The following is a 57,057-nucleotide window of genomic DNA, read 5'->3' as shown; positions in this document are numbered from 1 at the left end:
TTCGCGGCATCGATGGCGTCTTGCAGCTCGCCCATCTCAGCCATGAGCGCGTCGAAGTCGGCGTCGGGCTCGGCCATTTCCTCGCCGATCTTGTTGAAGCGGTCGATCTTGGCCTTGACCTCGCCGAACGCCTGCTCGATGTTCTCGATGACCGTCAAGTCGTCGTCGAGCGGCGGCTCCTGCTGCAGGATGCCCACCGTGTAGCCGGGCGAGAGGCGCGCGTCGCCGTTCGACACCTCTTCGATGCCCGCCATGATCTTGAGCAGCGTCGACTTGCCCATGCCGTTCGGGCCCACCACGCCGATCTTCGCGCCGGGGTAGAACGACAGCGACACGTCGTCGAGGATGACCTTGTCGCCGTGCGCCTTGCGCGCCTGGTACATCTGGTAGATGAATTCTGCCATGGGTATGCTCCTGTTCTCGTCGCGCTCGCTGCGCTAACGGTTCTCGATGCGGCCGATGTTCTTGAGCTCGATGTTGATGAGGCCGTTCGGGCCGCTCACGAACTCGATGAACTCGGGGTTCTCGCCGTACTCGGCCGGGAACGTGATGTCGATGCCCGTGTCGGTGCGGATCTTGTGGTTCTTCGCCACGCGCTTGGCCACGTTCTTCTCCACCACCACGCGCTCGGGCAGCGCCTCCTCGGCCAGCGCCTCCTCGAAGCGCCTCTGCAGCGGCTCGTCGTCGAACACCTCTTCGCCGAGGTCCCACGGGGCCAGCTCGTCGGACTCCGCGGCGTTCTCGGCCACGTAGCTCTTCGCCTTCGACACCGCCACGGCCGTGTTGGCGCCGTACTCCTCGGCCACCTCCTCAACGAGGCGCGTCACCGTGTCGAACACCTCCTTGCTCGACGCCTCCATCGAGCACTGCAGCAGGCCGTCCGGGATGAGCCAGCGGTTCTCGCCGGCGATGGTGCGCTCCTTGTCGCAAAACGACACCGACAGCGTCTTCGACTCGATGACCGCGAACGACGGCACCTTCTGCGAGGGGTTCGGCAGGATGGCGTGGTGGCGCGCGATGTCGTTTCTCTGCGCGCCGCTCTCGCCGTAGCCCACCTCGTGCATGTAGGCCTGCTTGGCCTCCAGCAGCATGAACGCGAAGTAGCGCTTGCCGCGCGCCTCGTAGGCGGCCTCGGCCTCCTCGTCGGTCATCTCCCGCACCGTGTTGTCGGGGTCGTCCTCGAAGTCGAGCACCAGCAGGTCGGCGGACTCGGTCTTCTCCATGCGCCCCAGCTCGCCGACGATGTACTCGGCCACCTGGACGGACAGGTCGATGAATTCCCGCTGGCCGCGGAAGTAGCTGCGCAGCTCCTCGGCGAACATGCTGTTCTCGGCGAACTCGCCGCGCTTGCTGTCCATGTTGCCGAGCGCCTTCTTCGCGTGGCTCGTCACGTAGCGCTTGGCGTTCTTGCTCGAAAGGTCGAGCTCCTCCTGGGAATACACGTTGACGCACGACACGAAGTCGAAAACGTGCAGGATCGCATGGTTGATCTTCATGAAGCCTCTTTATCGCTCTGCTTGTCCGGAATTATCGCGAACGTTCAGGATAGCGGAAGCTCGGCCCGAGCGGCGCGAAGATCGAAGAATCATCAGATGCGAAGGCCGCGGCGCCTACCCGACGAGCGCGGCCGCTCGGCGCGCCCTGTCCCGCGCGCGCTTGCGCAGGCGCAGCACGACGTAGCCCACGCCGAGCGCCAGGTACAGCCACGCGGTGGCCACCTGCCCGGCGAAGGACGCGAGCCAGCCCGCGGGGTCGGTCGCGAACGCCGCCGTCAGAGCGAGCCCGTCGTAGGGGTAGCCGTACAGCGCGTGCCCCACCGCCAGCAGGAACCCCTGCGCCGCCATAAGGATGACGAACGGGTACGCCAGCAGCTGCGTGCGCTTCCACGCCTTCGCCGACAGGCGCTTGCGCACAACCTTGAACGAGGTGATCCACGGCACGAGGAACGTCAGCGTCAGCGGCACGCCCACGATCACCGCCGCCGCGAACATGACGGAGGCCGCCGGCTGGCCCCACACGCGCTCCCACATCGGCGTCAGCGACAGCGCGAGGAACCCGACGACGCGCACGAGGTGCGCCGCGATGACGATGCCGCCGATGACGGACAGCTCCGAGCGGACGGACAGCAGGCGCTTGACCCACGGCGTGCGGTCGAGCGCGCCCGCGAACATCACGATGAAGTAGAGGCAGACGCCCGTGTAGGCCGACGTGACCAGCTGCACGGCCGCGTCGAGCACGGGCGACGCGAAGACGGGGTCGAACCAGGCGACCAGCGCGCACGCGACCGCCCACGCCAGGTAGAACGGCCCGGGATGGAGCCGCAGCGGCTTCGCGCACAGCAGGGCGAAGGCCAGCGCAAACGGAGCGGCCTGCAGCAGGTTGGGGACGAACGCGGGGACGAACGGAAGCATGAGGGGCCTCTTCTCTCGGGGTCAGGCGTTGTCGAGGCGCGCGAGCCGGGCCTCGAACCAGGCAGGCTTCTCGATGGAGCACGCCACGAGGAGGAACGAGCCGGCGTCGGCGGCCGGGCTGGCCACCACCACGGCGTGGCCGTCGGGGATGCCGGCCGGGAACAGCACGAGCTGCGCGCACGACACGGTGCCGGTCTCCCCCGCCGCGAGGCCGCTCTTCGCGAACGCGCCGTCGAGGTCCCAGGGCAGCGCGCGGACCTCCAGGCTGCCCGCGGCGGCGTCCTTCGACACCACTTCCACGAGCGTGTAGGCGAACGCGCCGTCGAGCTCCGGAAGCGCCTCGTCGCCGGCCTGGCGCGCGGCGCTCGCGGTCGCGCCCGCCGCGGCGGGCGCGCCGTCGCTCGGCGCGGCGGCGCAGGCCGCCAGGCCGAGCGCGCACGCGAACGCGAGGACGGCGCAGCTCGCAAGGACGCGCCCAAGCCTCACCGTTTTCCTCATGGATGCCCCGTTTCCTCGTTCCCCGCCTTTTCGTGTCAGGGGAACCATACCGCACAGGCGCGACGACATCCGTTGTAAATACAACAGCGCGCCGAGCGGCGCCGACACGCGGGAAAACCCCGCGGCACCTGGTCGCATCGCCCTGCGACAAATGTTTCACGTGAAACATTTGTTCTGCATCCCGTTCGGCGAACGATCCCCGACGGGTCGCCTCCTCCGAACGGGGCTGCGGGCCCTTGCAGCCCCACGCCTTCCCGATCGGAAGCGTTTCCCCAGGTCGCCTTCAACCGCGCTGCCCTGCGTCGCGCCCCGGAGCGCAAAACCGCACCATTTGGATGAGAACTGCGCGGAAACGGGGAGGGATTCACGCAGGAACAGGAGGCGCCCCGACCATCGCACGTCGTGCGAGTTCTTCGACGAAGCGCTCGACCGTGCGCGCTCGCGCCCGAGGACGCGACCGCCCTGCTGCGCGCTCGCCGAGCGGCCCGCGTGCCGCTACCGCGCCGCCTCGCCGCGGTCGAAGGCGAGCAGGCGGCGGTAGCGCGCGCTCGTGCGCGCGAGCTCGTCCGGGGAGCCGTCGAGCGCGATGCGGCCGTCCTCCACGAACACGACGCGATCCAGGGCGCCCACGCCGGCCAGGTGGTGGGTGATCATGATCACCGTCTTGCCCGCCAGCGCCTCGAACAGGGTGTCCAGCAGCGCGCGCTCGGTGAGGGGGTCGAGGCCCACCGTGGGCTCGTCGAGGACGACCACGGGGACGTCCTGCAGCAGCACGCGCGCGAGCGCGATGCGGTGGCGCTCGCCGCCCGAGAAGCGCAGGCCCGCCTCGTCCACCATCGTGTCGAGGCCCCGGTCAAGCCGCTCGACCAGCGGGCGCAGCCCCACCTTGTCGAGCGCGTCCCACATCTCCTCGTCGGTGGCGTCCTCGCGCCCGAGGCGCAGGTTGTCAGCGAGCGTCATGTTGAACAGGTACGTGCGCTGCTGGATCACGCCGATCCACCGCGCCGCCTCGTCGCCGAGCTCGGCCGTCGGCGCGCCGCCCAGCGTCACGCTGCCCGCGCTCGGCCGCACGTCGCCGCGCACGAGCGAGGCCAGCGTGGACTTGCCCGCGCCGCTGCGGCCCAGCACGGCGACGCGCTGGCCCTGCGGCACCGTCAGGCTCACGTCGCTCAACACATCGCGCTCGGCGCCGGGATAGCGGTACGCCGCATGCTCGACGCGCACGTCGAAGGGCGCGCGCGGCTCGCGCGCGGGCGCGGCGTCCTCGCGGGGCTCGGGCAGGTCGTTCAGGCGCGCGATGGAGTCACGGTAGGCGCCGGCCTCCACGGCCGCCGACGACAGCGGCGCGAACGCGTCGATGAGCGGGAAGAAGCCCAGCACGAACGCGGCGATCCAGTTGGCGGCGTCGCCGCCCTCCGGCCCGAAGCGGCCGCCCGCCCACACCAGCAGCAGCACGGCGCACAGGCCGAACAGGGCCTGCAGCACGAGGTCGCGGCGGCGCCCGAAGCGCTCCATGCGCTCCTGGACGGCGCGCATCCGTCGTTCGCGCTCCTTGTGGCGCGTGAGGTACTCGTCGCCCCGACCGGCGAACACCCAGTCCGACACGCCCAGCACGTTGTCGGCCAGCTCGGCGTACAGCTCGTTCTTCATCTGCTTGTGGCGGGCCTGGCGCGCCGCGTTGGCCAGCACCGACACGAGCGGCACGAGGAACACCGCTACGCCCAGCACCAGCAGCATGGCCAGCGCGAGCCAGAGCGAGAACCAGCCCAGGCACGCGATGAGGACGACGTAGAGCAGCCACGCCACCACCGTGGGGAACACGGTGCGCAGGTACAGGTTCTGGATGTGCCCGATGTCCTCGGCCAGCAGGCCCAGCACGTCGCCCGTGCGGTGCGTGGCGCGGAAGAATACCGCGTCGCGCTCGAGGGCTCCGTACAGCTTGAGCCTGAGGCCGCTCGTCATGCGAAGCACCCAGTCGTGGCTGGTCAGGCGCTCGAGGTATTGCAGGATGGGCTTGCCCACGCCGAAGATGCGCACGAAGATGAGCGGCAGGTGCAGAAACAGGATGGTCTCGGCCACGGCCGACGCGCTCACGAGGTAGCCCGAGGTCACCATCAGCGCCGAGGCGAACCCGAACGTCAGCACGCCCAGCAGCAGCGCCAGCGCAAGCGCCTTGCGGTAGCGGAAGAAGAACGGCTTCACCCAGGCGTCGCGGCGCAGCGCGCCCGCCAGGCTCTCCTCGCGGCTCATCGCGGGCCCCCTTCCGCCTGCGCCGCCAGGCGCGCGTAGGCGCCGCCGCGGGCGGCGAGCTCAGAGGGCGCGCCGAACTCGACCGCGCGCCCGTCCTCCATGACCAGCACCGCGTCCATGTCGTGCACCCAGTGCAGCCGGTGCGTGGCGAAGAACACGAGGCGGCCCTCCATGAGCGGCAGCATGCGCTCTTTCAGCTCCAACTCCGTCTCGATGTCGAGATGGGCCGTGGGCTCGTCGAACAGCAGGATGCGCCGCGAGCGGTCGAGCAGCGCGCGGGCGAGCGCGATGCGCTGCGCCTGGCCGCCCGACAGCGCGCGGGCGCCTTCGCCCACGAGCGTTTCCAGGCCCTCGGGCAGCTCGGCCACGAGATCCTCCAGCCCCACGACGCGCACGGCCCGCTCGACGTCCTCGTCGCCGGCGTCGGGACGGTAGAACGCGATGTTCTCGCGCAGCGTGGCGTGGAACAGGTAGGGATCCTGCGGGATGTAGAGCACCTGGCGCTGCCACGAGGGATCGCGCAGGTCGGCCAGCGTCCGCCCCGACGCGCGCACCGTGCCCGCGCTCGGCGCGGAGAAGCCGCCCAGCAGGTTCACGAGCGTGCTCTTCCCCGAGCCGCTCGCGCCGATCACGCCGATGCGCGCGAAGCCGCGCGCCGCGAAGGTGACGCCCGCGAGCGCCTCGTGCTCGGGGTACGAGAAGCCCACGCCGTCGAGCTCGAGGACGGCCTCCTCGCTCCACGCGGGGACGTCGCCCGCCGCCCGCTCGCCCTCCCCGACCGCCGCCGACGCGATGATCGCCTGGATGGAGGCCAGCGCGTTCTTGCCGTCGAGCGAGGCGTGGTAGTCGCTCGCGAACTCGCGGATGGGCTTGAAGTACTCGGGCACCAGCACGAGCACGAACAGCGCCGGGAAGAAGGCGATCGAGCCGTCCACCAGGCGGAACCCCAGCATGATGGCCACGGCCGCCAGCGACAGCGTGGAGATGAGGTCGAGCACCGAGCCGGACAGCGTGGCGATGCGCAGCGTCTTCACCGTGGCCTCTCGGAAGCGCTCGCTCACCTCGAAGATGCGCGCGCCGTGGCTCTTGCCCCGGCCGAGCAGCTTGAGCGTGTCGATGCCGCGCATCGAGTCGATGAAGTGGTTGGACAGGCGCTGGTACTCCTCGTGCTGCAGCGACGCGGCCGCCTTCGCCGTGGCGCCGACGAGCCCCATGTAGAACACGATGACCGGGTACATCACGAGCATGATGAGGCCCGACACCCAGTCGACCGGGAACACGCACGCGAGCACGACGAACGGCACGACCACCACGCACACGATCTTCGGCAGGATGAGGCGCAGGTACGTCTCCACCTGGTCGACGCCTTCGAGCACGAGCGCGGTGACGCTGCCGGTGCCCGTCTCCTGCACGATGCGCGCGCCCTGGCCGAACACCGCCTGCAATAGCTTGCGGCGCAGGTCGTCGATGCGCGCGTAGGCGTAGCGGTCGAGGTAGGCGTCCTGGACGTAGCGCACGCCTTGGCCGCCCACGAAGCAGGCGAAGAACAGGGCGACGAGCAGCCCTTGGTCGGCGAGCGGCGCGCCCTCCCACAGATGCACGACGGCGCTGGCCAGCGCCCACGCCTGCCCGACCGCGAGCAGCGCGCGAGCCGTCGCGAGCGCCACCAGCGCCGCAAGCGCCCCGCGGATGCCCTCCAGCGCGAACAACGCCCGATCGATCATGCAGAAGCCCCCTCGTCACTAAATGTTATACCAATAGTAACATTTCAGGAGGGCGTCGCGCAAGCGGGTATTCCCGCGCGGCGCCCCCGCGGCCCGGCGCTCCGTCCGGCACCAGCGCGCCTCCTGCCGAGCCGGTCGGAACCAGCGCGCCTCCCGCAACGCCGATCGCACGGCGTGCCCGCCGCGGATCGGCGCGCCGCGCGCCGGCCCGTCCGCAAGCAACGCCGCCCGCCAAGACGGCGGCCGAACCCCATCCCGCACACAGCGCCGACGCGCGGCAGCACGGCACCCCGCACCCGCGAGACCGACCCCGCCCCGCTCCCGGCGCCCCGGCGCGCCCGCACCCGCAAGCCTCCGCGCCCCAGAGCGCCCGCGCCCCGGCGCACCCGCGAGCCGCCGCACCCCGGCGCCCCAGAGCGCCCGCGCCCGCAAAGCCGCCGCGCCTGCACCCGCGAGCCGCGGCGCCCGCACCCCCGCACCCAACTCCGCGCCGAACTACCAGCGAACAAGTGTTTCATGTGAAACACTTGTTCGCTTATCGCGAGACATTGCGACAGACGCCGTCGCGGCCGTCGGCCGGCGGCCTACTCCTCGAAGCCCCACATGCGCACTTCGGGCTCGAGGCGCACGCCGGCGCTCGCGTGCACGCACTCCTGCACGTCGGCGATGAGCCGGCGCACGTCGGCGGCCGTGGCGCCGCCCGCGTTCACCACGAAGCCCGTGTGCTTCTCCGACACCTGCGCGCCGCCCACCCGGTAGCCGCGCAGGCCCGCCTCCTGGACGAGCTGCCCGACGAAGAACCCCTCGGGGCGCTTGAAGGTGCTGCCGGCGCTCGGCAGCTCGAGCGGCTGCTTGTCGGCGCGGCGCCGCGCGAGGTCGTCCATGCGCTCCCGGATGGCGCGCGGGTCGTCGGGGGTCAGGCGCAGCGTGGCGCCCAGCACCACGTAGCCGGCGGCGTCCATCATCGAGTGGCGGTACGACCACTGGGCGCGCTCGGCGTCCACGTCCACCAGCTCGCCCTCGGGCGTGAGGCAGCGCACCTCCTCGGCCACGTCCTTGAACTCGCCGCCGTAGGCGCCCGCGTTCATGATGGCCGCGCCGCCCACGGTACCCGGGATGCCGCAGGCGAACTCATAGCCCGCGAGCCCCTCGGCGCACGCGCGCCGCGCCACGTCCTCGTTCGACGCGCCCGCCTCCACGCGCATCCGCGCGCCGTCGACCTCGATCCGCGACAGGTTCTCCGCGATGCGCACCACGGCGCAGCGCAGCCCCTCGTCGGCCACCAGCACGTCCGAGCCGAGGCCCATCACGCGCACCGGCGCGCCCGCGCGGCGGCACGCGGCCAGCGCCGCGCGCACCTCGTCGACGGTCCGGGGCTCCACGACGCAGTCGGCCGGGCCGCCGATGCGAAACGTGGTGCGCTCGGCCATCGGCGCGTCGAACCGCGCGCACCCGTCCTCGAACAGGCCCGCCAGCGCGTCCCTCAGCGTTTCCCGATCCACAGCGTCCGTCCTTCCCCGTCGAGCGGCCCAAGGCCGCGTTTCGCGCATCGCACCATGGTAGCGCATATCGGGCGATCGAGCACGGCGCTCAAGCGGCGTTGCAATCCAATTGCATCAGATACACCTCTTCGCGGAGGTCGCGCGCCACCTCGCGACTGATCGAGCCGCGCTCGCGCATCGCCTGGATCTGCTCGAGCTCCAGGCGCAGCCCCTCGGCCTCCACTTCGGGCACGCGCCGCAGGACCTCCTCGCGGTCCTCGCGCTCGACCGGGGCGGTCGCGGGGCCGGCGGCCGCGCGGCGAAGCTCGTGCTCGCCCAGCAGAAGCTCCGCCAGCTTGGCGTCGGGATCGCCGTCGGCCATGCGCGAGCGCAGGTACTCCGTCGCGCACTCGTCGAGGTTGCGGGAGACGAGCAGCGCGTCGGCGCTGGGAGCGCCGCCCGCCGGGGGCCGCCCGAGCGCGCGGTGCCCGAGCAGCCCCGCCAGGCGATGCCGGCGGCGCGTCCTGCCGGGCCCCTTCCCCGCGCCCCGCCGCTCCAGCAGGCGCTGGGACCGCTCGAGCCGGTCGAGCGTCTCGTCGCCGACCAGGCGGTCGACCTGGCCGTCCTCGATCATCCACGCTACGCGCGCCCGCTGCCGCTCCAGCACCTCGACGCGCAGGCCGGAAACGCGGTCGAGCTTCGCGTCGCCGTCGCGCAGGCGGGCGATGCGCTCCGCGTACTGCGCCGTCACGATGCGCGTCGCCGCCGCGCCGTACTCGTCCTTGCGCCCCTCGAGCTCGGCCGCCACGTTCTGCAGGACGGCCACCGAGGCCGCGCGCTGCGCCTCCTGCTCGGCGTCGTCGCGCGCCGGCGCCAGCAGGGGCACGACGAAGTTCGCCAGCAGCAGCGTGCACAGGATGACACCCGAGGCCAGGAAGATGAGCAGGTCGCGCTCGGGGAACGGGCCGTCCGCGACGGCGAGGGGGATGGTGAAGGCGATGGAGAGCGTCACCGCGCCCTTCGGGCCGGCGAGCGTGGTGACGAGCGCGTCGCGCACGCCCTCCTTCCCGACGCGGAGGCCGCCCCCGGACGAGCGGCGCGCGAGCGCCTCCATGGCCAGGAGCCACGCGAAGCGCACGCCCTCCACCAGCACGGTGAGCGCCAGCACGCAGCCCACGAGCTGCGGAAGGCCCAGCGAGCCGCCGTTCCACGTGGGCAGCACGGACGGGAGCAGCTGCATGCCCAAAAGCACGAACACCACGCCGTTCAGCACGAAGGCCAGCACGTCCCACACGTTGGACGAGGCGATGTCCAACCGCGCCGCCGACGGCGACGTCTTCGGCGGGAACAGCGTGGTCAGCAGCCCGGCGGCCACCACCGCGAGGATGCCGCTCACGCCGACGGCCTCGGCGGCGAGGTACACGACGAACGGGGTGAGCACCTCGAACACCACGTGCACCGTCGTGCTCTCCAGCCCGCGGCTGCGGATGGTCTGGACGAGGAACCGCGCCGCCAGGCCCAGCACCACGCCCAGCGCGAGGCCGCCCGCGAACGACACGGCGAACGTCGACGTCGCCTCGCTCAGCGAGAACGCCCCGGTGACGGCCGCGGCGATGGCGAACTGGAACGACACCACGCCCGAGGCGTCGTTCAGCAGCGCCTCGCCGGACAGCAGCGCCTCCTGGCGGCTGCTCAGGCGGATGTCGCGCGACAGCGCCGACACCGCGACGGCGTCGGTCGGCCCGAGCGCGGCGCCCAGCGCGAACGCGGCGGCCAGCGGCACCGAGGGCACGAGCCAGTGCAGCGCGAAGCCCACCGCCAGCACGGTGGCCAGCACCAGCCCCACGGCCAGGGACACGATGCCGCCCTTGCTCGCCCACAGATCCCGCTTGCTCGCCCGCCGCGACTCGTCGAACAGCAACGGCGCTATGAACAGCACGAGGAACAGCTCGGGGTCGATATGCACCTCCAAAGGGCCCGCCCACAGCGCTGCGATGGCCGCGCCGAGCGCGATCTGCACGAGGGGCAGCGACACGCGGGGCATCATCTGGTCGAGCACGGACGACGCGAGCACCGCGCCCAGCAACAGCAGGATGATCTCGAGCAATTCCATCGGAGCATAGTCCTTTCCCAGCGGCCGGCCCGTTCCCTGCCATGTACAACAGGTACCGGTCATTCTTTCCGGACACGAGGATAAACCGGTACCTGTTAGATTTCAAGGGGTTTTCAACAGGTACCGTTTGTTTCTCCACAACTCCCCCCAGGGAAACGGCCCCGGCAGGAATCCCGCCGGGGCCGCCGAACCTGCCCGAACCTGCCCGAACGCGCTCGGGCGGACGTGCGCGAGGCGCCGTCAGGAAGCGATCGACCAGCCTGCCGACGCGGTCTGCAGCTCCACCATGCGCCGGTACAGCCCTCCCTCGCGCGCCATGAGCTCGGCGGGCGCGCCCTGCTCGGCGACGCGCCCCTCCTTGAGCACCACCACCTTGTCGGCGTTCGCCACGGTGCGCATGCGGTGCGCGATGACCAGCACGGTCTTGCCGGCCAGCAGCCTGGACAGCGCCTGCTGCACCTGCGTCTCGTTCTCCACGTCGAGCGAGGCCGTGGCCTCGTCGAGCAGCACCACCGGCGCGTCCTTCAGGATGGCGCGCGCGATGGAGATGCGCTGCCGCTCCCCTCCCGACAGCCGCCCGCCGTTCTCGCCGATCATCGTGTCGTAGCCCTGCGGCATGCGGCTCACGAACTCGTCGCACATCGCCGCCCGCGCCGCCGCCAGCACCTCCTCGTCGGTTGCGCCGACCCGCCCCAGGCGGATGTTGCCCATCACCGTGTCGTCGAACAGCACCACGTCCTGGAACACCTCGGCGTAGTCGGCCAGCAGCGTCTCGGGGTCCACGTCGGCCACGTTCACGCCGCCCACGCGCACCGACCCCGCGTCGGCGTCCCAGAAGCGCGCCGCCAGCTTCGCCACCGTGGACTTGCCCGACCCGGACGGGCCCACGAGCGCCGTCACCTCGCCCTCGCGGGCGGTGAACGACACGTCCCTCAGCACCTGCTCGCCGTCGCCGTACGAGAACGACACGTCCTCGAACACCACGTCGTGGCCTCGCGGCGCGAAGTCGGTGGAGCCCTCCATGGGCTTCTCGGCGGCCAGCTCCTGCGTGCGCCTGATGGACAGCCGCATGCTCAGCAGCTCGCCGATGGACTGCAGGATGAGGTTCACCGGATCGTACACGCGCGTGACCACGAGCAGGAAGGCGAAGTAGGTCATGAAGTCCGTCTGCCCGGACACGAGCAGCGTCGCGCCCACGAAGACGGTGGTGCCGATGCCCAGCTTGAGGAACGCCTGCGCCGAGGTGACGAACACGCCGGTGGTCAGCTCGGACGCCACCTGCCTGCGCTCGAACGCGTCGAGCTTGGCCGCGAGCGCGTCCAGATGCGCCGCCGAGCGGTTCGTGGCGCGGATCTCCTGCGCGCACTCCAGGAACTCCTGCACGCCGTCGGCCACCTCGAGGCGCGCGTCCTCCATCGCCTGCGCCTTGCGCTGCTGGCGCTTCCCGGTGAGCGCCATCACGAGCAGCGCCGCGGGCACCACCCAGAACGCCGCGAGCGCCAGACGCCAGTCGTAGAAGAAGATGCCGACGATGACGATGGCCGTGGACAGGCCCGTGCCGAACAGCTGCGGCATGACGTGCATGAACATGCGCTCCTGGTCGGAGCAGTCCTTCATGATGGCGTTCGTGAGGTCGGACAGGTCGCGCCGCCCGAAGAACGACAGCGGCAGCCGGCGCAGGTGCTCGGCCAGGTCGGTGCGCTTGCGGGCGCTCTCCTCGTACACCTTGTGGTACGTGTTCGCGTACTCGGCCCACTGGGTGAGGACCATGAGCGCGAGGATGCCGACGCACCCCGCGAGGTACGGCGCCAGCGCGGGCAGCGGGGCCCCCGCCACGAGGTGGTCCATGAAGTCGCTCACCAGCAGGAACAGGATGCCGATCGGGGCCATGAGCACGAGGTTCGCCAGCGTGCAGAAGAACACGCCGCGCCTGAAGTTCTTCGCGCCCACGTCGGTGAGGCCCAGGGAATCACGCAGCATAGCCGCCCTCCTTTCCGATGCGCCATTGCGCCGAGGTTCGATAGTCGGCCCACATGCGCGCGTACAAGCCGCCCGCCTCCACCAGCTCGGCGTGGGTCCCCTGCTCCACGAGGCGGCCGCCGTCCAGCACGTAGATGGCGTCGGCGCCGGCCACGGTGGACAGCCGGTGCGCGATCATGAGCACGGTCTTGCCCGCGCACAGCACCCCCAGCGCGCGCTGGATGAGCGCCTCGTTCTCGGGGTCGGCGAAGGCCGTGGCCTCATCGAGCACCACGATGGGCGCGTCCTTCAGGATGGCGCGCGCAAGCGCGATGCGCTGGCACTCGCCGCCCGAGAGGTACACGCCGCGGGCGCCCACCACGGTGTCGAGCCCCTGCGGCAGCTTCGCCACGATGTCGTCGCACTGCGCCGCGTGCGCGGCCGCCTCCACCTCCTCGCGCGTCGCCTCCGGCCGCGCGGCGCGGATGTTGTCCAGCAGGCTCTGCTTGAACAGCTTGTCGTTCTGGAACACGAAGGCCACGCGCTCCATGAGCTCGGCCTGCGGGATGGACCGCACGTCGACGCCGCCCACGAGCACCCGCCCCGCGCTCGCGTCCCAGAAGCGCGGCACGAGCGAGGCCGCGGTGGTCTTGCCGCCGCCCGACGGCCCCACGAGCGCCACCGTGGCGCCCGAGGGCACGTGCAGCACGACGTCCTCGAGCGCGGGCGCGTCGGCGCCCGGATAGGAGAACGTGACGTGGTCGAAGTCGATGGCGTCGTCGGCGGGCGCCTCGGCCCGGGCCGGGTCCACCTCGGCCATGAGCGGCGCCGACAGGATGCCGTCGATGCGGCTCACCGCGTCCTGCGCCTCGGTCACCGCCTGCGACGAGTACATGATCTTGCTCATCATCATGGTGGTGAGCGCCGAGAAGATGACGTAGAACAGGAAGTTCGTGAGGAACGCGCCGAAGTCGCCCGCCGCGCCCGCCAGCAGGATGCCCGCCGGCACGAGCACGAAGAACGTCGCGTTGATGGCGACGAGCTGCGCCACCTGCGGGCCCTCGCACAGCTTCACGTAGGCGGTGGCGAAGTCGCAGTAGGCCACGATGGACTCCCGGAACGCCCTGAACGAGTGGACGGTCTGCTGGAACACCTTCACCACGGGGATGCCGCGCACGTACTCCACGGCGGCCTTGTTCATCTTGTCGAGCGCGTTCTGGTAGTTCATCATGAACTGCATGGCGTTGGAGTTGCCCTCGCCGTCCTTGCCGCCCAAACCGCCGCCCATCATGAGGAACATGCAGAAGGCGGAGGCGAGCACGGGGATGAGGCACACGAGGCCCATGACCCAGTCGAACACGAACATGACGACGAGGTAGGCCACGGGCGTGACCAGCGCGCCCACGAAATCGGGGATGCGGTGCGCCAGCACGCCCTCGGTGAGCCCGGTGGACCCTTCGATGACGCGGCGCAGCTCGCCGGTGGAGCGGACGGAGAAGTAGCCGAGCGGCACCTTCGCGAGGTGCTCGAGCGCCGCCTTGCGCATGTTCGTCGCCGTGCGGAACGCGGCGAGGTGCGTGCACATGAGCGCGGCGAAGTACACGACGAGGCCCGCGAGCGCGAAGGCCAGCGCCCAGGCGCCGTACACCGGGGCCTGCCGCGCCTCGCCCCACGCCGGGGCGACGGCCACGAGGTCGCGCACGACGAACCACACGCACACGAGCATCGCGATGGCCAGCACGGCGTTGAGCGCCGAGAGCGCGCAGCCCGCGATGGTCAAGCGCTTGTGGGGCCCGGCGAACTCCAGCAGCCGCACGATGGGATTCTGCGGTCTTGACACGATTCGTTCCTTTCCTTGCCGTAACGTGCTTATTGTTAGCCTAAGAGAACATAATAGCGATCCCGCCGAAATCCGCTGCACGTCGATGCCGATTGGACGATGCCGCCGAAAAAGAGAACGGCTCCCCCGAAAGGGAGCCGTTCGTTCGGCGCCTCGTCGGCCGAAAGGTGCGGCGCTCAGGCCGAGATCTTGGCGAAGTGCTTCTTGAACAGCTTCGAGCCGATCCAGCCGCCCACGAAGGGGCACACCGCGGTCGCGGCCAGCGCCACCAGTGCGAGCGGGCCGTGGATGAAGTCGACGAGCCCCTGGCCGTACTCGGCGCTCATGCCGGAATCGACCACGATCTGCACGTAGGCGTCGCCCGCTAGGAAGATCATCGACTCCTGGCCCACCCAGAAGCACAGCGTCCACACCGCGAACGCCGCCAGGCAGCGAAGCGTGGTGCGCTTGCTGCCGGCCCCCGCCACGAGCTCGGCCAGCAGGCCGCCCGCCACGATGCCCACCGGGCCGGTCCACAGCATGCCCAGCAGCAGCGCCACCACCGCGACGATCGCGGACATGATGGCGAACGCGCCGCGCTTGGGCACCTTCGCGGCCACGTACATCCACACGATGCCGCCGATGAGCGAGCCGCACGCGTGCGTGAACCAGAACAGGTTCGCGTTCATGCCCAGCACCATCGCGAACACCATGAACACGAGGAACAGGAGCACCCCGAAGATGGCCAGCGTGATGTAGTCCTTCCCCACCAGCTTGCCCTTCGCGTTCGCGCCGCCCGAAGAGGCGGCAACCGTCGTCGTTGCCATATGCGTATCTCCTTCTCTTGAAATGGTCGATGCCTTCGGTCAGAGCGGGCGCGCCCGCCCGTCGATGCCGATCGCGCGCCGGATGCGCCCGAGGGCCTCGCCGCGCACGGGCAGCACGTCGGACACGACGCCGTCCTCGAGCACGGCCACCTGGTCGCAGGCGGCGCAGACGAACTCGTAGTCGTGGGTGACCACGACGATGCACGCTCCCGCGTCGCGCGCCCGGCGCACCTCGTCGGCCACGCGCCCCATGGTGCCGAAGTCGAGCCCGCTCGTGGGCTCGTCGAGCACGAGCACGCGGGCGCCCTGCAGGATGCCGACGGCGATGACCAGCCGCTGGCGCTGCCCTCCCGAGAGCGAGAGCGGGTGGCGCTCGGCGATGTCCTCGAGGCCGAAGCGCGCGAGCGCACGGTCCGCCTGCCCGTCCGCCCCGTCGGGCGCGGGCCGCAGCCCGCCGTGCGTGAGCGCGCCCAGCAGCTCGCCGCGCACGGTGTCGCTGAACAGCTGGTAGCCGGTCTCCTGCATCACGAGGTAGGCGTGCTCGGGCCGGTCGCGGCGGCGCGGCTCCTCGCCGCAGAAGCGGACGCTGCCCGCGCGCTCCCGGTGCAGCCCCACCAGGCAGCGCGACAGCGTGGTCTTGCCCGCGCCGTTCCTGCCCACGAGCGCCGTCACCGTCCCGGCGTCCAGCCGCAGGCCCGCCCCGCGCAGCACGGGCGCGTCGCGGCCGTAGCCCGCCTCGAGGCCGGCCGCGTCGAGCGCGGGGGCCTCGTCGGCGGCGCGCGCGCCCGACGCGGCGGAGCCGTCGCCGCGGCGCGCCGGCGACACGCGCGCCAGGTCCCAGGCGCGCAGGCCCAGCCGCGCGCGCTCGTCCTCGCCGATCCGCGCGAAGGCGGCGGCGTCCGCGTCGCGCACGACGCGCCCGCCCCGCATCACCACCACCCGGTCGGCGATGCCCGCGAGCCACCACAGCCGGTGCTCGGCCACGAGCACGGTCTTGCCCGCGGCCTTGAGCCGCGCGACCGCCTCGGCCAGCTGGAGTATGGCGCCCACGTCGAGCGACGCCGTGGGCTCGTCCAGCACGAAGACGTCGGGGCCCATCGCGCACACCGAGGCGATGGCCACCATCTGGCGCTGGCCGCCCGAGAGCGCGCGGATGTCGCGGTCGCGCAGGTGCTCGATGCCCAGCAGGGCGAAGGCACCGTCCACGCGCCGGTGCATCTCGGCGCGCGAGAGCCCGAGGTTCTCGCAGCCGAACGCCACCTCCGAGGTGGTGTCCAGGTTGAAGAACTGGCTGCGGGGATTCTGGAACACCGAACCCACGCGCCGGCACAGCGCGTCCATCTCCCACGACCCCGCGTCCTTGCCGGCGATGCGCACCGACCCGGTCAGCTCCCCGTCGTAGGAGACGGGGATCAGCCCGTTCGCCAGGCGCGTGAGCGTGGTCTTGCCGCAGCCGGAGCCGCCGGTGAGCACCACGCACTGCCCTGCGGGCACGCTCAGGGACACGTCGGCGAGGGCGGGCTCGCGGGCGCCGGCGTAGGTGAAGCCCGCCCGGTCGAACGAAAGCGCCGCGTCGGCCTGCGCGCTCACGCGATCACCCCCAGCTTGATGAGCGCCACGCACGCGACCACGGCGCCGAACAGGGCGGCGAACAGGGCGTCCGCCGGCCCGAAGCGCAGCTCGTAGTAGGACGTGCGCGCCGCCGCGGAGTCGATGCCGCGCACGATGGCCGCGTTCGACAGCTCGTCGGCCACGATGGCCAGCCGGCTCATCACGGGCACCATGAGGTTCTCCGCCGTCAGCGCCGGATGCCGCAGCACCGTCGCGGGCGACAGCGCCATGCCGCGCACCTTCATGGCCTCGGCCACCGACGAGAACTCCTTGCCCATCGTGGGGAAGAACCTGAGCGCCACGCACAGCGCCACCACGCCGCCGCGCGGCACGTGCGCGCGCTGCAGCGCCGAGGCCATCTCGCCCACGCGCGTGGTGGCGATCATGTTCGACGCGAACATCCCCACGCAGAACACGCGGCGGAACACGACGATCATCGCCGCGAACGACGCGGTCACCTCGTTCGGGAAGGCGGCGACGGCCATACTGGCCCCGAAGACGGCCGCGTAGGCTGCCAGCCAGCGCAGCGCCGCCGACGCGCGGCCGCACCAGATCATCGTCGCGGCGCACAGCGCCACGGCCGCCACCTCGGTCCACGGCTTCGTCGGCGCGAACGCGATGAGGTTCAGCATGAGCAGGACGGCGAGCGACGTGCGCGGGTCGAGCCGGCGGCGAGCGCCCGCCCGCCGCGCGCTCGCCGCCGCGCAGGCCGGGGCTGCCGGGGCGGCCGGGGCGCCCGCAGCGGCTCCCTCGGCGGACCAAAGGGTTGCGGAGGGCGCGAAGTCTGGTATATCCTTGAAGTTAGCCATGACTAATAATCTAGCGATGCAACGAAAAGGAGCGGCGTGCAATGAGCGATCGCGATGATTCAGCCGAAATTCTAGACGATGACGCCGAAATGAGGTGCGCGGCGGCGGGATCGGGCTCGCGCGCCCTCGTCGAGTCGAACCTGATCGGCGTCGGGGGCGACCCCGCGGCGCGCTCGCGGGCGGCCTACCTGGCGCAACGCACCTCGCTGGCGGACGGCTTGGGGTCGAACGGCCCGTTCACCGTCCACGACATCTACGAGACGCAGATCGCCTCCATGCACGGCGTGCGCGTGGAGGCCGCCGAGCGCGGGCGCGTGGGCATGCTCTGGGAGATCGACGAGCGCTACGGCCAGGGAACCTACTGGTACTACCCGCTGGGCGACGACCTGTCCGTGGCGATCTTCGACCTGCAGTTCAACCGGGAGGTGGGCTTCACCTGCCAGACGCCCGACCTGTTCTGCTTCGGGTCGTACGGCCGCAACATGGTGCCCTACTTCGGCATCACCGACGACCCCGCCGACCGGACGCTGCTGGGCTACGCGTGGAAGTCGCAGCCCTACGGGCAGGTGACGAAGGCCGACGAGCGCCTCGACGTGACGAGCATCTGCATGCTGCCGAAGGGCCTGCAGCGCCTGAGCCTGGCGTGCCACTGCGACCCGCTCGTGCTCTCCCGCGCCATCGCCTCGCTCGACGGCATGCAGGACGTGCCCGGCCTCAACATGGTGTTCGACGAGATGAAGCGGGCGCGGCCCTCGTCCATCACCGCGCCGGCCTACTACGAGGCGAAGGTCACCGAGGCCGCGGCGATGCTGCTGGACTGGTCGCTGGCCAACGCGCGCGGGGCGGCGAGCGCCATCCGCGCGGCCGACCGCAGCGCGCTCAACCTGACGCGGGCCCACATCCGCGAGCACCTGGACCGCGCCGTGCCCTCAAGCGAGCTGTGCCGCATCGCCTGCATGAGCGCGAGCAAGCTGACGAGGCTGTTCAAGCAGGCCGAGGGCATGACGCCGCAGGAGTACGCGCGCACCCTGCGCATGGAGCGCGCCTGCGAGCTCCTGGGCGACACCGACCTCAGCATGGCCGAGATCGCCGCCCGGCTGGGCTTCGCGCGCCAGGGCAGCTTCTCGGAGGCCTTCAAGGAGCGCTTCGGCGCCACCCCGCAGGAGTTCCGCGCGCTGCGGGCCGCCCGCAGGAGCGCCCGCTAGCGCCCGGCCCTCGCGCGCTGCTTCTCCTCGTACATGCGCCGATCGGCGCGCAGCAGCAGGTCCTCAACGCGCTCCCCCGGCAGCCGCAGCGCCCACCCGACGGACATCGACAGCGGCAACCCCTGCGCACGGTGCCGCGCGCAGGCTGCGCGGATGCGCTCGGCGACGGCTGCCGCGCGCTCCTCGTCGAGGTCGAAGTAGCAGGCCGCGAACTCGTCGCCGCCCACGCGGTACACCGCCCCCGCGTCCGCGCACGCCTCGGCCAGGACGGCCGCCGCGCGCTTGATGAGCTCGTCGCCCGCGGCGTGGCCGCGCGTGTCGTTCATGCCCTTCAGGCCGTCGAGGTCGGCCGAGACGATGCCGGCGCACGCGCGCCCCTCGCTGCGCTCCCAGTTCGCGACGTCCACCTCGAAGGCGTTGCGGTTCTTGAGCCCGGTGAGGTAGTCGGTGTTCGCCATGTCGCGGTACCACGGGTTCGACACGCGCCTGAAGGCGAAGAACGCGATCACGATGGCCAGCATGCAGAACGCCACGGCGATCGCCGGCGTGCCGAGGCGCACGATGCGGAAGGTCTCGTACTGGCGCTGGGCGTCGAACTCGATGCCGAGGACGCCGATCACCTCGTCGCCCTCGTGGATGGGGTAGTACGCCACGAAGACGTATCCCCAGCCGGTGTCCTTGATGTCGGCGGGGTACACCACCTCGTCGCCGAGGGCGCGCTCCATGTCGGGGACGATCTCCTCCTCGATCGGGTCGCCCGGCTCGCGGAAGTCGTCGCTTTTCGACGACAGGCCGTCCACCACGTACACGAAGGAGCCGTCGTCGGTGCGCTTGGCCGTGTACAGGTAGCGCACCCCGGTGGCCTCCTTCACGGCCTCGAGCGCCTTCTTCATCGAGCGGTACGACTCGTCGTCCATGTCCTCGGCCGAGTCGATGCCCGAGAACGTGGCCTTGTCGAGCGCGTCCTCCACGTAGTGCTCGATGCTGTCGGAGCGCTCTTTCAGGGTGTCGATCATCTCGTGGTAGGTCACGCTGTAATTGAACGCGTACACGCACAGGAACGACAGCGCCACCACCACCGCGACGATGATGCACACCTGGACGTCCACCCTGTTCAACCCGCGCTTCGCACGTTTTCCCTCCATGTCGGCACCCTCCTCAGCCGCGCTGCGACAGATCGCGCGCCGTGCGCTCGCCCAGGTCGATGAGCTCCTGGCGGCCGTGCATGCCGGTCTTCACGTAGATGCGCCGCAGGTGCGTGTCCACCGTGCTCTTCGAGATGAAGAACTCGGCGGCGATGCGCTCGCCCGTGCGTCCCTTGAGCGCGAGCGGCAGGATCTCGGCCTCGCGCTTCGACAGGCCGTAGGTGGAGGCGATGAGGCGGCACGCGTCGTCGAAGCGGTCGGCGTCGCGCACGATGACCGACAGGGCGCGGAAGTCGCGCTCGGTGAACAGGAACAGGTACGCGTACAGCGCGGCGAGGCCGGCGAACGCGGCCACGGCGTAGGGCACCTGCCCGGCCGGCTCCAAGAGCTCGATGCCGTTGCCGCAGGCGATGCCCGCCATCTCGCCCGCGTACAGCGCGGCGAACCCGCGCGCGAACGACACGGCGGCGTCCTGCCCCGTGATCTTCGCCATGACGAGGAACAGCGACACGAGCACGAAGGTGAGCCCCAGGTAGCCCGCCAGCACGATGGCCTCGCCCGGCACGCCGAACGACCCCAGGACGGGCACGAACAGGAAGCCGGCCATCATCACGAGCACGGCCAGCCGGTACACGCCGTCGAGCGGGCCGTCCACGGCGGCGCCCGCCTTGCGCTCGCCCCCGGGCGCCGCGCCCCCCTTGCCCAGCCCTCCGGCCGCCAGCAGCTGCAGCGCCGCGACGCAGAACAGGATGAGCAGCAGCAGGCTGGCGATCACCGTGGGCGTCGAGGCCATGCCGGGGTCGGAGCCGAACGTCTCCATGAAGCCGGCGCCCAGGCCGAACAGCGCGGTGCCGGCGATGATCTTCTTCGAGAGCCGCGCCGTCTCGTCGCGCTGCTCCTTCGTGGCCAGCAGGTCGCCGAACGACAGCGACCCGCCCTCGGAGCCGGCGTCGCTCGAGGCGGCGCGCGCGGGCAGCAGGCCGCGCAGGGCCAGCGCGCTGCCGAGGGGCAGCAGCTTGAGCGCGAACAGCGCTTGGGGGACGGGGATCGCGGCCATGACCAGGCAGACGCCCGCCGCCACGGCCGCGGCGACGAACACCTCGGGCACCGAGTCGCCCACCGGCCGGCGGCCGAGCGCGCGGCCCCACGCGGCCAGCATGAGGCCCGCCGGCACGCCCACGAGCAGGCTTTCCAGCACGATGCCGTGATTGCCGTCGCCCGCGATGACCGGCATGAGCGAGCCCAGCACGAGCAGCCCGGCGTAGCACCACACGAGCGGCCGCGACAGCAGCGCGTCGCGCGCCCGCGGCGAGGCGAGGCGCAACAGGGCGAACGCGAGCAGCATGCACAGCAGCGTGCCGAGGAGGTCGGCGCGCTCGAAGGCGAACGGCCCGTCGCCGAAGGCGCGGTTCTCGCCCATGTAGAACAGCGAGAACACGAACCCCTCGTTGCAGACGAAGCCGCCGATCACCCAAAGGGACCGCGAATCGCCCTTCCTGTCGGCGCGCAAGCCGAATCGCACGTGCTCCCCCTTCGCGTTGTGATTGATGCCCCCATCATAGCGGAGTTGCGCGCCCGCTTCCCGCCTTTCGCCGCACCCTCCTCAAAATGCGCAACCGCCCGCGGCACGGATGCCGCGGGCGGTTGCGGGCGCGGGGAGGGAGGGTTCGCGCCCGTATAAGGGAAGGGTAGGTAGGTTATGCGACCTTCTCGGCCTTCTTGGCCACTTTGACGGTCTTCTTGGGAGCGGCGGCGGGAGCTGCCTCCTCCACGACTTCTTCGACGAGCTCTTCCTCGTCGTCGGCTTCGACGAGCTTCTCGCCGCCGCCGAGGCCCTCGCGCAGGCTCTTCACGGTCTTGCCCACCGACGCGCCGAGCTTCGGAAGGTTCTTGGGGCCGAAGATGAGCAGAATGACGGCGAGGATGATGAGGAGCTCGGGAACCCCCATGCCTAAGATTTTCATGTGCGCCTCCTACAGCGTGTCGGTGGCGCGCGCCTCGCTGGGGAGTCGCCGCCGGTTTCAACGAGGCCCAGCATGCCCCAAAACCGGCGGCGCGCCTATCGTGCAGACGCATGATTTTGTACGCATCGCCGCATCCGCCCGTGTCATGCAAACGGGGTACGATATGCGTCGTTCCTGGTCACAGCTCCTCGGCCAACGCGCCGCCCGCAAGGTGCCCCATGACGCTCGCCATCATGAGCCCGCGCGTCCATCCGCTGGAATCGCCGAGGCAGCGCAGGTTGCGCACGCTCGTGAGGAGCCGCTCGTCCATCTTCACGCGGTTGCTGTAGAACTTGAGCTCGGGCGAGTACAGCAGCGTCTCGGGCGCGGCGAACCCCGGCACCACCTCGTCCACGGCCAGCATGAAGTTGAGGATGTTCGTCATGGCGCGGTACGGCATGGCGGCCGTGATGTCGCCCGCCACCGCGTCGGCCAGCGTGGGAACCACGTTCGAGCGCGCGAGCTCCTTCTCCCACGTGCGCTTGCCGTCGAGGATGTCGCCGAAGCGCTGCACGAGGATGCGGCCGTCGCCCAGCATGTTCGTCAGCTCGCCCACCTTCTGGGCGTAGGCGATGGGCTGGTCGAAGGGGTGCGAGAAGTTCTGCGAGCACAGGATGGCCAGGTTCGTGTTCGGCGACTTGCGTTCCTTGTAGGAATGGCCGTTCACCACGGCGAGGCCGCCGTCGTAGTTCTCTTGGCTCACGAAGCCGCCGGGGTTCTGGCAGAACGTGCGCACCTTGTTCTTGAAGGGCTGGGGGTAGCCGATGAGCTTGCTCTCGTACAGCACGTCGTTCACCGTCTCCATGATCTCGTTGCGCACCTCCACGCGCACGCCGATGTCGACGGGACCGGGCGCGTGCGCTATCCGATGCTCGCGGCACATGCGCTCGAGCCAGTCGGCGCCGCGCCGCCCCGTGGCCACCACGGTGCGCCGCGCGCGGATCTCGCCCGGGCCGTCGGGGCCGGCGACGCGCACGCCGCGGCACTCCTCGCCCTCGATGAGCACCTGGGTGCATTCGGTGCGGAAGACCAGGTCCACGCCCGCGTCGCGCAGGTGGCGCTCGATGCGCGCGTACAGGTCGTGCGCGCGCTCCGTTCCGAGGTGGCGCAGCGGGCAGTCGACCAGCTTGAGGCCCGCCTTGATGGCGCACCGGCGGATCTCGTCCACCTCCGGCTTGCGCTCGGCGCCCTCCACGCGCCCGTCGGCGCCGAAGCCCAGGTACACGGCGTCCACCTCGCCGATGGCGGCCTGCGCCGCGTCGCGCCCGACGAGGTCGGGCAGGTCGCCGCCCACGTCGGGCGACAGCGACAGCTTCCCGTCCGAGAACGCCCCCGCGCCCGAGAAGCCCGTCGTGATGCGGCAGGGCTCGCAGTTCGCGCACGGCGCGCCCGCCTGCTTCGGGCAGACGCGGTCCTCCACGGCGAGGCCCTTGTCCACCATGACGATGCGCCCCGCGAAGCCGCGCTCGAGCAGCGCGAGCGCGCAGAAGATGCCGGCCGGCCCCGCCCCTACGATGACCACGTCGGCGTCGATGGTTCGCATGTTCAAGCTCCTCTCCCCGCGCCGCCTCCTCGCGGCGCCGCATGCAGCGTCCCGCCCATTGTACCCCTCTTGGCGAGACGGCGCCCGCAGGCGAGCCGCCTTCGCGCAAACGCAGATGCGCATGCGCTCTCCTTTCGATCGGGCGCGTTGCGCCGCCGCCTCCGCTCCTGCCCGGTTCCCGAGTTATGCACCCTCGTGGCAGGACCGAACGCTCCCCCGTCGAGCGCCTTGCGCGCGAAGCGCAGAACGACCCAGGTCGGAGACGGCCAGCGCGAGCAAGATGGCGCGCACGGGGCTTTGCGAGGGTGCATAACTCGGGAACCGAGCGTTTTTCGGGGTCTTTCGATGTCACGGGGGTGCATAACTCAAGAACTCCTCTCGAAAGCGGCTGCGAGCTCCCGAGCTCATCTCGCCCGCGTCGCGCGCGGCGCGGGCCGCGGGAATGGAAGATGGAGGTTTCTTGAACCTGCTATGGCGGTTCGCAGGGCATTGGTGCAAGGGCGATCTGCGACGTTGCCGTTTTGTTACCATACCGCTTCGCGGCCGCACTCACCCCGTAAACGAACCCGACGCGGACGCAGGAAGGATGCTCCCATGGCATCGCGCTTCCCCTCCCGCGCGCTCGTGCTCGGCGCGGCGATCTCCCTCGGCATCGCATGCGGCGCTCCCGCGCAGGCCGCCTTCGCGAGCGAGAGCGCCCTCGCGCTCCCCCTCGACCCTCCTGCCATCGTCGCCCCGGCGCTCTCCGACCGAGCGACCGCCGCCGACGAGGCCGTCGCGAACCTCGAGCAGGTGCGCGCCCTCGCGGCCGCGCGCGACGCGGAGCGCGCGGCGGAGCAGGCGGCCGAGCAGCGCGACAAGCGCCTCGACTACGACTCCGCCCTCATCGCCGCCATCGGCAACCAGTCGGCCGGCGGCCACACCATCTGCTGCCCCGCCTACGCGTGCGCCTACGGCGACGCGATCCTCACCGGCCAGGCGAACGGCCACGGCGCGTACGGCTGCGGCTGCTGCACGTGGCCCGGCTGGGGCGGCGGCAACTCGTCGTTCCGCTCGCTCGGCTCCGACGAGGCGCTGCTGCGCGAGGCCTACGACGAGATCGCCGCCGGCCGCCCCACGGTGATCCACGTGGCGGGCCCCTACGGCGAGCATTGGATCTGCCTCATGGGCTACCAGGACGTCGAGGATCCCGACGCCCTCACGCTCGACAACTTCCTCGCGCTCGACCCGTCGAACGGCCAGGAGGTCACGGCGTCCTACCGCTACGTGCCCTACGGCGACGCCTGCGAGCACGTGAGCGACCTGCGCTAGCCGCGCCGCCCCAGCTCAGAACAGCCGCGGCGGCGCGTCGGGCAGCTTGGCCGCGGCGCGCTCCACCACCGTGTCGTCGGGCCCCGGCTCGTCGCAGAGCATCGGCGACGCCGGGTCGTAGCGCCGCAAGCGCCAAGGATCGGCCGCCCCGTGCGCCGCGGCCGCCGTGCCGGGATTTGCGTAGCAGTACACGCACCCGTTCGCGCACGTGTCGTACGTGCCGATTTCCACGCTCGGCGCGCAGCGGCAGGCTCCCCGCCGCCCGGCGCCCGGAGCGCGCCCCGCCCGCACGCCCGCGATGCGCTCCACGAGCGCCGCGTCGATGCAGCCCGCCCGCGCCAGCCCCGCGTCGTCGAGCGCCCCGTCCCCGCATCCGCCCACGTCGATGCCGTGCGCGGCTCCCAGCTCGGCCAGCCGCAGCGCCAGCGCGGCCTTCTCCCCGTCCGGCACGCCTGCGAACCCGAGCGCCGCCATGCGCCCGGCGATCTTCGGGTACGTGTCGAGGAATCCGATGCGACAGGCCCGCGTGCTGCCCTCAAGGCGCTTGGCGAACGCGTCGAACCAATGCAGGTGGTGCGCGATGTCGTAGGGCCCGCCCACGAGGATGGGGCTGTAGCGCCACACGACGCGCTCCGGGCCGAGCGCGTCCGCGAGCGCGCGGAACGTGTCGAGCAGCTGCGCCTTGCGCGGCAGGCCCGCCTCCACGTCGGATCCGTAGGCGTTGAGCGTGAACTGCACGAAGTAGGGCGCCGGCGCCGCGCGGTCCAGCTCGTCCTTGCGCGCGAGCAAGACGGCGGGGTTCTTCGTCCAGAACGCGATGCAGTCCACCGCGTCGGGAGCCAGGCTCACGCGGCTCACCTGCGTGCGCACCATCGGGTTGCGCACGAGCGCGAAGCCCTCCTCGAAGCGCCTGAGCAGCCAATCGAAATGGAACCGCGGGATGTCGGTCCGCCTCGACGCGCTGACGATCACAGCTCTTCGATGACCTTCGCCGACACGACGTTGCTGGGAGAGATGAGGATGGTGCCCACCTTGCCCACCTCGGGGGCGTCCACGTAGAACGTGCCGTCGATGGTCTCGCCCATCACGAACAGGTCCTCGTCCTGGGTGGATACGACGATGTCGATGCCCGAGGCGCCCTCGACGTAGGCCTTGTCGGGCGTGATGGCCACGATGAAGTCCACCTTGTGCGCGGCGAAGTACGCCACCTGCTTCTCGAGGGCGCGCACCGTGGTGGGCTCGGTCACGCTGAACACGCCGAAGCGGTGGTCGCCCTTCTTGAGGATGGTGCCCTCGCCGTACTGATCGAGGTCGACGGTGTCGAGGGAGAACACGGTGGCCTTCTTGTCCTCGTAGCTCCTCTGGGCCTCGGCCACGGTCACGCCCGGCTTGGCCTTCGCGGACGTCCCGTTCGCAAGCGTGCCCGTGCCCGCGCTCGAGCTTGCGCCCGCGCCCGCGCCGGTGTCGGCATCGGTGGCGTCGGCATCGGAGCCGTCGGCGGCGTCCCGTTCGGGAAGCCCCTCCTCGGCGTCGGCGGCGCTGCGCTCCTTCGACGCGGACTCCTCCGCCTCGTGCTCGTTGCGCTCGGGATCCTTCGACTCGCCGGCCTCGGGGGAGGCGGCGTCGGCCGCGTCGGCGGCCTTCGCGCCCGAGCTTGCGCCCGCATCCGCGCCCGCGCCACTCGCGCCCTTCTCGTCGACCGCCTTCGGCACGGCGGTGCCCTCGTACACGATGGCCGTGTAGCCGTCCATGCTTCCGAAGGTGTCGTCGATGTTCGACGCGGCCACGTTCCAGGAATGCCCGGCAATCAGGTACCATCCCAAGCCGAAAAGGCTCAGCACGATAAGGGCGGCGAACACCGCCAATGCTATTTTCTCGCGTGATTGGACCGACATAGTGACCTGTATTATACCCCTCGTCGCGGATACGTCGCCCACGCTGCGCGAGCGACAGAATTTCGACAGGAAGCGGGGAGGGAACGCCCGGGCGATCGGCTACACGAGCCGCTCGTACGCGATGCGCTCGGGCGTTCCCTCCTCGGCGTGGGCGATGTAGATGACGCCGCACTGCGCGTACCCGGCCTTCTCCAGCAACCCGCGCATGGGCGCGTTGCCGGGATGCGTGTCGATGCGCACGCTCGCGCTCCCGTTCGCGCGCGCGAGGTCCTCGGCCCGGGCCAGCAGGAAGGTCGCCGCGCCCCGGTTCTTGCCGTCCGACGCCACGGCCACGCGGTGCACCACGCCGTAGGTCGGACGGTCGGACGAGCACGAGGTGAGCCAGGCCCCCTCGTCGATGCGATCGTAGTCGCGCTCGCCCGCGAAGCCGACCATGGCGGTGGCGATGATGCGCCCGCCGTCCTCCACCACGTAGGACTCGCCGCGCGCCACGTCGGCCTCGATGACGGCGCGGTGCGGGTAGCCGCCCTGCCACTGGTCGATGCCGAGCGCGGCCAGCGAGGCGCGCCCGTCGGCGAGGATGGTCATGATGCGATCGATATCGCATGCGCAGGTTCTGCGAAATTGCACAGGAGGTTCTCTTTCTTCTCAGTTTTCTTCTCAGATCGTTCGGTGCGGAGGGGTGCGCGGCGCGCGGAAGGCCCGAGGGGCTACCACACGCGCTCGAACACGGCGCGGCGTTTGACGCGGCCGAGGCGGGAATGGATCTCGACGTTGCCGCAGAACTCGTAGCCGTACGAGAGGAGCAGCTCGTGCATGGGGAGGTTGTCCTCGTAGATGTCGCAGCAGATGCTGACCTTCCCCGCGTCCTTGGCGATGCGCTCCGCGGTCCCCAGGATGTAGCCGCCCACGCCGCGTCTTCGCGCGTCGGCCGCCACGGTCACCCAATGGAGCGCCGCGTACGCGGGATCGTCGGGCGAGGAGGGCTCCGTGGCCCACTTCGCGCCCGTCATGTGCGCGTAGGCGGGATCGCCCTGCGGGTTGAGCGCGAACATGCCGATGATGAGGCCCTCGTCGGCCGGGGCGCCCGCGCCCTCGGCGTCGCTCGACGAGGCCACCACGACGTAGGTCTTCCCCTCGTCGATCGAGCGCATGAGGCGGCGCGCGGAGGGGTACTTCTTGAGGCCCTCCTTGATGCCGAGCTTCGCCATCGCCCGATGGCCGTCCTCCAGCAGCGCCTTCGCGCGCTCGAAGTCGTCGCGCGTGGCGCGGCGAGCCTTGTAGTAGCCCAGCTCGGTGGCGCGTCCCTGGAACGGGGGCAGGTCGTAGGCGGCGCCCTCGTAGGCCGCCGCGCCGCCCGAGCCCTCCTCGCGCTCGGTGACGAGGAACACCATGCCGATGATCATGGCGCAGCCGACGACGTCGACGACGCCCACCGGCGTGCCCAGCCACACGGCCGAGATCACCGTGGCCGACACGGGCTCGACGCAGCCGACGAGGCCCGCGCGCACGGGGCCCGCATCGGTGATGCCCTGCAGGTAGAACAGGTAGGCGGCGAACGTGCCCACGATGACCATGGCGAACATGACCCCGGCGAGCGCGGGCGACACGTCGACGGGGATGGTCCAGGGCTGCACCGCCACGGTGGCCACGCAGCCGCCGATGAGCATGGCGAGGCCCGTCACGATGAAGCTGCCCCACTTCTCCAGCACCTTGCCGGGAAGCAGCGTGTAGAACGCGAGCGCGAAGGCCGAGACGATGCCCCAGAACAGGCCCTCGGCCGGGATGGCGAGCGACCCGAGGTTGCCCTTCGTGGCGATGAGCACGGTGCCGCCGATGGCGAGCACGAGCCCGACGGCCTCGCGGGCGCGCGGCAGGCGCTTCATGCGCAGGCACACGTAGGCCATGATGACGATGAGGCCGAGGCGCTCGAGCACGGTGCCGGTGCCGGCGTTCGTGTAGGAGATGGCCGACAGGTAGCTCACCTGGGTCAGCAGCACGCCCAGCAGCGAGAACGCCGCGATGCGCCCGAGCGAGCGCGCATCGCGCAGGGCGGCCAGCAGGTTCCGCGGCTCGCGCACGGCGCACACCACGAGGAAGATGAGCGCGGCCAGCAGCAGGCGCACGCAGGTGATCCAGGCGACGGGGATGCCGAAGCCGCTCGTCATGAGCTGGGCGCAGGTGCCCGAGAAGCCCCAGCATATGCCGCCGAGCGCCGCGAAGACGATACCGCGAACCACGTGGTTTCCCTGCGCGACGGCGCCGCCGTCCTGCTTGGGGGTAGATGCGACCGTCTGACCCACGCTTCCTCCTCCCGTCGACCCTGCGCAGCGGGGCGCCCGGCGGCCCGCTCGCGAGCTGCCCGCCACGTTGCATCAGCGCATTGTCGCATGTCTGGGCGGCGCGGTAAAGATGTTTTGCAAGAGTTTTGCCCACGATTTGGGCAGGCGATCAAAACGCCACGTCAAGAGGTGAATACTCCCCTTCTCAGCGCAGCAATCGCTCGTAGCCCACGCGGCGTTTCTCGCGGCCGAACACGTCCTTGATCACGATGGTGCCGCAGCGCTCGTAGCCGTGCTTCTCGAGGAGGTTCTGCATGGGCTCGTTCAGCTCGTACACGTCGGCGCGGATGCTCGCCCGGCCGCCGGCGCGGGCGATCTGGTCGGCCTTGTCGAGGATGAACATGCCCACGCCGCGGCGGCGCGCCGGGTAGTCCACGGCCACCCAGTGCAGCTCGGCGTAGGGCTGCGGCTGCGCGGACGTGTCGGTGAGCCATGCGCCGTCGATGGGGCGCTCGTAGTTCTTGTCGGGCGAGAACGACACGGCGAACAGGGCGATCATGTGGCCGTGGGCGTCCTCGATGACGTGCGTCGTGGAGTTCTTGATGCTGTGCATGAGGCGGCGCGCCGACGGGTACTTCTTGCTGCGGCCCTCGTCGATGCCGAGCTCCGCGAACGTTTGGTGCCCCACGTCCAAGAGCGCGGCAGCGCGCTCGAAGTCCTCGCGCTCGGCGGGGCGGCTCGTGTAGTAGCCCAGCACCGACGCGCGGCCGGCGAACAGCGGCGGATCGTCGTCGTAGGCGCCCGCGAGCGCGGTCTCGCCCGCCGCGGCCGGCTCCGCCTTCGGCTCGCGCTCGGTGACGAGGAGGATCATGACCACGATGAGCGCGCATCCCGCGAGGTCCCAGGCGCTCACCGGCGTGTGGAGCCACGCGAGCGCGAGGATCATGGCCGAGACGGGCTCGACGCAGCACAGGAGGCTCGCCTTGACGGGACCGGCGTCGTTCACGCCCTGCAGGTACAGCATGTAGGCGCCCAGCGTGCCCACGATGACGATGGCCACGAGCGCGGCGATGCCGCCGAGCGGCAGGTTCACCGGCATGGTCCACGGCTGCACCACCACCGAGGCGGCCGAGCCGCCGAACAGCATGGCGAGGCCCGTCACCAGCATGGAGCCCCACTTCTTCAGCACGCGCACCGGCATGAGGGTGTAGAAGGTCAGCGCGACGGCCGACACGAGGCCCCAGGCCAGGCCCTCGGCGGGGATGGCAAGCTGGTCGATCTCGCCCTGCGTGGCGATGATCAGCATGCCGCCCAGCGCGAGCACGAGGCCGGCCGCCTCGCGCAGGCGCGGCAGGCGCTTGGCGCGCACGCACACGTACAGCATGATGAGCACGAGGCCCACCTGCTCGATGGTGGTGCCCACGCCCGCGCTCGTGTACGAGATGGCGTTCAAGTAGCTGAGCTGGGTGAGCAGCACGCCGAAGATGGCGAAGGCCGCGATCTGCACGAGCGAGCGCCAGTCGCGGAACACCGCCACGAGGTCGCGCCAGTTGCGCACCGCGGTGAGGAACAGGAAGAACACAGCGGCGATCACCATGCGCACGCAGGTGATCCACGTGGCGGGAGCACCGTAGTCGTTCATGAGCAGCTGGGCGCACGTGCCCGAGAAGCCCCAGCAGATGCCGCCCGCGAGAGCGCACACGACACCGCGCGCAACATGGCGGTTCCCCGCCGCCGCTGCCATTTCCGCCACCTTGATCGAACCCACTTCCCGCACGCGATCGCCCACCCGATATCAACAAAGCCGGGGCATTGTCGCACGTCCCGAGCGCGCGGTAAAGGGGTTTCAGGTAAGATTCGGGCAAAGACCAGCGGGCGGCCCGGCGAACGCGCGGCGCCGCGGGGCCGCGGGGCGCGCCTCCCGTGCGCAGTTCTCGCCTACCTGTTGCGGATCCGGGCCCATGCCTTCCCGATTGCGAACGTTTCCCCAGGTCGCCTTTCGCCGTCGCGCTCTCGCCTCCCCATGTGCGGAAAAATCCGACTTTTGGCAATCCTCCTCCTCGTTTCGCCGTCGCAGGACGCCGCCGTCGCGATTTCGGGCGGCGAAGCCCCAGGTCGGAGTTTTCCGCTTGCGGAGAAACCGGGGGGGGCCGATTGCCAAAAGTCGGATTTTTCCGCACGCAGGGGAGCCCGAAGCAGACGTTACGCGCCAAACAGAGGACCAGAGCAGATGTTTCACGTGAAACATCCGGGAGGAGGGGCCGCGCCTGCGAGCCAGCGGTTCCCAGCCCGCCGCGCCCGTGGCACGGCTGGAGCGCCCGGGACCCGGGACGCCGCAACCTCTACAGCCGGCCGTCCTCCAGCATCTTCTTCACGAAGGCGCCGGTGTAGCTGCCCTCCACCTCGGCGACTTCCTCCGGGGTGCCCTGGGCCACCACGGTGCCGCCGCGCTCGCCGCCCTCGGGGCCGAGGTCGATGATGCGGTCGGCGCACTTGATGACGTCGAGGTTGTGCTCGATGACCAGCACCGTGTTGCCCGCGTCAACGAGGCGCTGCAGCACGATGAGCAGCTGGCGCACGTCCTCGAAGTGCAGGCCCGTGGTGGGCTCGTCGAGGATGTAGAACGTCTTGCCCGTCTGGCGGCGCTGCAGCTCGCTCGACAGCTTCACGCGCTGCGCCTCGCCACCCGACAGCGTCGTGGCCGGCTGCCCGAGGCGGATGTAGCCCAGGCCCACGTCGAACAGCGTCTGCAGCTTGCGCTTGATGCCGGGGATGTTCTCGAAGAACGCGAGCGCGTCCTCCACGGTCATGTCGAGCACCTCGGCGATGTTCTTGCCGCGGTACGTCACCTGCAGCGTCTCGCGGTTGTAGCGCGCGCCGCCGCACACCTCGCACGGCACGTAGATGTCGGGCAGGAAGTGCATCTCGATCTTGATCTGGCCGTCGCCCTTGCACGCCTCGCAGCGGCCGCCGTTCACGTTGAACGAGAAGCGGCCCGGCGAGTAGCCGCGGGCCTTCGACTCCTGCGTGGAGGCGAACAGCGCGCGGATGTCGTCCCACAGCCCGATGTAGGTGGCCGGGTTCGAGCGCGGCGTACGGCCGATGGGGCTCTGGTCGATGTTGATGACCTTGTCGATCTTGTCGAGGCCGGTGATCTTCTTGTACGCGCCCGTGCGGCGGTGCGCATGGTTCACGCGGTTCGCCAGCGCCGGGGCCAGCGTGTCGGTGACCAGCGAGCTCTTGCCCGAGCCGGACACGCCCGTCACCACGGTGAGCGTGCCGAAGGGCACCTCGAGCGTGACGTTGTGCAGGTTGTTCTCGGTGGCGCCCGTCAGCTTGAGCGACCCGCGGCGCGGCTTGCGGCGCTTCTCGGGCACCTCGATGCGGCGGCGGCCCGACAGGTAGTCGGCCGTCAGCGAGCCCGGGGCCTTCATGATCTCGTCGGGCGTGCCGATGGCCACGATCTCGCCGCCGTGCTCGCCCGCGCCCGGGCCCATGTCCACCACGAAGTCGGCGCTGCGGATGGTGTCCTCGTCGTGCTCGACCACGATGACGGTGTTGCCGAGGTCGCGCAGGCGCTCGAGCGTGGCGATGAGCCGCTCGTTGTCGCGCTGGTGCAGGCCGATGGAGGGCTCGTCGAGGATGTAGAGCACGCCCATGAGGCCCGCGCCGATCTGCGTGGCCAGGCGGATGCGCTGCGCCTCACCGCCCGACAGCGTCGCCGTGGCGCGCTCGAGCGTGAGGTAGTCGAGGCCCACGTCCACGAGGAACTTGAGGCGCGCCTTGATCTCCTTCACGATGGGTCCGGCGATGTGCTCCTCCGCGCCGTGGAACGACAGGCCGTCGAAGAATGACAGCGAGTCGGCCGCGCTCATCTCGGTGACGTCGTGGATGGAGCGCTCGTTCACCGTGACGGCGAGGATCTCGGGCTTCAGGCGCTTGCCGCCGCAGGTCTGGCACGGCACGACGGCGAAGTAGCTGGCCAGCTTCTCGCGCTGCGCGTCCGACTGCGCCTCCTGGTAGCGGCGCTGCACCGCGGCCAGCGCGCCCTCCCACTCGATGTACCAGTACGTCTCGCGCCCGTCCACCGTGACGTAGTCGACGCGCACCTTGTCCTTGCCCAGGCCCTCCAGCAGGCCCCGCTGCGCCTTCGCCGGCATGTCCTCCCACGGGGTGTCGGCGTCGGTGCCGAGGTGCGCGGCCACGGCGCGCAGCACCTGCGGGTAGTAGTTGCCGGTCTTGAACGGCGCGATGGCGCCCTCGTTGAGCGACAGCGACGGGTCGGGCACCACGAGCGAGGCGTCCACCTCCTCGCGGCTGCCGATGCCGAGGCAGTCGGGGCAGGCGCCGTAGGGCGCGTTGAAGGAGAAGTCGCGCGGCTGCAGCTCGTCCATGGAGTGGCCGTGCTCGGGGCACGCCAGCGCGAGCGAGAAGATGTGCTCGCCCTCGCCCAGGCCGCCCTTCGCGCCGCTCGACTGGCCGCCGGCCTCGCCGAGCGGCTGGCCGTCATCGCCGAGCACCTGCACGAGCACGCGCCCGTCGGCCAGCTTCGTGGCGAGCTCCACCGCCTCGGCGATGCGGCTCGTCGCGCTCGCTTTCAGCTGCACGCGGTCCACCACCACGTCGATGAAGTGCTTGATCTTCTTGTTGAGCGTGCGCGGCTCGCCGTCGAGCTTCACGATCTCGCCGTCGATGCGCACGCGCGAGAAGCCCTCCTTCTGCAGGTCGGCGAACAGCTTCGTGAACTCGCCCTTGCGGCCCGTCACCACGGGCGCCATGATGATGGCCTTCGCGTCGGGCGCGAGCGCGAGGATCTCGTCGGTCACCTGGTCGGTGGTCTGCTTCTTGATGACGCGGCCGCACTCGGGGCAGTGCGGCACGCCCACGCGCGCGAACAGCAGGCGCAGGTAGTCGTAGATCTCGGTGGTGGTGCCCACCGTGGAGCGCGGGTTCTTGCTCGTGGTCTTCTGGTCGATGGACACCGCCGGCGACAGGCCGTCGATGCTGTCGAGGTCGGGCTTGGACATCTGCCCGAGGAACATGCGCGCGTAGCTCGACAGGCTCTCCACGTAGCGGCGCTGGCCCTCGGCGTACATCGTGTCGAACGCCAGCGACGACTTGCCGCTGCCCGACAGACCCGTGATGACGACGAGCTCGTCGCGCGGGATGGTGAGGTCGATGTCCTTGAGGTTGTGCTCGCGGGCACCCTTGATGACGATGGCGTTCTGTCCCATGTGGCTTATCGCTCTTTCTATCGTTTGCAACCCGGCGCGACGCCGGAGGTGAATATGGCTACCGGGGAACTATCATTTCCGTGCAATCGCTCATTTTAGCGCAGTCCGACCACGGAAACGGCAAAAACATCCGTTCGTCTGAATCGTTCAAATTCTGAGCACAAACTGTTCGATTCAGCGCGCGGAACGGGCCAGCCCGCGGTCCGCGCGCTCCCCCTCCGGCGCGAGCCGCACGCGTTCGACCATCTCGTCGAACGGCAGCGCGGGCGCGTACAGGTAGCCCTGGAAGAACGAGCATCCCAGCCGCTCCAGCAGGTCGCGCTGCTCGGCGGTTTCCACGTACTCGGCCAGCACGGTGAAGCCCAGCTGGCTCGACAGGCGCGTGATGGACGCCACGATGTCGGCGTAGCGCTCGTTCTCCAGCACGCCCTTCGCGATGGTGCCGTCCAGCTTCACCACGCTGAACACGCTCGTCTCGAGGTACTGGAACGACGTGCGCCCCATGGAGAAGTCGTCGATGGCCAGCGGGATGCCCGCGTCGACGAGCTGCTCGAGCAGCGCCGAGGCGCCGTCGTCCCAGCGCAGGGCCTCGCGCTCGGTGGCCTCCACCACCACGCGCCCGCCGTCGAGGCCGTGCGCGCGCACGCCGTCGATGATGAACCGCACGCCGCCGTCGCTTTGCAGCAGGCGCGCCGTGGCGTTGATGCTGACGCTGAACCGTTCGTGCACGGCGCCCGCATGGGCGAGCTGCTCGATGCGCGCCGCGTCGTCGAGCCCGCGCGCGAACACGGCCCGCTCGAGGTCGTCGAGCACGCCCATCTCCTGCGCCAGCTCGATGACGAGCGGCGGGTACACCATGCCGTACGCGGGATGCTCGAAGCGCAGGAGCGCCTCGGCGCCCACGGCGCGGCCCGCCGTGTCGAACTGGGGCTGGTAGCGCAGCGCGAACGCCCGCCGCTCGACGGCCGTGCGCACGTCCTCGGCGAGCGACGTCGCGAAGGCGCCCACGGCACCCGGCAGCTCCGTCAGCTCGATGCCGACCCCCGCGCGCTCCGCGTCCATGAGCGCGTCCAGCAGCGCGCGGTACTCCTCGCGCTCGCGCTCGTCGGCCACGCGCTCGTAGCGCCGCAGGAACGGCAGGTAGATCGCCGCGCCCAGCACGATGCACGCCAGCTGCAGCACGCCGCCCGCCATCGATCCCGTGGCCAGGTAGCCGCCCACCACGGGCGGCGTGGTCCACGACACGTCCACGATCGTGGGCGGCACGATCCCCGCCGCCATGGCCGCGTAGGCGACCACCATGTTCACGAGCGGCACCGCGATGAACGGCACGAACAGCATGGGGTTCCACACCACGGGCAGGCCGAACAGCATGATCTCGCTCACGTTGAACGCCATGGGCAGCGCCGCGAACGCCGACAGCCGCCGCACGTTGCGCCGCCGGCTGAACAGCAGGATGGCCACGAGCAGCGACAGCAGCGCGCCGGCCCCGCCGATGGAGGCGAACACGTCGAGGAACGTCTTCGTGACGATCTGCACCGGCTCGCCGCCCGCCGCGAGCGCCGCCGCGTTGGCCGCAGTGCCGGGCACGAAGATGCTTTGGGCCACGCCGTCCAGCATGTTGCCGCCGTGGATGCCGAAGAACCACATGACGTTGTTCATGAGCAGGTACAGAAGCCCGCTGCCCAGCGTCGCCGACGCCAGGGGGAACAGCGCGCTCACGCCGGCGAAGAACAGCTCCTCCACGCTGTCGACGTCGAACAGCATGGACACGGCGACGTTGGCGAAGGCGAACAGCGCCACGATGACGCCGATGGGCACGAGCGCGGTGAGGGCCTGGTTGAACACGCCGTCGATGCTGTCGCCGTAGCGGCGCTTGCGGCGCATGCGCACGAGGCGGCAGTAGATCACCGACGAGACGAGGCCGCACACGATGGCGATGAACAGCGAGCGGGTGCTGAGCACCACCTTGTCGAACCCGTCGGAGCCGAAGCCCACGAACATGAGGTACGACGCGAGCGCGGCGAACGGCGCGCCCTGCGTGAAGAAGTCGCCGTAGCGGCCGGCGTAGGCGTGCGCGTAGCGCAGCGCGATGGCCACCGACACGTACAGCGAGAAGATGCCGAGCGTGGCCGCGTACGACACGTCGAAGAGGTTGCGGAACAGGGGCGTGGCGGCGAGGAAGTCCTGGTAGCCCGGCACTGGCAGGTTGAGGAAGATGAGGCTGAACGACCCGATGAGCACGACGGGGATCGTGAGGATGAGGCCTTGGCGGATCGCCTTGAACGCCATGACGTCCTCGACGCGCGCGAACCACGCGAGCACTGCGTTCACCTCGACCCCCTTCGATCCTGCGCGTTTGCAGGCGCCGCCCTTCCGAATGCGCTTTCGTAATTCTACGGTGCAAGGCACGCGAGGACAAGCAACGATTTCCCAAAAAACGGCGCGCCGCGCGCGTTCGCGGCCGCGGCGGCCGATTCGCGGGAAAATCACGCGTGCACGCGCCCGCGGGTTCTGGTATCCTCGCGCTGAGACCACGGAGGAAGCATATGACCCAGCAGGACAGCCCGAAGACCGCCCAGCGCCGCGTTCGCGAGAAGCGCACCATCTCGCAGATGGTGGCGCTGTACTGCGCCGACAACCACGATGCGGCCGCCCGCACGGAAACCGCCCACTGCGGCGAGGCCGTGTGCCCCGACTGCGCGCGCATCGACGCCTACGCCGTGCTGCGCACCGAGCGCTGCCGCAAGATGGACGTGAAGACCTCGTGCGACGAGTGCGAGAATCACTGCTACAAGCCCGAGGAGCGCGAGCGCATCCGCGCCGTCATGCGCTACGCCGGCCCCCGCATGCTCAAGAAGCACCCCGTGGCCGCCATCCGCCACCTGCTGGGAAAATAACCGCCGCGCACCCTCGCCGACCTCTACCCCTCGCGGTCCTCGTAGGCGGCGTAGTAGGACGACACGGCGGCGTCGCAGCAGTTCATGACCGTTCCCACCACGTTCGCGCCCGCCTTGCGCAGCTGGTCGGAGGCGCTCTCGACGCTCGCGCGCTCGGTGAACCCCTCGCGCACCACGAGCAGCGTCGCGTCGGCCGCCTGGGCGATGACGGCCGCATCCACGAACGTGCCCACCGGCGGCGTGTCGATCACCACGTGGTCGTAGCGCGCGGCCAGGCAGCCGAGCAGCCGCCTGAAGCGCTCGGAGTCGAGGATGTCGACGGGGCTGGCCACGCCCGCCTCGGCGTCGAGGAAGTGCAGGCGGGGCTGGCGGGTGCCCACGATGGCCTGCCGCGGCTCCGCCTCGCCCATCACGACGGCGCAGAGCCCGACGGGCGCATGCGCCTCGAGCCTGCCCGCCAGCGAACGGCGGCGCAGGTCGCACTCCACGAGCAGCGTCCGCTTCCCCGAGGCGGCCATCACCTGCGCCAGCCCCACGGCCACCGTCGTCTTGCCCTCGTTCGGCACCGAGCTCGTCACCACGATCGTGCGCAGCGGCCTATCGACGCTCATGAACCCCAGGTTCGCGTACAGCGTGCTCATCGCGTTGCGCTGCTCCGGGCGCGTCGCGCCTTCCCGCGGGGACTTCAGCTTTTTCTTGAACATCTTCATCATCGATTCTCCGGGTCGCGCGGTCGGAAGCGCGGGCCGCGCGCCGGGCGGCGCGCCGCCTCTTACGTCCCGACAAACTTCACTCCACATCCTCCATACGGCTTCATATATGAAGCCGTATGGAGGATTATACCGAATAATCTGAACGAATGGATGCTGACAAGAAAAGAGCGCTCTTGGGAAGCGCGATACGCGAGCGACGGGAAGGCCAGAGCCTGTCGCAGCAGAAGCTCGCCCTCATGATCGGCAGCAGCAAATCGCACATCTGGCGCATCGAATCCGGGCGCGTGAGCGTGGGCCTCGACGACCTCGGCCGCATCGCCGACGCGCTCGACGTGCAGGTCCGCGACCTGTTCTCGTTCTAGCCGAGCGCCGTTCCGCGGCATGGCGTACGCGAAACGGCCCCGCCGGCCGAAGCCGACGGGGCCGTTCGTGCAAGGAGGGTCCCGCGACGCGCGAGAAAGCTCCCGCTCCTCACGGTCCGGCGGGCGCGCGGCGGGACCGGCGCTTCTCCCGCCGCGCCCATCGCACGCCGCGCTATGCGCGGATCGGCGCGGAGCGCGCCCGCCGAACCGCAAGCGAGACCCCGCGCCCAGGGGCGCTCCGCCTCCCTCAGCCTCCTTGCGTCAGCAGGAAGCCCCCGAAGCTCAGCGCGTACACGCCGAGGGCCGCGTACGTCCCGGGGCCCACCCTCCGCAGCCCGCGCACGCCGTGCTCGAGGACGGCGTGCGCCCCGGAGAGCAGCGCGACGCCCAACGCCGCAACCGACACCGCCAGCAACGCGTTCGACACCATGGCTCCTCCCCTCTCGCGCCCGCGGCCCTCGCTCGGGCCGCGGGCCTCCCTCCCCTAGCCCAGCAGCTTCTTGCCGAGCGAGGCGCGGATGATGCCTCGGCTGGCGTAGTACGTGACCAGGAGGTACGCGCCGTACACGACGCCCACCAGCACGCCGGTCATCAGCGCGGGCTCGAGCACCGACACGCCCAGCTGCACGAGCACCGCGTCGCTGATGATGCCGACGGCGCACACGGTGTGGCACAAGGCCAGCGCGAGCGGCACGAGGAAGTACACGAGCACCTGCGTCCGCAGCGACCGGAAGATCATGCGGCGGTCGCAGCCGATCTCGGCGAGCACCTGGTAGCGCCCGAGCGAGTCGCTCGTCTCGGACAGCTGCTGGATGGCCAGGATGGCCGCCGTGGCGATGAGGAACACGAAGCCGATGTACAGCGCCAGGTACGAGATCATCAGGTTCATGCCGCTCGACTGGACGATCACCTCCTCGGCCGTGAACGACAGCGTCACGGGCCAGGGCTTCGGCGAGAACGCCCATCCGGACGCGGCGACCTCGGGGTTGGCGGGCGACGCCTCGCCGAGCATCTGCTGAAGCAGCTTGTCGCCCTCGGTGCGGCTCGTCTTGTACATGAGGTTGAGCAGGCTCTGGTCGGGCACGGCGCCCTGGGCGCGCAGGTCGGCGATCACCGAATCGGGCACGATGAACTCGGCCCCGCTCGCGGAGAACGCGGCGTCCTCGAGCGGCTGGCTGCGCAGCTCGCCCGTGGCCGTCAGGGTACGCCCGCCCGCCTCGAGCGTCTCGCCCTCGCGCGAGACGGCCTCCGACAGCGCCTTCATGGCGTCGAGCGTGTTGTTCACGGCGAAGCCGTCCTCGCCCAGGTCCACCGTGGGCCGCCCCGTCAGCTCGGCCAGCGCGTTGAACTGCGACTCGGCGATCAGCGTGACGCCCTGGCCGTGCAGCGCCTCGTTCTGCTTCTCGTTGCCCGTGTCGTGCCCGTAGCGGTCCATGAGCTCGCCGTACGACGCGTCGGCGCTCACGAAGGCGTCGATCTGGACGGAACGCTCGACCAGCTGGTCCCACGTCGGCGAGGAGTCCGCCAGCTTGGCGGCGATGTCCCAGCCGTAGGCCTCGGCGTCGGCGGTCACGGCGGCCGCCTTCTCGTCGGCGACCTGCTGGTACTCGCGATCCTCCTCGCTCATGCTCGCGAGCGCCTCCTCGTCGTGGACGCCGCCCGCGTTGAGGTACACGTTCGCCGTGAGCGTGGCGTCGTAGAGCGTGCCGTCCTCGACGTTGCCGCTGAAGGCGCGCGCCAGGCCCATACCGGTGGAGAACACGGTGAGCGAGAAGAACAGCATGATGCACACCACCGACAGCGACACGAACGCGGTGTTCACCTTGCTGGCGATCTGGCGCATCGTGAACATGGCCAGGCCCTTGAAGTAGACGCCGCGCGTGCGCTCGATCACCGCGAGCGCGAATCCCGCGAGCGACCAGAAGAACAGGAACGTGCCTGCCACCATGAGCGCCGTGGCCCTCCAGAACCCCTCGTCGAACTGCAGGAGGCCGTTGTCGATAAGCGTGAGGTACGCCCACGCGACCACGCCCACGGCCGCGACGAACGCGACGAGGCTGATCCACGGGTTGCGCACGCGGAAGCGCGCGTTCCTCGAGCGGGCCGACAGCAGGTCGATGAGCTTGTAGCGCCGGATGGACAGCGTGTTGAACAGCCCCGTCACGGCGAAGATGAGCACGAAGCAGCCGAGCGTCAGCAGGAAGGCGTCCGTGGAGAAGACGAAGCGGTACTGCGTCATCTGGATGTTGAACAGCCCCGCCGTCACGAATGACAGCCCCTGCGACAGCGCGAAGCCCAGCAGCAGCCCCACGACGAGCGACACGAGGCCCACCGCCACCGTCTCCATGAGCACGATGGCCGACACGCTGCGGGGGTTCATGCCCAGCATGAGGTACGTGCCGAACTCCTGCTTGCGCCGCCTGATGAGGAACCCGTTCGCGTACAGCACGAGGAATCCCAGCACGCAGGCGATGACCACGCTGAACATCCCCAGCATCTGCCCGGTCATGTCGAACACGCTGGCCGTGGCGGTGTCCTCGAGGTCGAACAGGATGGACTGGCTCGTCACCGAGTTGAACGCGTAGAACACCGCGACGCCGAACACGAGCGTGACGAAGTACACGCCGTAGTCCTTGACGGAGCGGCGGATGTTGCGGAAGGCGAGTTTAGCCAGCATCGCGCACGTCACCGCCCAAGAACGTCACCACTTCCATGATGCGGTTGAAGAAGTCCGTGCGGCTCGTGGCGCCGCGGCGGATCTCGTTGAACACCATGCCGTCCTTGATGAACAGGATGCGGCTGGCGAACGAGGCCGCGAACGAGTCGTGCGTGACCATCATGATGGTGGCGTGCAGGTCGGCGTTCATCATGGACAGGGTCTCGAGCATCACCGTCGCGCTGCGCGAATCGAGCGCGCCGGTGGGCTCGTCGGCCAGCACGAGCTTCGGGTCGGCCACCATGGCGCGCGAGGCGGCGATGCGCTGCCGCTGCCCGCCTGACATCTGGTAGGGGTACTTGCCCAGCACCTCCTCCACGCCCAGCGTGCGCGCGATGGCCTGCACGCGCGGCTTGATGGTGGCGGTGGGCTCGCCCTTCACCGTCAGCGCGAGCGCGATGTTCTCGAAGCCGGTGAGGGTGTCCAGCAGGTTGGAGTCCTGGAAGATGAAGCCCAGGTCGTCGCGGCGGAACTTCGCGAGCGCGCGGGAGCGCAGGCCCGTGATGTCGCGGCCGTCGACGAGGATGTGGCCGCTCGTCACGGTGTCGATGGTGGCCACGCAGTTGAGCAGCGTCGTCTTGCCGGAGCCCGACGGCCCCATGATGCCCACGAACTCGCCGGGCGCCACGTCGAAGCTGATGTCGTTGATGGCGTGGGTGACGGAGTCGCGGTTGCCGTACACCTTCTCGATCTGGCGCACCGACAGGATGGGGCGGTTCCCCAGAGACGGGGCCGCGGCGCCCGAGCGCGCCGCCGGGTCGGTTTGCGGAGTCGCGTAGACTTCGGTCATGGTCGTGTCCTTCCTCGCTTGTTGGTCTGCGACCATGCTACGGCCCGGCGCGCCCGGGCGCCATCGAAGTGGGTGACGCGTACCTTACGAAAATGCAAGGCTCGTCATCGGTGCAGGTCGAGCCTGCGGCGGTCGTGCGGGAACGCCAGCAGCACGCGCGTGCCCGAACCCTCCTCCGAGGCCAGCGCCACGGCCAGCCCCATCTTCGCGCACAGCTCGGCCACGAGGTACAGCCCCATGCCCGTCGACGATCCGCCGCGCCGCCCGTTCTCGCCGGTGAAGGCGCGCTCGAACACGCGCGGCACGTCGCCGGCCGGCACGCCCCAGCCGTCGTCGGCCACCTCGAGCACCGTGCGCTCGTCGCTCGTGCCCGCGCCCTCCTCCCGCACGGAGAAGCGCAGCGTCGTCGCGCCGTACTTCGCCGCGTTCGCCACGAGCTGCCCGATGACGAACGCCAGCCACTTCGCGTCGGCGAACACGCGGGCGTCCTCCGGCACGTCCACCACCGGCGACACGCCGCGATCGATGAGATAGCGCGCGTGCTTCCTCACCGCCTCGCGCACGGCCTCGGCGAGGCCCGTCTCGCGGATGGCGTAGTCCTGCGCGAGCGAGGTGGAGCGCGCGTAGTACAGCGCCTGCTCCACGTAGCCTTCGATGCGGTCGAGCTCGCCCTTGAGCCGCGAGGCCTGCGGCCCGTGCAGGTCGGAGGCCATGAGGGTCGCGGCGGCGATGGGCGTCTTGATCTCGTGGATCCACAGCTCGATGTAGTCGCGGTAGGCCTCGGCCTGCTGCTTGTGCGCGGCCACGTCGTCGGCGGCGGCCTTCCCCGCCGCCTGCAGGGCCTCGTAGGCCAGCCGCCCTTCGAGGAAGTCGGGCGGCTCGATGAGCGACGTGACGTAGTAGGTGCGGTCGAGGTCGCCCACCACCTGCTCGAGGTCGCGGTAGAACGCGCGGCGCCGCACGAAGCCCACGGCGAGCGCGAGCGCGGCGCACGCCAGCACGATGCACGCCGCCAGCACCGACGCGTCGGCGCCGGCGCCCAGCACGGCCACCATGCAGCCCAGCGCGAGCGCGCATGCGACGGCGATGGCGATGGAGGCCGCGCGGTCCTTGAGGTAGGCGGACAGGGTCATCGAGCACGGCCCTCCCGCAGGCGTTGCGCCGCGCGCATCACACCACGTATCCCTGCCCGCGGCGCGTGATGAGGAAGTCGTCCGGCACGCCGATGCTGCCCAGGCTCTTGCGCAGGCGGTTGATGTTCACGGTCAGCGTGTTGTCGTCGATGAACGCGTCGGACTGCCACAGCTCGACCATGAGCTCCTGGCGCGAGATGATGGCGTCGTGGTTCGCCATGAGCATGTGGAGGATCTTGAGCTCGTTGCGCGTGAGGTCGACGGTGCGCCCGTCGTGCTCCACCCGCCCGCGCGCCACGTCGAGCACCACGCCGCGATGCGCGATGCGCGCCGGCGGCTCCGCGCTCTGCGAGCGGCGCAGCACCGATTGGATGCGCGCGAGCAGCACGGCGGGGTTGTAGGGCTTGGTGACGTAGTCGTCCGCGCCCAGGTTCATGCTCATGACCTCGTCGAACTCGCTGTCGGACGAGGTGAGCATGATGATGGGCACCTGGCTCGCGCGCCGCAGGTCGCGGCAGACGGTGTGGCCGCCCGTGCCGGGCAGCTTGAGGTCGAGGATCACGCAGTCGGGCGCCTCGGCCAGGACGTCGTCGGCCACCCGATCGAACGCGGTGCTGGTCAGCGGCGTATGGCCTTGCAGTTCCAGCAGGCGCATGAGCTCGTCGCGCAGCGATGCGTCGTCCTCCACGACGAAGATACGTGCCACGGGGCCCTCCTCACGGCCGTCCGTCCCCGGACGGCTCCCTCGACTTCGATACCGTCTTCATGGTACGGCAGCGGGACGTTTCCGGCAGCGAGGCGTAACCGTTTCGTTGCCGCCCCGAACCTAACCCTTATGATGTTTGGAGTACGTGCTCGGCATCGCCGGGCAGGCGGCCTTGCTGCTTTTGAAGTAGCGCAGCACGAAGCTGACGCCCGCCACCGCCAACGCGGCTCCGAGGCCCGTGTAGAAGAACGCGATGAACCACTCGGGGGCGATGCCCGACGCGCGCAGCGCGATGCCGCCGCCCATCATGACGGCCATCATGATGTAGCCCTTCTTGTCGAAGAACTTGAACACGTGGGTCTTGTCCTCCTCGTACCCCCTGATGCGGCTCGCGTGCTTGCCCACCATCTTCGTGAACACGAAGATGTGGAACAGCACGAAAATGACGAGGGTCCCGATGATCAGAACCCACAACAGCCACCCGGTCTCGTCCAGGAAGGCCGTCAGACCGATGTTCACGATGTTCGCCCCGGCGACGAACCACACGATGCCGGCGACGAGCAGAAGCTTGTCGGTCGAAACCTTCAGCAGCTGCATGCCATGCTCCTTCGATGCGCCCGGTACTCAGATGCCCGCGTCGCGGCGGCCGCGCGCGGGCATCTGATCATTATAGGCCGGAAGCCCGCTGTGACAAGGCGCGGGCCGGCGTTCTCCACAGGGAGGCGCCGGCCCGCGCCGGGTTCGCTACAGGACGTCCTGGGGAACGCGCGCGTCGTCGGCGTTCGTGCCCGCGCCCGCCACGTCGAGGATCTCGATGGTCGTGGGCGTGAAGCCGGAGCCCGTGCCCGTGCCGCGCATGACGATGACGTCGTCGGCGGAGAGGGTGCGTCCCTCGATCGCCGCGCCCGACTCGTCGACGATGGACACGCTGTCCGCGTCGAACGTGATCTCGTCCTGGCCCGCGTTGAACGCCTGGGAGCCGCTGGCGTCGTTGGCGTTGGCGAGGGTGCCCACCACGACGGTCACCTCGTTGCCGTTCAATGCCATGACCTGGCCGTACTGGACGTTCTCGCCGATGGAGCCCTCGGCTTCGTTGCGCGATTGCTCGTCGGCGTTCAGCTCTTGCTGAGCCTGCGGGTTGTCCTCGGCCGCGTTGGTGGTGCAGCCGCTCAAGAACGGGATGAAAGCGAGCACGACGGCCATCGCGCCGGCGAACGCCCGCATCTTCTTCTTGCTCATGAAGCCTCCTTATGGGTCGGTGCGCGACGCGCACGTCGTGAGCGTTTACTTCGAACGCCCCCGATTGTGGAGGATCGAGCGGACGGGAATCGCGGCGCGCGCCAACCGTCAGGCAGCGGTCACGCATCCGCAACCAGGTGGGAACCGGAGCGCATGCCCGCGAAGGGCCTGCGCTCTCCCATGGTGCGGGGTGCCGTCGAGAGCAGGAGCGTCCTTTGCCGCGCCCGTCGCGAATCGGCGCGGCACGCGCGCAATCGCCCGCAAGCCCTGCCCCGCGCCATGGGAGGGCGCAAGCCCTTCGCGCCCCGCTACCCGCGGGGGTGGGTGCGGGCGTGCACCTGCTTGAGGCGGCCCGGGGAGAGATGGGTGTAGATCTGCGTGGTGGACAGGCTGGCGTGCCCGAGCATCTCCTGGACGCTGCGCAGGTCGGCGCCGCCGTCCAGCAGGTCGGTGGCGAAGGTGTGGCGCATATCGTGCGGCGAGAGCGTCTCGTCGAGGCCCGCCTGGCGCAGCGCCTCCTTGAACATCTTGCGGATGGCGTCGGTGCCCATGCGGTTGCCGCGCGTGGACACGAAGAAGTAGTCGCACGTGCGGTCGCGCAGGATGAGCGGTCGGGCCCACGTGGCGTAGGCGCGCATGGACGACACGGCCATGTCGTGCAGCGGCACGATGCGCTCCTTCGACCCCTTGCCGAACACCTTCACCTGCCCGCTGCCGAAATCCACGTTGGCGGCCAGCAGGCCCGACGCCTCGGACACGCGGGCGCCGCACGCGTACAGGAACTCGAGCAGGGCCTGGTTGCGCGCATCGACCGACGACTGCTCGCGCTCGCGCCCGGCGATGTCGCGCTTGCCGTACACCGTCAGCAGCTTCACCATGTCCGACGCGCGGATGACGTGCGGCAGGCTCTTCGGCTGCTTGGGCCCTTGCAGGATGCCCGCGGGGTCCTCGTCGGTGATGCCGGTGACGTTGAGCCAGCGGAAGAAGCTGCGCAGCGCCGACAGGCGGCGGTTCACCGTGGTGCGCGAGTACTGCGCGCGGTCGAGCTCGCCCAGGTAGCGGCGCAGTTGGCGGTGCGTGGCCGCGAGGAGGTCGATGCGCTCGCGGAAGGCCCAGCGCGCGAAGTCCATGAGGTCGATGCGGTAGGCGCGCAGCGTGTGCACCGAGGCGTTGCGTTCCACGCGCATGGCGTGGCAGAACGCGTCGATCAGCTCGACCATGCGCGGATCGCAGTCGAGGGGGTCGACGCGCAAGGACGACGAGCCGTCGCCTACGGTCATGAGGCCGCCTCCGGCTGGCCGTCCGCGTCGGGCGCGAGGCCGCGCGCGGCCAGCGCCTCGCGATACGCCGCGAGCGCTTCGGCACCGCGCGCGGCGTAGGCGGCGTAGCGGTCGCGCTTGTTGCGGATGCGCTGCTCGAACGGGGGCAGGATGCCGAAGTTCACGTGCATGGGCTGGTAGTCGGCCGTGGCCGGATCGGTGGCGTAGGCCATGAGCGCGCCGAACGCCGTCTCGCGCGGCAGCGCGGGCGCCTGCGCGCCGGCGAGCTCCGCGGCCACGGCGATGGCGACGTGGAGCCCCGAGCGGATGGCCTCGCAGTACCCCTCGGTGCCGGCGATCTGGCCCGCGAGGTGCACCGGCACGCCGAGCCGCTCGGCTTCGGGCGTGCGCAGGCGCAGGTTCGCGTCCAGCAGGCGCGGCGCGTCGACGAACGTGTTGCGGTGCATGACGCCCAAGCGCGCGAACTCGGCGTGCTCGAGCCCCGGGATGAGGCGGAACACGCGGCGCTGCTCGGGGAACGTGAGGTTCGTCTGGAACCCGACGAGGTTGTAGCTGGAGCCGTGGGCGTCCTCGGCGCGCAGCTGCAGCGCGGCCCAGGGCCGGCGGCCCGTGCGCGGGTCGGTGAGCCCCACCGGCTTGAGCGTGCCGAAGCGCGGCGCGTCGTGGCCCTTGCGGGCGATCTCCTCGATGGGCTGGCAGGCCTGGAACAGGTCGCGGGTCTCGAAGTCGCGGCGGATGACGCGCTCGGCGCTCACCAGCTCGTCGATGAAGGCGTCGTACTCCTCGCGCGAGAACGGCGCGTTGAGGTAGTCGCCGACGTCGGCGCCGGCCTCCTCGTAGCGGCTCTGGCGGAACAGCTTGCCGTAGTCGAGCGAGTCGGCCATGACGATGGGCGCCGCGGCGTCGTAGAACGCGAGGGACTCCTCGCCCGCGAAACGGGCGAGCGACGCGGCCAGCGCATCGGACGTGAGCGGGCCCGAGGCCACCACGAGCGCGTCGGCGCCTTCGGCGGCCTGCGCGAGGTCGACGGCCTCCTCGTGCACGAGCTGGATGAGCGGATGGGCCTCCACGAGCGCGGTCACCGCGGCGGCGAACGCCGCGCGGTCGACGGCCAGCGCGCCGCCTGCGGGCACGGCATGGGCCTTCGCCTGGGCGTACAGACGCGATCCCAGCTCGGCGAGCTCGCGTTTGAGCATGCCGGCGGCGCTGTCGGGCTTCTCGCTTTTGAGGGAGTTCGAGCACACGAGCTCGGCGCAGCATCCCGTGACGTGCACGGGCGTGGGCACCGCCGGGCGCATTTCGACCAGACGCACCCGCACGCCGCGGTCGGCGAGCTGCAACGCCGCCTCGCTCCCCGCGAGGCCGGCACCCAGTATGGTTACGGATTGAGACATGCCGTCAAGGATAGCAAACCCCGGCCCCATTGCGTCCGGAAACCCCCGAAAACTACGCGCGTTTCTTATTGGAGCCGATCAGTCGCGGTCGGCAAGCGCGAACTCGACAGCGTCGCGCAAAAACTCGGAGCGCGTGATCCCCTTTTCCTCAGCGCGCTTGTCCATCGCGACGATCCACGATTCGGGGATGCGGAACGTCACGGGCTTCACCTCTTCATCCGCAAGCGAAGGACGGCCCCTTCTCACCTCGCCGAGCGCAGAGGCGTCCCAGGTGCCGTTCTCATACTCCTCGGCCCACGCGTCCAGCTGCTCCTCGGTCACGCCGAACCTCTTGTTGAGCTCTTCGCGATCCATGCCTACCGTCCTCTCAATCTGACCTCTGCGAGCACCTTCTTCGACGGCGGCGTCATGGCGTGGTAGATGAGCCAGTCCCCGTCCGGCGAACGCGTAGCCACCATCTCGACGAACCGCCTACGGGCGTCGAAGCCCACCGCGACGCCGTCGTTCGACGCGAGCCGCGGAGCCCAGCGCTCGCAGCCCGCCCGCGCCTCGAGGACATCGGCTTCGGACAGGTCGGGATGCCGCTCCGCCACCCGCGGATGCACGAATACGCGGTTCACGTTCCCCAGCTTTCTCCCATTATTGTATGACAAAAATAAGCAAACCACAACCGCCTGAGCCTTCCTCACCGCGCCGCCGGGCCCCAGCGGCCGTCGGGGTGGCGGGCTATGGCGCCGGCGAGCTCGGCTTCCACGAGGCGCTCCATGAGCCACGAGCGCGCGTCGGCCCCGCCGCACGACGCGGCCGCGATCGCGTAGAGCCGCTCCATGCCCAGCGGCTCGGCGCGCAGGGCGTCCACCACCGGGTTCGAAGGCGCGCCCTCGGCCCCGCGCGCACGCCCGGCGCCGGGAGCGTCCTCCTGCTTCAGGCAGCCGAACAGCGAGAACAGCGCGTCCTCGAACGTCTCGTCGTCCACGACGGGCGTCGCCCCCTGGTACAGCAGGCGGTTCGCGCCGCGCGAGGAGGCGGCCGTGATGGCGCCGGGCACCACGAGCACGTCGCGGTTCGCCGCGAGCGCCTCGTCGGCCGTGGAGAAGGTGCCCGAGGGCAGCCCCGCCTCCACGATGAGCGTCGCGCGCGCGAGCCCCGCGATGAGGCGGTTGCGCAGGCGGAAGCGGTAGGGCTTGGGGTCCTCGCCCCACGCGTGCTCGGACGCCACCGCCCCGCCCCCGTCCACGATGCGCTGGAACAGCCCCGCGTGCTCGGCGGGGTACAGCCGGTCGCACCCGCCGCCCAAAAACGCCACCGTGCGCCCGCCGGCGTCGAGCGCGGCTGCATGCGCCGCCGCGTCGCAGCCCCGCGCGCCGCCCGACACCACCGCGACGCCCCGTCGCGCGGCCAAGGCCGCGAAGCGCTGCGCGCACCCCCGCCCGTACGGCGTCGCCTTGCGCGCGCCCACGATGGCGATGCCCTCCTCGAGCGCGGCGGGGTCGCCCACCACGTAGAGCAGCTCGGGCGGCTGCGCCACGCGCGCGAGCGCCGACGGGTACCCCGCGCCCCCGCGCTCGAGCACCGTCCGCTCGCCCGCAAGCGCGCTCACGACTCCCCCTCCCGCAGCCGGAACCCGATGGCCTCGCACAGGTGGCCGCGCTCCACGCGCGCGCATTCCTCCATGTCGGCGATCGTGCGCGCCAGCGCGAGCGTGCGCATGATGGCGCGCCCGCTCAGGCGGCTCGCGCGCGCGGCGCCCTCGAGGAACCCCTCGTCCTGCGCCGTGAGCGCGCACGCCCGCACGAGCGCCTCGGACGTGCGGGAACCCTCCTCCTCGCCCGAGCGCGCCCGCCGCCACGAGGCGTACTCCCGCGCGCGCAGCACGTCGTGGCGCAGCTCCTCCGAGCTCGTGCCGTGCCCGGTGGCCAGCACCTCGCCGGGCGGGATGCGGCGCACGGCGATGTGCACGTCGATGCGGTCCATGATGGGGCCGCCGATGCGGTTGCGGTACAGCTGCATCTGGCGATGCGTGCACGTGCAGGGCTCCTCCTCGTCGCCGTAGTAGCCGCATGGGCACGGGTTGGTGGCCGCCACCAGCATGAACCGCGCCGGGAAGTCGACGTTGCCGTCGGCCCGCGTGATGGTGACCCGCCCCGACTCGAGCGGCTGGCGGATGCCCTGCAGCACCGAGGGGCTGAACTCGGCGAGCTCGTCCAGGAACAGCACGCCGTTGTTCGCGAGCGAGATCTCGCCGGGGCGCAGCGGCGTGCCGCCCCCGACGAGGCCCGCCAGGCTCGCCGAATGATGGGGCTTGCGAAACGGCCTCACGCCGCCGAGGATGGGCTCCGCCTCCTCGCCGGCCACCGAGTGCACGACCGCCGTCTCGATGGCCTCGACCTCGGCGAGCGGCGGCAGGATGGACGGCAGCCTCGACGCGAGCATCGTCTTGCCCGAGCCGGGCGGCCCCGTCATGAGCACCCCGTGGCCGCCCGCCGCCGCGATCTGCAGCGCGCGCTTCGCCATGTCGTGCCCGGCGATGTCGCGGAAGTCCAACGCCGGGGCGACGCCGGGGGACGCGTCGGCGGAGGCCTCCGGGAACGGCCCCGACCGGAACCCCGCAAGCGACTTCGCCGCGCGGCGCACGAGGCCCTCGAGCTTGACGAACCCCCGCTCCACGGGGGCGCACACGAGGTCGACCCCCAGCCGGCGCGCGCACAGCGCGTAGGCGAGCAGGCCCGCCACCGGGCGCACGGCGCCCTCCAGCGACAGCTCGCCCACGAACAGCTGGCCGCGCACCGAGCGCGGGTCGAGCTGCCCCGAGGCGCACAGGATGCCCGCCGCGATGGGCAGGTCGTAGCCCGACCCCGTCTTGCGCAGCGCGCCCGGCGCGAGGTTCACCACCACCTTGCTGGCCGGCATGGTGAAGCCGCACGAGCGCAGCGCGGCTTTCACGCGCTCGCGCGACTCCTGCACCGACGCGTCGGCCATGCCCACGATGGAGAACCCCGGTATTCCGTTCGCCACGACCACCTCCACGTCCACGGGGACGGCGTCGACCCCGCGCAGCGTCGCCGCCTGCACGACGCACTGGCCCTGCACGTTCATTACGCGCCGAACGCGTTGATGTGATGGCGGATCATCGCGCGGTCGGACGCGATCGTCACGATGGACACGATGTCGAAGCGCACCGGCACGTCCACCACGTCGTAGTCCTGCAGAAACAGCGCGGCGATGCGCTCGTAGCGGTCGCGCTTGGCCTCGTCCACCGCCTCGGCCGGCAGGCCGCGCTCGCAGTTCGACCGGGTCTTCACCTCGACGAACACCACCGTCTCCTCGTCGCGCGCGATGATGTCGGCTTCGCCGGCCGCGCACGTCCAGTTGCGCTCGACGATCTCGTAGCCGCGCCGGTCGAGGAAGCGCGCGGCGGCGTCCTCGCCCCGACGGCCCAGCTCGGCGTTGTGCTCCCCCGCCGTCTTCTCGCGCGCTCGCCGCTTCGCGCCCTCCTTCGACCGCCGCTTCGCGCCGGAGCCCACCCCGCGGCGCTCGTCCGCCCCGGCCCGTTCGCTCCGCGCCGCCCCGCTGCCGCGCTTCGGCTCCTCGCCCGCGCAGGCCTCCTGCTCCATCGTCGCCGCCGCCGTTTCCCGATCCATGGCACCACGCCCCTTTCGTCTCTGGTTCCATGATAAGGACGCCGTATTACGCGGCGATGGCGCGTTTCCAGCGGAACGCGCCGCGGAATCCTTCCGAAAAGCCACGCGGCTCCCACGCGAAACGCACGCGGCGCGCCACCGTTTCCAACGCCGTTCGAACGCGCAGCCCGCGCCGTTCTCGCGCGCATCCGACGCCGCGCCGTACCCGCAGATGAAAAAGCCGCCCGGCGCCGCCCGAAGGCGCGCCGAGCGGCGTGGAGAGACGATGGGAGGGCGCGGTGGAAACGCGCCGTGCGCGCAAAAACGCTAGAACAGCGCAGGCTGCGTGAAGGCGGTGCAGAACGACGCGCGGTGGATGGGCGTCAGCCCGTAGCGCTTGATGGCCTCGATGTGGGCGGCGCTCGCGTACCCTTTGCAGGCGTCGAAGCCGTATTCGGGGTACTCCTCGGCGTAGCGGCACATGAGCGCGTCGCGCTCCACCTTCGCCACGATGGAGGCCGCGGCGATGGAGGCGCACTTCCCGTCGCCCTTCACCACGTTCACCTCGCGCTCGTCGAGGCGCATCGGGTTGCCGTCGAGCAGCACCACGTCGGGGCGCACGCCGGCCTCCTCGATGTGCCTGACCGCGCGCCGGAACGCCAGCACGAGCGACGCCGTCATGCCGCAGGCGTCGATGTCGGCCGGCTCCACGTACTCGACCGTCCAGGCCACGGCCACGGCCTTCACCTGCACGGCGATGCGCTCGCGCGCCTCGGGCTTCACCTGCTTGGAGTCGTTGAGCCCCTCGATGAACGGCTCGGCGGGCAGCACCACCGCACCCACCGCCAAGGGCCCGGCCAACGGGCCGCGCCCCACCTCGTCGAGGCCCACGATCACGCCGTCGCCGCGCCCTTCGGCCAGCGCGCGCTCGAACGCGTACAGGGAGGCCAGGCGCTGCTGCTCGGCCGCGTCGGCCGCCAGGCGCTGCCGCGCGCGCTCGACGGCGTCGCGCACGCCCTTGCGCGTGTCGGCCACGAGCGAGCGCTCGAGCACCGCGAACTCGCGCTCGTCGGCCTCGTGCAGGCGTTGCTTGATATCGGCGACGGTCGGTCCCATGAATCCCCTTCGACATGCTCGTCTTCGAGCGCCTATGATACCAGAAGGCCGCGCGCGCCCGGGCGCGCCGCGACAAAAAGAACCCCTCGCCATCCGAGGACAACGAGGGGTTCTTGCAGATCCGAATCGGATTGCAGGCCTAGCGGTAGGCCTTCTCCTTGATCTTCGCGGCCTTGCCCACCTTCTTGCGGAGGTAGTACAGCTTGGCGCGGCGCACGTCGCCCTGGCGCATGACCTCGATACGGTCGATCTTCGGGGAGTGCACGGGGAAGGTACGCTCCACGCCGATGGAGAAGCTGATCTTGCGAACGGTGAACGTCTCACGGTTCGAGGCGCCCTGACGACGGATGACGTCGCCCTGGAACACCTGGATACGCTCGCGGTTGCCCTCGGTGATGCGGTAGTGAACCTTCACGTTGTCACCGACGTTGAACTCGGGGACGTCCTGCTTGATCTGCTGCTGCTCAATGGCGCGAATGATATCCATGACCCGTTCCTTCTTATATGTTCAATGAAACCTAATTGCATGTCGTCTAGTAAAGACACGATTGGATAGTATACCGTCAACGGAATGGTACTGCAAGGAAAAACCTGGGTACTTCCGCAAAAACTTGGGCCCTTCACGCATACTACGGAATCCCGGGCCCGTTTTACACCAGCGTGAGCAGCGCGTACGCGGCCACGCCCGACACGGCGCACCACAGAAGCGACTTCGTCCTCCACGCGACGAGCGCCACCACGAGCGCCGCGGCCAGCGGCGCGGCGGCCGGCCACAGCCCCGCGTCGAACATCCCGGGCGTCAAGAGGTCGTTCGCCACGAGCGCGGCGAAGGCGGCCGGCGGGATGAAGCCGAGCGCCTGCTCGACGCCCTGCGGCAGCTGCTTGCCCTTCAGCACGAACAGCGGCACCACGCGGCAGATCAGCATGGTGACCGCGCAGCACCCCAGCACGACGAAGTAATCGCCCCAGCCCATCGTCGCCATCAGCTGCGCTCCTTCGCCCAGGTGAACAGCAGCGCCGCCATGACGCCCACGAGCGCGCCCACGAGGATGGCGGGGCCCGCGAGCCCGATGGTCTTGCACGTGTACACGCCGACGACGGCGAACGCCGCGGCGATCACGTTGGCGGGCGTCACCTTCTGCGTGACCAGCAGGCAGATGAAGATGGACGTCATGGCGAACGACGCGATGGCCAGCGGGATGCCGATGGCGTTGCCCACGAGCACGCCCACCACGTTCGACAGCGCCCACGAGCTCTGCGACAGCAGGTTCACGAGCGTCGCGCGACCCACCGACCAGCCGCCTTCTTCGAACTTCGCCGTGTTCACGCCGTAGCTCTCGTCGGTCACCGTGGCCGCGAACAGGAACGCGAGGCGCTTCCGCACGCGCTCGCAGCGCGGCGCGAACGACGCCGAGTACAGCATCTGGCGCGTGTTCACGAGCGACACGCTGGCGATGATGGACGCGAGCGGCGAGCCGGCCAGCCACATGTTCGGGATCATGAACTGCCCCGCGCCCGAGTAGAACACGGCGGACAGGAGGAACACCTGCAGCTCGTTCATGCCGATCGAGGCGCTCAGGATGCCGCAGGGTATGCCGATGGCGACGTAGCCCAGCATGATGGGCAGCGCCGCCGAAAACGATTGCCTGATGTGATCCCCGGTAAGCATAGTCAAACGATTATACAATCATTGTGCACGTGCGCAAGGACGGAAAAGCCGGCGCGGGCAGAACCGCGAGGGCCCGCCCGCGCCGCGCAAGGCGCCGCACCTAAAGGCGCCGTCCCTAATAATGCAGCGCGTTGGGGATGAAGAGGCGCTGGTAGAGGTTCTTCGCGTAGCGGTCGGTCATGCCGGCGATGAAGTCGGTGACGGCGCGCAGGTCGTCGCCCTCGGCGATGGCGCGGTACTCCTCGGGCACCTCGTCCGTGTGCGTCACGTAGTGGTCGAACAGGTCGTCCACGAGATGCGTCGCCTTCGCCACCTCGTCGACGACGGCGGGCGCGTTGTACACGCGCTCGAACAGGAACGCCCGCAGCTCCATCATGGCGTTCCACACCGCGTCGCTCATGCGGATGTCGTCGACCGCCGCCGACGTCTCCACCATGTCGAGCACGAGCGTCTCGATGCGCGACGAGTGGTCGGGGCCCAGCATGGCGTGCGTCGACGCCGGCAGGTCCGCCTCGCGCAGGATGCCCGCGCGGATGGCGTCGTCGATGTCGTGGTTCACGTACGCGATGCGGTCGGCCGTGCCCACGATGCGCCCCTCGAGCGTCTCGGCGCGCAGGTCGCCCGTGTGGTTGACGATGCCGTCGCGCACCTCGGGCGTGAGGTTGAGGCCCTTGCCGCCGTTCTCGATGCGCTCGACCACGCGCAGGCTCTGCTCGTTGTGGCGGTAGAGCGCCTCGGCCTCGGGAGACGCCGGATCGATGCCCTTGTGGCGCGCCAGGCAGCGCGCGAGCGCCTCCTCGCCGGTGTGGCCGAAGGGCGTGTGCCCCAGGTCGTGGCCGAGCGAGATGGCCTCGGCGAGGTCTTCGTTCAGCCCGAGCGCGCGGGCGATGGTGCGCGCGATCTGCGCCACCTCCAGCGTGTGCGTGAGGCGCGTGCGGAAGTGGTCGCCTTCGGCGGCGAGGAACACCTGCGTCTTGTGCGACAGGCGGCGGAACGACTTCGTGTGGAGGATCTTGTCGCGGTCGCGCTGGAAGTCGGTGCGCAGGATGTCGGGCTCGGTGGAGCGGTCGCGGCCGTCGCTCTCGTCGGCGAACGCCGCGTCGTGCGCCAGCTCCACGTGCTCGCGCTGCTCTTGGTCCTCGCGATGGATGATGCGCATAAGGCCCTCCTTGTCCGTCGCCCGCTGTCGGCGACCCGCAGGATCAGTATATCAGTATACCAGGCTCCCCGGCTCGAACGCGCCGCGCTCCGTGACGATGCGCGTGACGAGCGCGGCGGGCGTCACGTCGAACGCCGGGTTCCACACCTCGACGCCCGCGAGGGGCCGCGGCAGCACCTCGGCGGGGTCGCGCTCCTCGATGGGGATGCCCGCGCCGTCGGCGACGGACGCGTCGATCGTGGACGTGGGCGCGGCCACGTAGAACGGGACGCCGTGGTGGCGCGCGAGCACGGCCACGCCGTACGTGCCGATCTTGTTCGCGACGTCGCCGTTGGCCGCGATGCGGTCGGCGCCCACCACCACGGCGTCGACCTCGCCCCGGGCCATGAGGCTGGCGGCCATGTTGTCGCAGACGAGGGTGCAGGGAACGCCCGCGCGCGCCAGCTCCCACGCCGTGAGCCGCGCGCCCTGCCCCACCGGGCGCGTCTCGTCGGCGTACACGCGCTCGATCTTGCCCTGCGCGGCCGCCGCGTACACCACGCCGAGCGCCGTGCCGAAGAACGCCGTGGCCAGGCTGCCGGCGTTGCAGTGCGTGAGCACGCGGCTGCCCGGGCGCAAGAGCGCGGCGCCGTGGGCGCCGATGGCGCGGTTCGCGGCCTCGTCCTCGGCCTCCATACGTTTCACCTGGTCGAACAGCGCCTCGGCGACCTCGCTGGGCGCCGCGCCCCCGTCGAGCGCGCGAAGCGCCCCGTCGCGTGCGCGCTCCGCGGCCCAGCGCAGGTTGACGGCGGTCGGGCGCGCGCTCGCCACCGTCTCGGCCGCCCGCCCGAGGGCGTCCCGGTACGCGGCGCCCTCCCCCGCGCCCGCTGCGCCCGCCGCGGCCTCCTGCGCCCACAGCGCCACGGCCGCCGCCCCCGCCACGCCGATGGCGGGCGCCCCGCGCACCGCGAGCGCCTTGATCGCGTCCACCACGGCCCGCCAGTCGCGCGTCCGCGCGAACGAGAGCTCGGCGGGCAGCAGGCGCTGGTCGACGTAGGAGAGCGTCGCGCCGCCGTCGGCGTCGCGCGCGAGTTCCACGGTGCGCGGGAGGCGGTCGAGCTGGAGGTTCTCGGTCACGGGGCTTCCTTTCCTTCGGTGCGCCTATTCTACCGGAAAGCGCCCGCCTGCGGGAGCGCGCCGCCGCGCGCCGCGGCTTGCATCCGCCCGATGGCGCCTGCGTCTCGCCGGCTGCGCGGCAGCGACCTCTTGTGATGAGAAATCGGCTTTTTGGCAATCTTCAACCGCCCGGAGCGCCAGCTTCGAGGTTGCGGGAAATCGCGACCTGGGGTTTTGATCGAGAATCCTCCGAAGATGCGCGCGAAACCTGCCAAAAACCCGATTCCGCAACATGATGGGCCGGAAAACCGCGCACGCCGGCGGCGAGAAAGCGAAGCCGGTCGGTCAAGGGCCGGCCTTCGTCGCCGCGCGCGGCCCCGTCTGCGGGAAACGCGCCGCCCGAGCGTCCGATCGGTTACCGGCTCGTGACGGTTCGCTCCGAGCGGGCCGCAAGCGCGTATCGTGGGCGCAGACAACGCTGCAGCAATCGCGCAAAGGACGTTTCATGCCGAACCCTCAAACACCCAGCAACCAGCCCGCGCCCCGACCCTGGCACGCGGAGCCCCTTCCCGAAGTCCTCATCGAGCTCGACTCGTCGCTCGAAGGGCTGAGCGGCCTCGAGGCCGCGCGCCGCCTCGCCGCGCACGGCCCGAACGAGCTGAACGCGAAGCCGCCGCGCACGCTGGCGCAGATGACGCGCGAGCAGCTGACCGACCCCATGATCCTCATCCTCCTCGTGGCGGCCGTGCTGTCGGCGCTGTTGCAGGAGTGGGCGGAAGCCGGCATCATCTTCGCCATCGTGGTGGTGAACGCGGTGATCGGCATCGTGCAGGAGCGCAAGGCGCAGTCCTCGCTCGAGGCGCTGAAATCGATGAGCGCGCCCGAGGCGCGCGTCGTGCGCGACGGCGTGGAGATGGTGGTGCCCGCGCGCGACCTCGTGCCGGGCGACCTCGTGCAGCTCGGCGACGGCAGCATGGCGCCCGCCGACCTGCGCCTCGTCGAGGCGGCCGGGCTGCGCATGCAGGAGGCCGCGCTCACGGGCGAG

Annotated in this window: 50 protein-coding genes (2 of these 50 cut by a window edge); 5 read left to right on the top strand and 45 right to left on the bottom strand. The window is 70.4% G+C overall.

The genetic code is table 11. The features are described 5' to 3' along the window. The 13 genes from ettA to GS424_RS07795 all read right to left on the bottom strand — a co-directional run. Positions 1–404: the start of an energy-dependent translational throttle protein EttA gene (gene ettA, locus GS424_RS07855; protein WP_160941668.1), read on the bottom strand. It extends 1,276 nt beyond the left edge of the window; 404 of the gene's 1,680 nt are visible here — the first part of the coding sequence; its start codon is at positions 402–404; its stop codon lies beyond the left edge, outside the window. Positions 405–437: 33 nt separating this feature from the next. Then, positions 438–1,496, bottom strand: coding sequence for a nucleoid-associated protein (locus tag GS424_RS07850; protein ID WP_154331833.1), 1,059 nt, complete (start codon positions 1,494–1,496; stop codon positions 438–440). A 114-nt stretch (positions 1,497–1,610) separates the two neighbouring features. Further along, complete coding sequence (locus tag GS424_RS07845; RefSeq protein WP_160941669.1) at positions 1,611–2,411, bottom strand: ferric reductase-like transmembrane domain-containing protein; 801 nt, start codon at positions 2,409–2,411, stop codon at positions 1,611–1,613. 21 nt (positions 2,412–2,432) lie between these two features. Beyond that, positions 2,433–2,909, bottom strand: a complete 477-nt coding sequence (locus GS424_RS07840) for a hypothetical protein (RefSeq protein ID WP_160941670.1) — start codon at positions 2,907–2,909, stop codon at positions 2,433–2,435. A 495-nt stretch (positions 2,910–3,404) separates the two neighbouring features. Next, positions 3,405–5,159, bottom strand: a complete 1,755-nt coding sequence (gene cydC / locus GS424_RS07835; protein ID WP_160941671.1) for a thiol reductant ABC exporter subunit CydC — start codon at positions 5,157–5,159, stop codon at positions 3,405–3,407. After that, the gene (gene cydD / locus GS424_RS07830) at positions 5,156–6,883 is read right to left on the bottom strand and encodes a thiol reductant ABC exporter subunit CydD (protein WP_160941672.1); all 1,728 of its coding nucleotides are present in this window, start codon (positions 6,881–6,883) and stop codon (positions 5,156–5,158) included. The genes cydC and cydD overlap by 4 nt, the downstream gene beginning before the upstream one ends. Before the next feature lie 584 nt (positions 6,884–7,467). Beyond that, positions 7,468–8,385: a UDP-N-acetylmuramate dehydrogenase gene (gene murB / locus GS424_RS07825; protein ID WP_160941673.1), complete on the bottom strand. Its 918-nt coding sequence runs from the start codon at positions 8,383–8,385 to the stop codon at positions 7,468–7,470. Between the two features lie 88 nt (positions 8,386–8,473). Next, the gene (locus tag GS424_RS07820) at positions 8,474–10,477 is read right to left on the bottom strand and encodes a Na+/H+ antiporter (RefSeq protein ID WP_160941674.1); all 2,004 of its coding nucleotides are present in this window, start codon (positions 10,475–10,477) and stop codon (positions 8,474–8,476) included. A gap of 240 nt (positions 10,478–10,717) precedes the next feature. Then, positions 10,718–12,457 (bottom strand): ABC transporter ATP-binding protein, encoded by a 1,740-nt coding sequence (locus tag GS424_RS07815; RefSeq protein WP_160941675.1) that lies wholly within the window; start codon positions 12,455–12,457, stop codon positions 10,718–10,720. After that, the gene (locus tag GS424_RS07810) at positions 12,447–14,276 is read right to left on the bottom strand and encodes an ABC transporter ATP-binding protein (protein ID WP_160941676.1); all 1,830 of its coding nucleotides are present in this window, start codon (positions 14,274–14,276) and stop codon (positions 12,447–12,449) included. Before GS424_RS07810 ends, GS424_RS07815 begins: the two co-directional genes overlap by 11 nt. Positions 14,277–14,452: 176 nt before the next feature. Next, positions 14,453–15,082 (bottom strand): MptD family putative ECF transporter S component, encoded by a 630-nt coding sequence (locus GS424_RS07805; RefSeq protein ID WP_009304421.1) that lies wholly within the window; start codon positions 15,080–15,082, stop codon positions 14,453–14,455. Positions 15,083–15,121: 39 nt separating this feature from the next. After that, entirely contained in the window at positions 15,122–16,672 is a 1,551-nt protein-coding gene (locus tag GS424_RS07800; RefSeq protein ID WP_160941677.1) for an ABC transporter ATP-binding protein, read from the bottom strand. Beyond that, complete coding sequence (locus tag GS424_RS07795) at positions 16,669–17,502, bottom strand: energy-coupling factor transporter transmembrane component T family protein (protein WP_160941678.1); 834 nt, start codon at positions 17,500–17,502, stop codon at positions 16,669–16,671. The genes GS424_RS07800 and GS424_RS07795 overlap by 4 nt, the downstream gene beginning before the upstream one ends. A gap of 41 nt (positions 17,503–17,543) precedes the next feature. Between GS424_RS07795 and GS424_RS07790 the strand changes: the two genes are divergently transcribed. Then, on the top strand, positions 17,544–18,707 hold the full coding sequence (locus tag GS424_RS07790) for a helix-turn-helix domain-containing protein (protein WP_009304423.1): 1,164 nt from the start codon (positions 17,544–17,546) through the stop codon (positions 18,705–18,707). On the opposite strand, the gene GS424_RS07785 is transcribed toward GS424_RS07790, so the two are convergent. The 4 genes from GS424_RS07785 to GS424_RS07770 form a co-directional block, all read right to left on the bottom strand. Next, positions 18,704–19,852, bottom strand: a complete 1,149-nt coding sequence (locus GS424_RS07785) for a GGDEF domain-containing protein (protein WP_160941679.1) — start codon at positions 19,850–19,852, stop codon at positions 18,704–18,706. The genes GS424_RS07790 and GS424_RS07785 overlap by 4 nt on opposite strands. A 13-nt stretch (positions 19,853–19,865) precedes the next feature. Next, positions 19,866–21,374: a helix-turn-helix transcriptional regulator gene (locus GS424_RS07780; protein ID WP_160941680.1), complete on the bottom strand. Its 1,509-nt coding sequence runs from the start codon at positions 21,372–21,374 to the stop codon at positions 19,866–19,868. 175 nt (positions 21,375–21,549) lie between these two features. Further along, positions 21,550–21,816 (bottom strand): twin-arginine translocase TatA/TatE family subunit, encoded by a 267-nt coding sequence (locus GS424_RS07775; protein WP_160941681.1) that lies wholly within the window; start codon positions 21,814–21,816, stop codon positions 21,550–21,552. A gap of 178 nt (positions 21,817–21,994) precedes the next feature. Continuing rightward, positions 21,995–23,398, bottom strand: coding sequence for an NAD(P)/FAD-dependent oxidoreductase (locus GS424_RS07770; protein ID WP_160941682.1), 1,404 nt, complete (start codon positions 23,396–23,398; stop codon positions 21,995–21,997). A gap of 594 nt (positions 23,399–23,992) precedes the next feature. On the opposite strand from GS424_RS07770, the gene GS424_RS07765 reads away from it, so the two are divergent. Beyond that, on the top strand, positions 23,993–24,709 hold the full coding sequence (locus GS424_RS07765) for a cysteine peptidase family C39 domain-containing protein (RefSeq protein ID WP_160941683.1): 717 nt from the start codon (positions 23,993–23,995) through the stop codon (positions 24,707–24,709). Between the two features lie 15 nt (positions 24,710–24,724). On the opposite strand, the gene GS424_RS07760 is transcribed toward GS424_RS07765, so the two are convergent. From GS424_RS07760 to GS424_RS07730, 7 genes are all read right to left on the bottom strand, one after another. Beyond that, the gene (locus GS424_RS07760; protein WP_160941684.1) at positions 24,725–25,681 is read right to left on the bottom strand and encodes a DUF1848 domain-containing protein; all 957 of its coding nucleotides are present in this window, start codon (positions 25,679–25,681) and stop codon (positions 24,725–24,727) included. Next, positions 25,678–26,604 (bottom strand): alcohol dehydrogenase, encoded by a 927-nt coding sequence (locus GS424_RS07755; protein WP_160941685.1) that lies wholly within the window; start codon positions 26,602–26,604, stop codon positions 25,678–25,680. The genes GS424_RS07760 and GS424_RS07755 overlap by 4 nt, the downstream gene beginning before the upstream one ends. Before the next feature lie 99 nt (positions 26,605–26,703). Next, positions 26,704–27,234 carry a GNAT family N-acetyltransferase gene (locus GS424_RS07750; RefSeq protein WP_160941686.1) on the bottom strand — a complete coding sequence of 177 codons (531 nt, stop codon included), beginning with the start codon at positions 27,232–27,234 and terminating at the stop codon, positions 26,704–26,706. Positions 27,235–27,314: 80 nt separating this feature from the next. After that, positions 27,315–28,907, bottom strand: a complete 1,593-nt coding sequence (locus GS424_RS07745) for a GNAT family N-acetyltransferase (protein ID WP_160941687.1) — start codon at positions 28,905–28,907, stop codon at positions 27,315–27,317. Between the two features lie 184 nt (positions 28,908–29,091). Continuing rightward, positions 29,092–30,630, bottom strand: coding sequence for a GNAT family N-acetyltransferase (locus tag GS424_RS07740; RefSeq protein ID WP_193666557.1), 1,539 nt, complete (start codon positions 30,628–30,630; stop codon positions 29,092–29,094). Positions 30,631–31,228: 598 nt separating this feature from the next. Beyond that, positions 31,229–34,120: an excinuclease ABC subunit UvrA gene (gene uvrA / locus GS424_RS07735; RefSeq protein ID WP_160941689.1), complete on the bottom strand. Its 2,892-nt coding sequence runs from the start codon at positions 34,118–34,120 to the stop codon at positions 31,229–31,231. 174 nt (positions 34,121–34,294) lie between these two features. Continuing rightward, complete coding sequence (locus GS424_RS07730; RefSeq protein ID WP_160941690.1) at positions 34,295–36,454, bottom strand: PTS sugar transporter subunit IIC/EAL domain-containing protein; 2,160 nt, start codon at positions 36,452–36,454, stop codon at positions 34,295–34,297. A gap of 215 nt (positions 36,455–36,669) precedes the next feature. Between GS424_RS07730 and GS424_RS07725 the strand changes: the two genes are divergently transcribed. Beyond that, on the top strand, positions 36,670–37,020 hold the full coding sequence (locus GS424_RS07725; RefSeq protein WP_154333930.1) for a nitrous oxide-stimulated promoter family protein: 351 nt from the start codon (positions 36,670–36,672) through the stop codon (positions 37,018–37,020). Positions 37,021–37,043: 23 nt separating this feature from the next. Here GS424_RS07725 and GS424_RS07720 read toward each other — a convergent pair whose 3' ends face one another. Next, on the bottom strand, positions 37,044–37,733 hold the full coding sequence (locus tag GS424_RS07720) for a CpsD/CapB family tyrosine-protein kinase (protein WP_160941691.1): 690 nt from the start codon (positions 37,731–37,733) through the stop codon (positions 37,044–37,046). A gap of 173 nt (positions 37,734–37,906) precedes the next feature. Between GS424_RS07720 and GS424_RS07715 the strand changes: the two genes are divergently transcribed. Then, positions 37,907–38,095, top strand: coding sequence for a helix-turn-helix domain-containing protein (locus GS424_RS07715; RefSeq protein WP_412842367.1), 189 nt, complete (start codon positions 37,907–37,909; stop codon positions 38,093–38,095). A gap of 247 nt (positions 38,096–38,342) precedes the next feature. Here GS424_RS07715 and GS424_RS07710 read toward each other — a convergent pair whose 3' ends face one another. The 20 genes from GS424_RS07710 to mtnA all read right to left on the bottom strand — a co-directional run bounded on the left by GS424_RS07710 (position 38,343) and on the right by mtnA (position 56,033). Beyond that, positions 38,343–38,525: a hypothetical protein gene (locus tag GS424_RS07710; protein WP_160941692.1), complete on the bottom strand. Its 183-nt coding sequence runs from the start codon at positions 38,523–38,525 to the stop codon at positions 38,343–38,345. Between the two features lie 54 nt (positions 38,526–38,579). Then, positions 38,580–40,772, bottom strand: a complete 2,193-nt coding sequence (locus GS424_RS07705; RefSeq protein ID WP_160941693.1) for an FtsX-like permease family protein — start codon at positions 40,770–40,772, stop codon at positions 38,580–38,582. Next, entirely contained in the window at positions 40,762–41,601 is an 840-nt protein-coding gene (locus GS424_RS07700) for an ABC transporter ATP-binding protein (protein ID WP_154333934.1), read from the bottom strand. The genes GS424_RS07705 and GS424_RS07700 overlap by 11 nt, the downstream gene beginning before the upstream one ends. 104 nt (positions 41,602–41,705) lie before the next feature. Next, positions 41,706–42,734, bottom strand: coding sequence for a sensor histidine kinase (locus GS424_RS07695; RefSeq protein WP_160941694.1), 1,029 nt, complete (start codon positions 42,732–42,734; stop codon positions 41,706–41,708). Positions 42,735–42,771: 37 nt separating this feature from the next. Then, positions 42,772–43,440 carry a response regulator transcription factor gene (locus tag GS424_RS07690; protein ID WP_160941695.1) on the bottom strand — a complete coding sequence of 223 codons (669 nt, stop codon included), beginning with the start codon at positions 43,438–43,440 and terminating at the stop codon, positions 42,772–42,774. A 120-nt stretch (positions 43,441–43,560) separates the two neighbouring features. Beyond that, complete coding sequence (locus tag GS424_RS07685) at positions 43,561–44,037, bottom strand: hypothetical protein (protein ID WP_160941696.1); 477 nt, start codon at positions 44,035–44,037, stop codon at positions 43,561–43,563. Positions 44,038–44,184: 147 nt separating this feature from the next. Next, positions 44,185–44,679, bottom strand: a complete 495-nt coding sequence (locus GS424_RS07680; RefSeq protein WP_160941697.1) for a hypothetical protein — start codon at positions 44,677–44,679, stop codon at positions 44,185–44,187. 308 nt (positions 44,680–44,987) lie between these two features. Continuing rightward, entirely contained in the window at positions 44,988–45,959 is a 972-nt protein-coding gene (locus GS424_RS07675; protein WP_160941698.1) for a tyrosine recombinase XerC, read from the bottom strand. Next, positions 45,956–47,353 (bottom strand): methylenetetrahydrofolate--tRNA-(uracil(54)-C(5))-methyltransferase (FADH(2)-oxidizing) TrmFO, encoded by a 1,398-nt coding sequence (trmFO, locus tag GS424_RS07670; protein WP_193666556.1) that lies wholly within the window; start codon positions 47,351–47,353, stop codon positions 45,956–45,958. The genes GS424_RS07675 and trmFO overlap by 4 nt, the downstream gene beginning before the upstream one ends. A gap of 78 nt (positions 47,354–47,431) precedes the next feature. After that, positions 47,432–47,707 carry a ribbon-helix-helix domain-containing protein gene (locus tag GS424_RS07665; protein WP_154333940.1) on the bottom strand — a complete coding sequence of 92 codons (276 nt, stop codon included), beginning with the start codon at positions 47,705–47,707 and terminating at the stop codon, positions 47,432–47,434. 2 nt (positions 47,708–47,709) lie between these two features. Further along, a complete protein-coding gene (locus GS424_RS07660; protein WP_160941700.1) occupies positions 47,710–47,973 on the bottom strand; it encodes a hypothetical protein in 264 nt (87 codons plus the stop codon). Between the two features lie 65 nt (positions 47,974–48,038). After that, positions 48,039–48,953, bottom strand: coding sequence for a DNA-processing protein DprA (gene dprA, locus GS424_RS07655; protein WP_160941701.1), 915 nt, complete (start codon positions 48,951–48,953; stop codon positions 48,039–48,041). Continuing rightward, positions 48,950–50,449, bottom strand: coding sequence for a YifB family Mg chelatase-like AAA ATPase (locus GS424_RS07650; RefSeq protein ID WP_160941702.1), 1,500 nt, complete (start codon positions 50,447–50,449; stop codon positions 48,950–48,952). Before GS424_RS07650 ends, dprA begins: the two co-directional genes overlap by 4 nt. After that, positions 50,449–50,994 carry a YraN family protein gene (locus tag GS424_RS07645; protein ID WP_244977709.1) on the bottom strand — a complete coding sequence of 182 codons (546 nt, stop codon included), beginning with the start codon at positions 50,992–50,994 and terminating at the stop codon, positions 50,449–50,451. The genes GS424_RS07650 and GS424_RS07645 overlap by 1 nt, the downstream gene beginning before the upstream one ends. Positions 50,995–51,300: 306 nt before the next feature. After that, positions 51,301–52,089: a ribonuclease HII gene (locus tag GS424_RS07640; protein WP_160941703.1), complete on the bottom strand. Its 789-nt coding sequence runs from the start codon at positions 52,087–52,089 to the stop codon at positions 51,301–51,303. Positions 52,090–52,228: 139 nt separating this feature from the next. Further along, entirely contained in the window at positions 52,229–52,576 is a 348-nt protein-coding gene (gene rplS / locus GS424_RS07635; protein WP_154333945.1) for a 50S ribosomal protein L19, read from the bottom strand. Positions 52,577–52,739: 163 nt separating this feature from the next. Next, positions 52,740–53,072 (bottom strand): AzlD domain-containing protein, encoded by a 333-nt coding sequence (locus tag GS424_RS07630; RefSeq protein WP_160941704.1) that lies wholly within the window; start codon positions 53,070–53,072, stop codon positions 52,740–52,742. Then, on the bottom strand, positions 53,072–53,758 hold the full coding sequence (locus GS424_RS07625; protein ID WP_160941705.1) for an AzlC family ABC transporter permease: 687 nt from the start codon (positions 53,756–53,758) through the stop codon (positions 53,072–53,074). Before GS424_RS07625 ends, GS424_RS07630 begins: the two co-directional genes overlap by 1 nt. A gap of 115 nt (positions 53,759–53,873) precedes the next feature. Beyond that, positions 53,874–54,917: a deoxyguanosinetriphosphate triphosphohydrolase gene (locus tag GS424_RS07620; protein ID WP_154333951.1), complete on the bottom strand. Its 1,044-nt coding sequence runs from the start codon at positions 54,915–54,917 to the stop codon at positions 53,874–53,876. A gap of 51 nt (positions 54,918–54,968) precedes the next feature. Further along, on the bottom strand, positions 54,969–56,033 hold the full coding sequence (gene mtnA / locus GS424_RS07615) for an S-methyl-5-thioribose-1-phosphate isomerase (RefSeq protein WP_160941706.1): 1,065 nt from the start codon (positions 56,031–56,033) through the stop codon (positions 54,969–54,971). A 484-nt stretch (positions 56,034–56,517) separates the two neighbouring features. On the opposite strand from mtnA, the gene GS424_RS07610 reads away from it, so the two are divergent. Next, positions 56,518–57,057, top strand: the beginning of a protein-coding gene (locus GS424_RS07610) for a cation-translocating P-type ATPase (RefSeq protein ID WP_160941707.1). 2,151 nt of this gene lie beyond the right edge of the window; only the first 540 of its 2,691 coding nucleotides appear in the window; it begins with the start codon at positions 56,518–56,520; its stop codon lies beyond the right edge, outside the window.

Source organism: Eggerthella guodeyinii (assembly GCF_009834925.2).
GTDB classification, from domain to species: Bacteria; Actinomycetota; Coriobacteriia; order Coriobacteriales; family Eggerthellaceae; genus Eggerthella; species Eggerthella guodeyinii.
Note: the sequence above shows the minus strand (reverse complement) of the source record. Positions and strands in the feature narration are given on the sequence as shown.

What these genes read in the sequence shown, in the direction of transcription:
- GS424_RS07850 (WP_154331833.1), bottom strand. Translation starts at nt 1,496, where the DNA reads ATGAAGATCAACCATGCGATCCTGCACGTTTTCGACTTCGTGTCGTGC.
- GS424_RS07845 (WP_160941669.1), bottom strand. Translation starts at nt 2,411, where the DNA reads ATGCTTCCGTTCGTCCCCGCGTTCGTCCCCAACCTGCTGCAGGCCGCT.
- GS424_RS07840 (WP_160941670.1), bottom strand. Translation starts at nt 2,909, where the DNA reads ATGAGGAAAACGGTGAGGCTTGGGCGCGTCCTTGCGAGCTGCGCCGTC.
- cydC (WP_160941671.1), bottom strand. Translation starts at nt 5,159, where the DNA reads ATGAGCCGCGAGGAGAGCCTGGCGGGCGCGCTGCGCCGCGACGCCTGG.
- cydD (WP_160941672.1), bottom strand. Translation starts at nt 6,883, where the DNA reads ATGATCGATCGGGCGTTGTTCGCGCTGGAGGGCATCCGCGGGGCGCTT.
- GS424_RS07820 (WP_160941674.1), bottom strand. Translation starts at nt 10,477, where the DNA reads ATGGAATTGCTCGAGATCATCCTGCTGTTGCTGGGCGCGGTGCTCGCG.
- GS424_RS07815 (WP_160941675.1), bottom strand. Translation starts at nt 12,457, where the DNA reads ATGCTGCGTGATTCCCTGGGCCTCACCGACGTGGGCGCGAAGAACTTC.
- GS424_RS07805 (WP_009304421.1), bottom strand. Translation starts at nt 15,082, where the DNA reads ATGGCAACGACGACGGTTGCCGCCTCTTCGGGCGGCGCGAACGCGAAG.
- GS424_RS07795 (WP_160941678.1), bottom strand. Translation starts at nt 17,502, where the DNA reads ATGGCTAACTTCAAGGATATACCAGACTTCGCGCCCTCCGCAACCCTT.
- GS424_RS07790 (WP_009304423.1), top strand. Translation starts at nt 17,544, where the DNA reads ATGAGCGATCGCGATGATTCAGCCGAAATTCTAGACGATGACGCCGAA.
- GS424_RS07785 (WP_160941679.1), bottom strand. Translation starts at nt 19,852, where the DNA reads ATGGAGGGAAAACGTGCGAAGCGCGGGTTGAACAGGGTGGACGTCCAG.
- GS424_RS07775 (WP_160941681.1), bottom strand. Translation starts at nt 21,816, where the DNA reads ATGAAAATCTTAGGCATGGGGGTTCCCGAGCTCCTCATCATCCTCGCC.
- GS424_RS07770 (WP_160941682.1), bottom strand. Translation starts at nt 23,398, where the DNA reads ATGCGAACCATCGACGCCGACGTGGTCATCGTAGGGGCGGGGCCGGCC.
- GS424_RS07765 (WP_160941683.1), top strand. Translation starts at nt 23,993, where the DNA reads ATGGCATCGCGCTTCCCCTCCCGCGCGCTCGTGCTCGGCGCGGCGATC.
- GS424_RS07755 (WP_160941685.1), bottom strand. Translation starts at nt 26,604, where the DNA reads ATGTCGGTCCAATCACGCGAGAAAATAGCATTGGCGGTGTTCGCCGCC.
- GS424_RS07740 (WP_193666557.1), bottom strand. Translation starts at nt 30,630, where the DNA reads ATGGCAGCGGCGGCGGGGAACCGCCATGTTGCGCGCGGTGTCGTGTGC.
- uvrA (WP_160941689.1), bottom strand. Translation starts at nt 34,120, where the DNA reads ATGGGACAGAACGCCATCGTCATCAAGGGTGCCCGCGAGCACAACCTC.
- GS424_RS07725 (WP_154333930.1), top strand. Translation starts at nt 36,670, where the DNA reads ATGACCCAGCAGGACAGCCCGAAGACCGCCCAGCGCCGCGTTCGCGAG.
- GS424_RS07720 (WP_160941691.1), bottom strand. Translation starts at nt 37,733, where the DNA reads ATGATGAAGATGTTCAAGAAAAAGCTGAAGTCCCCGCGGGAAGGCGCG.
- GS424_RS07710 (WP_160941692.1), bottom strand. Translation starts at nt 38,525, where the DNA reads ATGGTGTCGAACGCGTTGCTGGCGGTGTCGGTTGCGGCGTTGGGCGTC.
- GS424_RS07705 (WP_160941693.1), bottom strand. Translation starts at nt 40,772, where the DNA reads ATGCTGGCTAAACTCGCCTTCCGCAACATCCGCCGCTCCGTCAAGGAC.
- GS424_RS07700 (WP_154333934.1), bottom strand. Translation starts at nt 41,601, where the DNA reads ATGACCGAAGTCTACGCGACTCCGCAAACCGACCCGGCGGCGCGCTCG.
- GS424_RS07695 (WP_160941694.1), bottom strand. Translation starts at nt 42,734, where the DNA reads ATGACCCTGTCCGCCTACCTCAAGGACCGCGCGGCCTCCATCGCCATC.
- GS424_RS07685 (WP_160941696.1), bottom strand. Translation starts at nt 44,037, where the DNA reads ATGCAGCTGCTGAAGGTTTCGACCGACAAGCTTCTGCTCGTCGCCGGC.
- GS424_RS07680 (WP_160941697.1), bottom strand. Translation starts at nt 44,679, where the DNA reads ATGAGCAAGAAGAAGATGCGGGCGTTCGCCGGCGCGATGGCCGTCGTG.
- GS424_RS07675 (WP_160941698.1), bottom strand. Translation starts at nt 45,959, where the DNA reads ATGACCGTAGGCGACGGCTCGTCGTCCTTGCGCGTCGACCCCCTCGAC.
- trmFO (WP_193666556.1), bottom strand. Translation starts at nt 47,353, where the DNA reads ATGTCTCAATCCGTAACCATACTGGGTGCCGGCCTCGCGGGGAGCGAG.
- GS424_RS07665 (WP_154333940.1), bottom strand. Translation starts at nt 47,707, where the DNA reads ATGGATCGCGAAGAGCTCAACAAGAGGTTCGGCGTGACCGAGGAGCAG.
- GS424_RS07650 (WP_160941702.1), bottom strand. Translation starts at nt 50,449, where the DNA reads ATGAACGTGCAGGGCCAGTGCGTCGTGCAGGCGGCGACGCTGCGCGGG.
- GS424_RS07645 (WP_244977709.1), bottom strand. Translation starts at nt 50,994, where the DNA reads ATGGATCGGGAAACGGCGGCGGCGACGATGGAGCAGGAGGCCTGCGCG.
- GS424_RS07640 (WP_160941703.1), bottom strand. Translation starts at nt 52,089, where the DNA reads ATGGGACCGACCGTCGCCGATATCAAGCAACGCCTGCACGAGGCCGAC.
- rplS (WP_154333945.1), bottom strand. Translation starts at nt 52,576, where the DNA reads ATGGATATCATTCGCGCCATTGAGCAGCAGCAGATCAAGCAGGACGTC.
- GS424_RS07630 (WP_160941704.1), bottom strand. Translation starts at nt 53,072, where the DNA reads ATGGCGACGATGGGCTGGGGCGATTACTTCGTCGTGCTGGGGTGCTGC.
- GS424_RS07625 (WP_160941705.1), bottom strand. Translation starts at nt 53,758, where the DNA reads ATGCTTACCGGGGATCACATCAGGCAATCGTTTTCGGCGGCGCTGCCC.
- GS424_RS07620 (WP_154333951.1), bottom strand. Translation starts at nt 54,917, where the DNA reads ATGCGCATCATCCATCGCGAGGACCAAGAGCAGCGCGAGCACGTGGAG.